Below are 57671 nucleotides of genomic sequence, written 5' to 3' on the forward strand. Positions count from 1 at the left end.
TGGACCTTCCCCGACGGCAAGGTTCTCATCCTGCTGTCGGAGGGACGTCTCCTCAACCTCGGCAACGCCACCGGACACCCGTCCTTCGTGATGTCGAACAGCTTCGCCGACCAGACCCTGGCCCAGATCGAGCTGTTCACGAAGCCGCAGGAGTACCCGACCGACGTCTATGTGCTCCCCAAGCACCTCGATGAGAAGGTTGCCCGGCTCCACCTGGACGCCCTCGGGGTGAAGCTGACCACGCTCCGTCCCGAGCAGGCGTCCTACATCGGCGTCCAGGTCGAAGGCCCCTACAAGCCGGACCACTACCGCTACTGAGGCTGAAGCACCTGTTTCTGAGCCATGTATCAGTGGGTCACGAGTGGTCGGCCTGAAGTGGAAGCGTTGCGTGGGCGTTCGGGGAACGGTCACTGTGACCGTTCCCCGAACGGAAGTCTCTGCGGCTGGCGCGAGGGTAGGAAGTGATGTCGGTCCGTAGCACTGGGGCCTGGAGCCCTTGGAGGCAGGCTGGCAGCTCAGTCGTCAACCGACATGGGTGCCGAACAAGTCGCGGCAGACAGTGCCGCTATTTCCACGCGGGAGACGAGGCAATGCCGATAGAACCTCAGGGACGCCCCAATCCGACTCTCCGGAAGCAGGGATCGTTGCCTGATCCACACCCCGCCTCATCCAACAGTTCGGCCGCCGCGACGCCGCCCTGGCAATCCAGAGTCATGGATCCTCCGCCATAGCGCACCGACGTCACGCGTCCCGCGCGGGACGGCATATAGGGCTGCGCTCATGTCGACCAACGACTCAGAACCCTCTGCAGACTTCTCAACCAACAGGCTTTACATCTCAGAGTTCGGAAACAGCCACTGAGAGGTCGTTTTTGCCTGATTGGTTGCGGTATCACCATTTTTTCTACTGTCCGGTGCTGGTGAGGCGATCGGGTTGGTGGTGGATGTTGTGGCGAGTGGTGTGGCACCTGGGGTAGAGAGCGGCTTGCGCCTGTCTCATTCCAGGACGCCCGGGTCTGTTCCGTGCTTCCACGCGGGCGAACGCACGCCTGGGCGCACGCCCCAGACTGGCGGTATGCCCAGTTCATGGCTGACCGTCGTGCGTATCCGAGTGATCTGTCCGATGCCCGCTGGGAGTTGATCGAGCCGGTGCTGTCCGCGTGGCGCTACGAGCGCCACGGCCGAGCGGGGCTTCGGCCGTCCCGCCGAGCTCGACCTGCGCGAGATCATGAATGCGATCTTGTACGTGGACGGCACCGGGGTGCAGTGGCGTTACCTGCCGCACGATTTCCCGCACTGGAACTCCGTCTACGGCTACTTTGCTAAGTGGCAGAAGGACGGCATCCTCGCCCAGTTCAAGGCCTGTTGAGGGAATTGGTCCGCGAGCAGGGAGGGCCGCAACGCCGAGCCCTCGGCCTGTGTGATCGACGCACAGAGCGTGAAAGCTCCACCAGCGTGCCCGCGACGAGCCAGGGCACGGACAACGCTAAGAAGATCGTGGGCAGGAAGCGCAGCATCGTGACTGACACGCTCGGCCTCCTGCTCGCGGTCCTGGTCACCGCGGCCAGCACCGACCTCGCACACGCTGGCCTCCCCATCGCTCCTCACCGCCTGCCGCGCACAGGCCACTGGCCTCAACCAGTACCCCAGCACCCGCCCGCGCCCTGAGGTACGGAGAGGTACACGGGCAGGACGCTCTCCCGCACAACTCGACCACCCCACTCTGCGCCCCGGCGACCACTCCCGCCTCCAGCACATCCACCAAGCATCCAACCCTCCTGGGGCACACCCCGCACCCCCAAGAGCACGAACAGCCCCAACCAGGCAGTGAACCCCTCCACCTGACACCTACTCACCCAGTTCACAGAGGTGCTCAACACGGGACCGGCAGATTCGCAGTGACTGGCCATCTTCGTTCGTTCCTCTCGAAAATCCGAGAAGGCTCCAGGACGATCGGGGGTATCCTCTGTTTTCGCCAAACCTACGTGGTGCATCATGGTGATGCACCGCCACACTAAAACCCGGAACGAACCATCCCGACCCCCTCGTAGCCAGCCAGGCCCGCGCTAGCGGGCCTTCAACGGTCCTGGAGGCGCAGCCGGAAGGACTATTGGGAAGGGGGAGCGTAGCGGACCCGCCCCAACCGGGCCGAAGCGAAGCGAAGGCCCTAAAGAGTGGGCGCAGCCCACACCCCGGTCCGGGAGCGCAGCGAACGGACCGTCACCCCCCAAGCAAAGCTTGGGGGGTGTGTGACCCGCGCAGCGGGTCACCAGCGCTCCCGCGGAGCGGGTACCACATCGCTGCGCGATGTGCAAGCGAACCCCCGCGCTGCGCGCGGGGGTTGCGCTCCCGCTCCGCGGGAGCGCTGGCGGGACGCCGCGCGTCCCGCTCACTAAGCCCGCTGCGCGGGCTTAGTGACGCTCCGTCCGCTGCGCTTCCGGAGCTGCGCGGTTTCGCCGCGCCGGCCCTGGGCTCCGCTTCGCTCCGCCCTGGGCCGGCGGGTCCTCTGCGCTCCCCCGCCTCAAGGGCCCGCTGGCGCGGGCCTGGCTGGCTATGAGGAGCGGGGAGCGTTCGTTGTGGCGGGTTCTAGTGTGTTGCTGCCTCAGGGAGATGCAGCATGTATTGTTGGCAGAAATATGGGACACCCGCCAGTCACTCGGGAACCTCCCAAGTTTCCGAGAGGATGGCCAGATGGCCGGTCACCGCGAATCTACCGGACCAGATCCCGTGCTGGGCAGCGATTCTGTGCGTCGGGTGACGCAGTACCAGACGTCGGGTGTGAAAGCCCGGTTGAGGCTGTTCGCGCTCCTGGAGGCGCAGGGCGTACCCGCGAGCGAGCGGACGACCTGGAGGCCAGGGCGGTCGCCGGGGCGCAGTGCGAGGTGGTGGAGCTGGACGGCATGGTGGCGGCTTCTTGGGGTGCGCTGTGTTCGCGGACGGCTGGGACGAAGGCGTGATGGCGGTGAGCGAGGCCCGGGGGCATGGCGGGCCGGGATGGCTACGGCGCGGCGGTCGGTCGGATTCGTCCGGGAGTCCGTGCTGCTGCGCGCCTATCCGCGCACCATGGCGCGGCGCCGGGTGCTGGGCGAGGCCGGCGGTCTGTGTGCGGCGCGGAGGGTGAACAGCGACGAGGACTGCATCCTCTGCGCGCTCGGTGTCGGGCACTACGACCTGGACGACCAGGCGCCCTTCAGGGACGGAAAGCCCGGCTGGCACAGGGCGGGTGCGTCGATCTGGAACGGCTCGGGTGCGGTCTGTATTCCGCACGCGGCCATCTGAAGGACCACAGGAATAGGAATCGGGGAGGGCTTGGAAATGCTTTTGGTTCCGCTCAAGGAACACCAGGTCGACCAGAAATTGCGCTTTCGTAGCTGGGTCGGATTTCCTGCAAGATCCTTTGTGCCCCCGGAGGGGGCGCGCGCTATGGGGGTGTCCGCGACCGGGTCCGGTAAGACGATCACCACCGCTGCGTGCGCTCTGGAGTACTTCCCGGGCGGGCGGATTCTGGTGATGGTGCCCACGCTTGACCTGATCGTGCAGAGTGCCCAGTCCTGGCGGCGGGTCGGGCACCGGGCGCCGATGGTCGCCGTCTGCTCGGTGGACAAGGACGAGGTCCTGGAGCAGCTCGGAGTGCGCACCACCACCAACCCGATCCAGCTCGCCCTGTGGGCCGGGTCGGGGCCGGTGGTCGTGTTCGCCACGTACGCCTCCCTCGTGGACCGCGAGGACCCCGCCGACGTCACTGGTCGCCGGACTGTCCCTGGGCCGTTGGAATCGGCTCTGGCGGGCGGGGAGCGGCTGTACGGGCAGCGGATGGCCCCGTTCGACCTGGCCATCTTGGATGAGGGGCACATGACGGCCGGAGATATGGGTCGGCCGTGGGCGGCAATCCACGACAACAGCCGGATCCCTGTCGACTTCCGGCTCTACCTGACCGCCACCCCGCGCATCCTCGCAGCGCCCCGGCCGCAGCGCGGGCGAGACGGCCGGGAGGTGGTGATCGCGTCGATGGAGGACGACTCCCGCACCTACGGCACCCGGATTTTCGATCTAGGGCTGGCGGAGGCGGTAGAGCGGTCGATCCTCGCCGGTTTCGAGATCGACGTGCTCGAGATCCGCGACCCCGACCCGATCCTCGGCCTGTCCGAGGACGCGCTGCGCGGCCGGCGCATGGCCCTGCTCCAGGCCGCCCTGCTGGAGCACACGGCGCAGCGGAATCTGCACACCACCATGGTGTTCCACCAGCGGGTCGAGGAAGCGGCCGCGTTCGCCGAGCAGATGCCGGCGACGGCCGCCGAGCTGTACGCCGCTGAGGCCTCCGCGGCGGCGCTGGCCGAGGCGGAGGAACTGCCCGCGTCGTCGATCGACGCAGAGCTGTACGAGCTGGAAGAGGGCCGGCACGTGCCCCCGGACCGGGTATGGGCGGACTGGCTGTGCGGGGGCCACCCCATCGCCCACCGGCGGGAGGTCATCCACCGGTTCGCCAACGGCATCAACGCCCAGAACCGACGCGTACACCGGGCGTTCCTCTCCTCAGTGCGCGCCCTCGGAGTCGGGGTCGACATCACCGGCCTGCGCGGGGTCGAGGCCGTGTGCATCGTCGGCTCGCGCAGCTCCCAGGTCGACATCGTCCAGAACATCGGACGTGCCCTGCGCCCCAACCCGGACGGCACGACCAAGACGGCGCGGATCATCATCCCCGTCTTCCTCCAGCCCGGGGAGGACCCGAAGGACATGGTCACCTCGGCCAGCTACCAGCCCCTGGTCGACATCCTCCAGGCCCTGCGCTCGCACTCGGAACGCATGGTCGACCAGCTCGCCTCCCGCGCCCTGACCCGCGGTACCGAACGCCGGCGCATCCACGTCCGGTCTGACCGCGGCGCAGCAGGAGCAGACCGTGGTGAGGACGGCGAGGAGGTCAGCGAGGCGCAGCAGGACGTCGACCGGGTCACCTCGGTCGTGGTCAACTTCGCCTCTCCCCGCGACGCCGCCGACATCGCCGCCCTCACCCGCTGCCGCGTCATCCGCCCCCAGTCCCTCGTCTGGCTCGAGGGCTACCAAGCCCTCCTGCGGTGGCGTGCCGAGAACGGCATCACCGGCCTGCACGCCATTCCCTACGACACCGAGACCGTAGTCGGGACGACGAAGGCGTTCCCGCTGGGGCGATGGGTCCATCAACAGCGAAAAACGCTGCGGGCCGGAGAACTCGACCCCCACCGCAAAGACCTCCTCGACATGCCAGAGGCCGGCATGGTGTGGGAACCCGGCGACGAAGTATGGGAAACCAAACTCGCCGCACTCCGCTCCTACCGACGCGCGCACGGGCACCTCGCACCCCGACAAGACGCCGTCTGGGGCGAAGGCGAGGGAGAGGGCCTGGTGCCGGTCGGGCAGCACATGGCCAACCTCCGCCGCAAGGGCGGCCTCGGCAAGGAGCCGGAACGAGCCGCAGCACGCGCGGCGCAGCTGGCGGCGATCGACCCGGACTGGAACTGCCCCTGGCCCCTCGACTGGCAACGCCATCACCGCGTTCTGGCGGACCTGGTCGACGCCGACGGCAGCCTGCCCGACATCGCACCCGGCGTGACCTTCGAGGGCGACGACATCGGACGATGGCTCCAGCGGCAAACACAGCCGGGCACCTGGAAACAGCTCTCCGAGGAGCAGCAGCAGCGGCTGTCCGGGTTGGGCGTGGAACCTGCCCAGGCGCCGCCTCCGGCCCCTGCGTCCAGCCGTACGACGAAGGGGACGGGCAAGGCCCAGGCAGCGTTCCAGCGCGGACTGACCGCCCTCGCGCAGTGGGTAGAGAGGGAAGGCCCGGACCGGCCCGTGCCGCGCGGCGCGGTCGTGGAGATCGACGTCGACGGCGAGACGGAGCCGGTGATCGTGAAGCTGGGCGTATGGGTATCGAACACCAAATCGAGGCGGGGCAAACTCACCCAGGAGCAGATGAATGCGCTGCGGGAACTGGGGCTGGACTGGGCCTGACTCGGTCTGGCGCTGAGCCGCAGTGCGCGATAGCCCGGGCCGCGATGACCTGGGCTGTCGAGCTTGTACCCGCTCCGACTTTGGAGGTGACGGCAGCTTGTATGGCTTCCTCGTGGGGGGAGGAGCTTATGGAGCCAGCAACTGGTCGAAGAACCCGCTCAGCATGAGCTTGGCAGCCTGCCGATCCACGAACTCGGCTCCGCCAAACCGGTACACCTCGTACCCCTGAAGACGAATCCGCCGATCTTCTCGGACCATGTCGGCGTATAGGTCGGGTGCGGCCTTCCCATCACGCGAGTAGTGCTCCTTCCCGTCCAGCTCGAGAACGTATCGGCGACCGCCGGGAGCGAGCATCAGGAAGTCCATCCGCTGCCGCGTCAGCACCCTGCCTTCCGCTCGTTGGTTCCGCTGATGTTGCGCCAAGGGGTCGTAATGGAGATAGACCTGTGGCAACAGAGCAGGACAGTCGCCGAAGCCTCGCTGCATCGCGTGATCCCAGTAGGTGTCGAACAACAGCTGCTCCGGGACGTTGAGTGCCCCCCTCAGCCGCTTCAGAAGCGCCTGCAGCCTGAGGTGCTCAGACATCCCGTACATGCCGTCCTGGAGGTGCCACCACTTGCTGAGTTCGCTCCAGGTGAGGCCCGAGGCTCCCACTGGACGGTCATACAGCAGGCAGTGGTCCTTGTTCTTCGTGATCTCGATGACACCACCTGCGACGTCCCTCCAGACGATCTCTGGCTTCAGCTCGGCGGCGAAGATGAGGTTGCGCAGCTCGCCGCGCAGCCCCCGCAAGCCTCCGGTGAAGGTGGTCTGCTCGCGTCGTTCCAGCGCTGCGCGTGCTGGGGCAAAGACCCTAGTCAGGTCAGTAATGAGGTCATTCTTGTGTTCCATCCGGAACGAGTAGTAGCCCTGCTTGTCGTGAAAGGGGACCTCGAACTCGATACCGAGGCGGCGCAGAACGGCCTTGAGACACCGTATGACCGCTCCCGTCTCCGAGTTGTCCATCAGTCCGTCGTGCTCAGGGTCCTGGGGCAAGTCGTCGATCAGCAGGTCGATGAGAGCGTGCGCAGCCTCTTCGTCACCGCCGGCAGCCGGGGCGGTGCGAAGCTCGTTGATGGCCGCGCGGTTCAACCTCGTGTATGAGTAGTTGTCACGCTGGACAGTTTCAAAGAAGAGTTCCTGCGGCACCCTGTCCCCCTCAGCCTTCGTCCGGCAGAGCCCGAACGCCGGAATGATGATCTCGCAGGCCACTGACATCGAGCAGGAACTTTCGAAGGCTTTGCGTTGCGGTGGCAGGCACAGATCGACGGCACCTGTGGCAGGTCCGGCTCTCTGCGTGTGTCAGCCGAGGCAGACCCTGGCTTCGGTACTAGCACGCCTGTCAGGGCCGGTGATCCTGCTCAAAGATCGGACCGTTCGCCTGGGCGCTGCGCCTGGTCGCCACGCCTGACCTTGATCACCAGGTACGTGAGGCCGGTACCGTGCGCAGGGTCGCCAGATCGATCTGGTGCTGGTGGTGAAGTCGGCATCCACGCCGCCCCCCGTCCCAACCTCTCTCCCTCCGATAGCCACCCTGCGGTCGTCAGCGGCGTCGTGACCAGAACCGTGAGACCCATATCAGCCTCGGGCTGACAGCGGCACTCGAGATGGACCGGCGGGTGGGCGGTCAATGAGTTTGGTGAAGAAGCCGGCCAGCAGCGGCTGGGCGCGGTCCCGGTCGCGGAGTTCGTCGTGGCCGAAGCGGAACACCTCGTAGCCGAGGAACTTCAGGTCGCGGTCCCCGGCCATGGTCGCAGCGTATTTCGCGCTGTCGGGTTCGGTCCCTTCGTTGCGGGTGTAGTGCTGCATGCCGTCGACTTCCAGCACCACTCGCCGGTTTCCCGGGAGCAGCATGAGGAAGTCCATCCGCAGGTTCTGCATAGCGTGCGCGCCGCGTTGGCGAAGGTTCTTGGGGTCCCAGTGCAGCCAGATCGCCGGCAGGAGGGCGGGCACGTCGTTCAAGCGGTCCCGGTTGGCGTGGTGATAGTGCCAGAACAGATTCTTCTGTCCTGGGGATTTTGGTGGCAGAGAAGCCTCCATGCGGCTGTAGAGGGTCCGCGCCGCCTGCTCCTGATCAGTGATATCCCGGGTTTCCTGCCACCAGTCCAGAAGGTCTCGCCAGAGCAGTCCCTCCTTGCCGACGGGGCGGTCGTAGACCAGCACCTCGTCGGCGCGCTCAGCTACCTCGATGTCGTTGTCGAGGGCGCTGGTGAAGCGGATGTCGGGCTTGCCCAGGGTGGCGAAGATGAGGTTGCGCGGTCGGCGTGCGGTACCGCGGCCATGCTGGACAAGCTGGAAGTGGGGGTAGCCGTCTACTTCTCCGTGCTGGCTCAGTTGGGCGCCGGCGAGGTTCAGGTGCCGGTTAGCCATCTCGACGAAGCGGCGCTGCGCCGGCTCTTCGGGTAGAACGGCGGGGGATGCCAGGTCCTCGAGGAAGTGTCCGAAGCGAGGGTGCGGTGCTTCGAAGGCACCAAGCTGCTCGAAGAACTGCTCGGTCGTCCAGTCGTCCGGGAACCGAATCACGTGGCGCTCGATCTGACTGCGCAGGCTGTTTGTCGGGGTGGTCCACCCGCCGAGTGGATCGTTGTCCAGGTGCCACAGTCGGCCCAGCAGGCTCATGAAGCGGTCCGGGTAGCCGAGGTGGTCGGACAGGTCGAAGTCTCTGGCCAGCTCGCGCCTGGTCCGGCCCGGGATGTGCACGTGGTGGCGGCCGAGCCATAGAACATCCTGCAGCGCCATCCGCTCGGCCTGGTCGAGCTCCTCCTGCTCAAGAACCGCTGCGGCGACATCCGGCAGGCGGTCGTCGGGGCAGGCTTTCAGGCCGGCTACCAGGCGCTCGTGCTTGGTACTGCCCTCGCTGGGCTCGGGAAGGCCGAGGCGCTCGCACAGCGCCGGCAGTTCCTTCTCGGTGTAGCGCCTGTACAGCGTGAGGAGCACGCCGTCGATCAGCCTCCGCAACAGCGCGATGTCTATCTGGTCCCCCATCCCATGATGATGAGCGGCACCCGGGCACGATTCCACCTGTCCGCTCACCTTGCCAAGTAGCCAAACTCGCGGTGCACTCCGTCACCGTCCCTCTACCTTGATGGGCATGTCGCACGAATCGATTCATGAGCACCTGCTGATATCGGCCCGGAAGTGGGCGCGTACGGCTGTCGACGCGTACCTGGAGGAGCCCATCGACCAGGACTTCGCCGTGCACCACATGGCGGTCGCGGTGGAGCACGCGTCCAAGGCGTACCTGGCGTCTATCGCTCCTGTGCTCCTCGCGTCGGAGAAGCAGCCGAGCGTGGACGACCTCCTGGTCCTGAGCGGCAACGAAGACAAGACGAAGAAGGGCCGTGCCGGCCTCAAGACCATCGGCGGTGAAGGGGCCATCCTCAGGGCAGCGCAACTCCTCGGTCCCGAGCACAAGACGCCTGCCAAGCTCAAGGAACTGCGGGAGTCCCGCAACGGCATCACCCACATGGGGTGGGGCCAGCCCGTCACCGAGTGCCGCGCACTCCTGGCCGCGGGCATCGAGCACATCAACGCGCTCCTGAAGGCCCTGTCGGCAGGACCCGACGGCTTCTGGGGCGCGCACCTCGAAGCCTGCACCGCACTGGTGGCCCAGGCCATCAGCGAGATGGAGATCCGGTACCACGCGAAACTCCGCCAAGCCCGCGAGCGCTTCGCCCAGACCACCCGGAGCCTGTCGGAGGCTGAGGTCACCGAACTCGTCAGCAGCCTTTCTGCACTGCCGACAGCCGCTCCGGGGCTGCTGTCCGTACCCGCAGAATGCCCCGCATGCGGCCACACCGGTTTCGCAAGCGGCCGGGACAAGCTGGGCGACTACCTGGAGATCTGGTTCCTCCCCCGGCGCTTCGGGTGCCGCCTGTGCGGTCTCACACTCACGAGGTGGGAACTGGACCTCGCTGGAATCAAGGCCCAGACACTCAGCGACGACGAAGAGCCCGACCCCGCCTGGGAACCCGACTTCGAGACGTACTGAGGGAGCAGGCTGAGGCTCCTCCGTTGCCCGTGGTGCCCCATCCACCGAGGAATTCGGACAATGCACGGGGCGACGGCGGCGAAGACCAAGCGCCGGAGCTCGGCCGACTCCAACGCCTCCACCTCACACTGCACCGGGTGCTCGATGTCGAAACCGTAACGGCGGGCGAAGGCCGGCCAACTCGGGTCGCGGCGCTTTCCCTCGGTTGCCGGGTCCCATACGCGCGCATCTGCTCGTAGGTGAGCAGCGCCCGGGTCACCGAGCTCCAGCAGCCCGTGCGCTCCACCCAGTCCCGCTCGATGTTCTCACCCGAGCAGTCGAAGTCGCCGACCACTGCAATGTGGGCTTCGCGGTGCTCGTGGGTGACAAGGGCGCGGACGACGTCGGCGTAGGACTGGGAGCCGAAACCCACAACACACCAGGCCAACCAGCACCCCACGCACCAGCAAGCCGCCTCCGAGCATCAGCATTTGACCGTCCCTGCGGTGGGTCCTCAGGGGCAACGGTGGCCCGGGGCAGGGTGGGCCATCCAAACCGCGACATCGGCGACCCGTAGCGCGCTGACCGTCTCGGGCAGGCCCGCGCTCTGCCGCAGGCCAAGGAGCCGGTGGTGCAAGGCCGCATCGTCCCCGCGCAGGGCGGTGCGCAGATCGGTCCAGAACGACGGCGGGTGGCCGAGCGCACAGCGCACGACCCGGTCGTAGACCGGCAGCAGCCGCGGCCGCTTACGGGCTAAGAGCTTCCCGGCGATCACCCACCCAATCTTGTACTGGTCCTCCAACAAGCACCAGGCCCGGTACGCTGGCGAGCCGTCCACGACGATCGAGACATCAGCGTCGGACAGATCTGTGTCGGAAGGGATACTTCGCAGCAGTTCGGACAGTTGGGTGCCCAGCGGGCCTTCCAGCAGGTCAAGAGCGACGGGCGCGGGGACGGTCACCGACAGGGTCTGCACAGCTACCAGGTCCTCTGCGGTGAACCGGTCCGCGACCTGCAGACGGTCACCCCCGCCCGCCAGGTGCTCGAACCGGCCCCCCGTGAACGCTCCGGCGCCCGGGGGCAGGCCGATCCCGAAGTAGCGGCGCAGGTCGTCCACCACCTGCTCCGCATTCAGAACGGCGTGCAGGCGCTGCCCCACCACGGACGGCGCCCCGCCAGAGGAACCAGGCCCCATGACGAGCTCGTTCACCTCAGATACCTGTGCCCTCTTTTGTGGCCAGTGGCGTCGGCTGGGCCGCCCATACCTCGCTGATCAGGGTGAAGGATGTAGTAAGCATTCCGGCCCCCCAGTGTGGGGGCATGACGGAATGAGTTCTCTGGCCGTGGGCAATGCGGTTGCGGAGCTTGCGCCCATCGTGGAGGAACTCCGTCTGCCGCTCGGTCAGGAGGCCACTCTTTTTGCCCTGCTTGATGAGGGCGTGGAGCGGCTTCGTGCCGGAGTCGGGGATCTTGGCCCGGAGGACGATCTCCATCGCGATCAGGGCATGCAGGAGGGCCACAGTGGAGAACTCGTAGCAGAAGTAGGAGTGGCGCAGGAGCTCGCGGGCGGTGTGCAGCACCGTTACTGCGGACTGCGGGATACCGGAGGGCACCGTCAAGCCGGCGACGATGTCGTGCATGTCGGCGTACTGGTTGACGAAGTGATGGGCCCGGGGGTCGGGCACGGGGAATGGCAGGTGCTGATCGGCTGCGGCGTTCCACGGCATCGGCATCCGTGTGCCGCTGTCGGCAGGCCCCGTCCGGGCAGGTGGCTCCTCCCCGAGGAAGATCACAGCCAGGGCGAGCTGGAGCACGAGCGCTGCCCGGTGCCGGGAAGGCGTGTCGATTAGGTCGTGCAGGACGTTGTTGCGGAGGTTCATCTGACCCTCAGCGTTGCCCAGCACTGTGCGGAGGACGAGGGGCCACGGCTCGGGGAAGCCGAGTTCATCCAGCTTGTCGAGGAGGGAGCCAAGCTGCTGGACCTGTCCGATGGTCTCCCATTTTGCGTGCGTGATCACCGCGATGTCGGCTGCCTGGAGTCGGCGGCGCAGTGTGCCTTCGAGGCGCGGCAGGGCCAGGGCCAGGGCCGTGTCGACATCGCCCTCCCAGAACGCCTCGAAGGCGCGGGCGAGACCACGTATCCGAGTCTCTGGAGCATGCTCTGGGCTGGCGAGGAACGGCACGAGGTCCTCCGCTGTCGGGCGGAACCGGTCGCGGACTCGGTCCAGCTGGGCTTCGACGACCAGGCCGTGCACGTCGAGGGCGAAGACGTGCTGCTGAAAGAAGAAGCCCTCGCCTCCGGTGCTGTCGCTCCCGACGGTGCGCGTCACGACGGGGCCGTTGGGGTTGATGTACACCGTCGGCAGGGACAGCAGCCGGGACTGCAGGGCCGCGGAGCCACTCATCGTGGGAGCAGTGGTGGCGATGAAGTGAAGTGCGTGCTCACTGCTGTCGGCGGCGTCGATGGCCGCGCTCGCTGCCTCCAGGTAGCCCGCCGGCAGGGGGACCGAGGTGCGGATGGCATCCATAGAAAGTTCGTCCCGACCGATCTTCTGCTGCGTTCGGCGCACCTCGTCAAGGGCGTCGGTCAGCCCGCTGTCGCGGGCATGTCGAGCAGCGTCTTCCAGGGCGAGGAGTTTCCGCAACCCGGTGCTGCTTTCGGCCAGTTCCATACGGGTGCGGTGGATCTGTTCGTCCACGTCGCGGTGCTCGTGGGCGCTCACCACGCAGCGGAGCTCTTCAAGGAACTCCACCCGGTAGTGGAACTGGCCCTCTCCCCGGTACTCGTCGACGGCACGTTCGAGCAGGGGGCGCACGGCGGACCTGTCGTGCGTGCTGACCACGAGTGGGGCGGTCATGAGGCCGAGCACGCCCGGCGACGGGGGCTTCCAAGCGAGCGCGGCCTGGCCGAGGGCGATCATCTCGCCGACGATGTCGGTACGCTCCGGCTGCCGCGTAGCGGCCACCAGGCCGTAGGCGAGCACCAGGGCATCCGCTGCAGCAAGTCGGGCCACCTCGGCTTCGAAGGGTGCCGCCCCTCCCGGCTCCGGAGGGTGGACGAGCGCCTCTAGGTGTTCCTCGGCCTTCGTCAGCAGCGTGCAGGCACCAGCCCGGTAGCTGCGCACCGCAGAGCGGAGGTGCTCGATGGGCCGTGTCCCGTGCCGGGCCACCCAGAGCAGGTGGTAAAGCCGGGCCCGGACCAGGGGATGGGTCGTCTCGGGGGCGTAGGCCGCCCAGGCCTCAAGGACCGCGGGCGCCATGTCTTTCACGGCCCTCGGAACCAGGTCACCGTTGTCGTCGGTGCTGCGGAACGGTCCGAGGACAACGTCCCAGGTGCCGTCCTGCACCCGGAACTCCATGGCCGCCCACAGGGCCGCGAAGTGCTCGTGCTCCTCCTCGCCCGGGTCCGTGTGCGACCAGCCAGCGCGCAGTTCCCGCCCAACCTTGTGCAGTGGTTCGCAGGAGTCGACTCCGCTGTTCACCGCGCGAAGAACTGTTGGCTGAGCATCCATCTCGACTCCTGACTCCAGGTGTAGCGGTCGAACTCCGTACGGATTGGGGCCGCCGACGGTCGCCAAGCCGGATGCCCTCCAGAGCGCCGGCGTTCATCCGAGACCCTGGGCCCAGAGGACCGGGCACTTTGGCAATGCGGGAAGCCGTCAGTCTGGTCGTCACGAGCCGCGCGGTCGGGGTGCCGTGTCCGGGAGCGGCGTGCGGCTGCCCGTGAGCAGCGCCTTGAGGTAGGCGGTGTGCGCGGTGAGCAGGGCGATGGCGCGGTCGGTTCCGCCCGGCAAGAACGGCAGCACGATCAGCGCCGGGACCGCGGCGGCCAGGGCCAGCAGGACAGCCGGGGTGAGGAGGGCGACCAGCAGGACGCGCTGGATCGCGCCGAGCGTGGAGGGCGGGGGCAGGAACGGGAACGTCATGGCCCCCATCAAAAACGGTGCTCTCTCGCTTTTTGTAATGGTCGGTGTCACACGTCAGTCCAGAAGCTCGGCGGGTGGTGGTCGAAGGCCGCGTTCCATGCCTCGCCCATCGAGTGCTGGAGCAGCGTGGCCGTCGTCCGGTGGGCGTGGGTCGCCAGCCACTGCACGATCTCCGACCGGGTGCTGGCGACGACTTCGTCGGCGACCGGGCCGCCCGGCCACGGCCATGTCGCGGGACTGGGGCTGAAGTGCACGCGGGCCCAGCGGGCGAGCCGGCGGAAGTCCGTGACGCTTCCGCTGTCCCTGGCCGCCTCGAGGCGGCCACGGTAGAAGTCGTCATGCAGGCGGTTCAGGACGTCGTCCATGACTTTCAGGGTCGCCGCGCGGGCCTCTGCCATGAGGCGGCGGCGCTGTGCGGCGTCGATGTAGCCGAATTCGTAGGCCTGCGAGGCGGGCAGCCGCAGGACGGCTGGGACCGGCATGAGATCGGATTCACCGTCGTCGCTCCAGTCGAGGAGCATCGCCTCGATGAAGGTGCCGGTCTGGTCCGGGGCGAGTCCTGCGGCGGCCGCGACAATCGGCTCGATGCCCTCCACCGGCCGCATCCGCCCGTCGTTTCCACGAGTCAATGGCCACACCGCCGGGGCCCCGCCGGAGGTGAAGACGAGCAGCCGGCCCGCCGCCACCCACCTGGCGTACGGCTCCCGCAGTGCGGCACCGTGCCCGCCGGCCGCGCGGGCACGCCAGTTCGGCGGGGTGCGCACCAGCCACCCTGGCGGGAGGTTCGTGCGCGCGGCCGCACGGCCGCGGGCGACCAGCCAGACCTCGAAGTCCTCGACCTCGACCGTGCGGTCGGCACGCCACACCGCGCCGCCGCCGCGGCCGGAGTCGTCCCAGTCTCCGATCCCCCGGCGCAGTTCCTCGCGGGTGGCGGCGTCGGCATACCGGTAGTCCAGGCGCAGTTCCCGCCACGGTTCCCCCTGCTCGAAGAGCATACGCTCCGAGGCGTCCGTTCCGGGGCCGGTCAGCAGCAGGCGTGCGATGTTGGCCGCCACCCAAAAGCGGACCGCGGAATGCCAGCCCGTCTCCCCCTCCAGTGCCGCGGCCACCCGCAGCAGACGGGAACTGGCTCCCGGCCCACCGGCAGATGCGCCGGTTGCGCTTGCGTCCTCGTCGGGGAACTCCGCCCGGGACACCGCCTCGTGGACCGCAAGTTCCGGTGCAGTGCTCGTCGCCGCCACCGCCAGACTCCACAGGCCCCGGGCCGACCGGTGTCGCAGGACAGGCCGCAGACCGTCGAGGTATGTGTCAGTGAACGGCTCCTGGACGGCGATGGCAGTCATCACCGCGTCGGTCAGCTGACGGCTCTGGTAGTCGCGGTGCGCCCGCTGGAACTGGCCGGGAAGCCGCAACGACACCGCCCGTGCCCGGTCGGCCACCCCCGGACGCAGACGCAACCGCAACGGCCCCCCGAAATCCGGGACCCACCGGTGCTTCCGCCTGCCAAGCGCCGGCGGGTAGCGCAGCACCGTGGAGATGTGCGTGAGGCGCAGGTCCGGTCCGCGGTGCTCCTGCACCTCCAAGTGTTCGTCGAGCAGTTGACGAACCGTCTCATCCCTGGACAGGTCCCGGCGGGCGGCAATGGCCTTCACTGCGGCAAGCGCACAGGCCGGAAGCCAGACATTCGTCTCCACATGAGTCGGCATGCAGCAAGTATCCCGACGCCCATCGCCCCATGCCCACCCCCTTCGCTCGGCGGCCGGGGAATGCCATTCGGACCCCGGCCCGCACCGTGGCTGAGTACGTTGGTCCAAAGGTCTGCCATGCCCGATAAGCGGTGGATACGATCTAGTCGGGCATCGGAGATCATTGGCGGTCGTGTATGCCTTGGGGGGTGGTGACGATCGTTCAGGTGGGGCCAACCAGAGAGCAGACGGCGGTGCGGCTTCTGCTCATCCTTGACAGGCTGGGGGAGCCGTGTGACGCCGCGGATGCGCCGCCGACGGCGGTCCGGGTGATCCGAGCGCAGCGCAAGCTGGCCAAGCTCGACTTCCTGGTGCGCAATCCGGACTACCTGGCCGACCACATCATCACGGCCTGTGTCGAGGGTCGGCTGCCGAAGGAGCGCCTGCTGGAGGCGCGGGCGGTGCTGGAGGAGCGGGAGCCGGATCTGCACACGTACCGGATGCTGCGGAACAGGCATGGGGCGTACGAGCCCATGAACAATGCGCTGTCGGTGCTGCGGCATCCGGGGCTGATCCGGGTGCTGCGGGCGGGCAAGTCGTCTGACACCCACGTCCGGCGCCGGGACTACTACTTGCTGGCTTCCGGGGAGGAGTTCGCGCAGAGGCTCCGGGCTGAGGTACCGATGCTGGCTTGGTACGACCAGCAGGTTCTGTATGTGCGGATGGTGACCGAGGGGATGTCGGCCGAGCAGCTCAAGGCGTTGCAGTACGAGCATGCCGAGTACGCGGGTACGCCGGTGGGCCAGATGATCGCGGGTATTTCCGAACGGGTGCGGGCGCGGCTTTCGGCCGAGCTGAAGCGGGAGGGGCTGGCATGAGCGAGGAGCAGCCGGAGACCGGGCCGGTGGAGGCGTGGCTGGCCGACGTCGCGGCGAAGTCGAAGCAGCCCCTGTCTGTTGTGACGAGGGTTCTTGATCAGCACCGGGTGCGGCCGGCGATGGCTGCGCCGCGCCCGCACCGGCTGCTGGTGACGTCAGTCGCGTTCGAGGGTGTGCGGCCGGCTGCGGACTCCCCGGCCGGAACCGAGGCCGGTGAGCCGTTCGCGTTCTCCTGGAATCCGGGCCCGGGGCTGTGGTGCCTGGCGTCGTCGGGCAAGAACGAGGCGGGCAAGTCCAGCGTCTTGGAGATCATCTTGTGGTGCCTGCGGGGCCGCAGCAATCTGCAGCGCGACGTGCGCCACTGGCTGCGCGACGTGCGGGTCGGTTTCGAGCTGGACGGCGAACCGCTGTGGGTGGAGATGGTGGTGCGGGCCGGCTCGCCGCACGGCCATGTGGTGTCCGCCCGGTCCGGCACGGTGCTGGTCGCATTCGAGGGACTGGGTGACTTTGAGGAAGGCATGGACGCCTTCATGATGGAGCGTCTGAGTCTGGAACCACTGCGCACCGCGCAGGCCTCCCCGGGCGGGCCGGACGAGCCTCCCATCACCGGCGAGCTGTCGTGGCCGTCGTATGCAAGTGCCCTGCACATCAGCCGTTCCGGTCTGGGGGCGCTGCTCGGCAGCGACACCAGGCACGGGCTCCCGACCCGACTGCTCGAGCTGTTTCTCGGTGCCCCGTGGGCGTCGACGAAGGTGGAAGCCGCCGTCGCGTCGAAGATCGTCCGGGCGCAGCTTTCCTCAGCCCGCAGCCGCGCAGCCGGCGATGCTGAGGCGCGCAAGGCCCAGCTCAAGGAGCTGTCGCAGCGGCTGGACAGGGCCCGTGGCCAGCTGGCGGCCCTCCCCGGGGCAGGTAGCGCGGCGGCGGACGTCCAGCAGCTGTACGCGGAACTGTCTGTGTCCACCCAAGCGGCTGCCGCGGCCCAGGACGGGGTTGTGGCCGCCCGGTCGGCGCACAACACTGTGGAGGCCCAGCGCGTGGACCTGGCGGCCGCCGTCCACGCCGCGGAGGAGGCTGCGCTGGCCCGGGCGTTCTTCCACACGCTGATGCCCACCGTCTGCCCTCGGTGCGACACGGCCGTCGACAGATCCCGGTGGGAGAGGGAGAAGGAGGGGCACTGCTCGCTGTGCGCCTCGGACTTGCACGAGGCACCGATCGGCGACAGCGGGGAAGAGGAGCCGGAGACGCGCGCAGAGGACCTGAGCCGGACCCTCGCCGAGGTCCAGCAGTCCGTGGACGCTGCGGCGGCTGAGCTGGCCCGGGCGCAGCAAAGCGCTGCGGACACCGAGGCGGGCCGGGCAGCGGCAGCCGAGCGCCTGCAGACCGCGTTGCACTCCCCCGGCCTGCGTGAGCGGCATGAGATGGAACTCGTGGTCGCCCGCCTGGAGGGGGCAGTGGCAGAGCGCCGGGGCCGTTTCGCCCACCTGGACGCCGCTGTCGATCTCGAGCCCCTGGAGCAGGCCGGGGCGGTGCTGGCCGCCGCGGAGAAACTCGCGATGGGCCGGCGCACCCAGGTCCTGCAGAAGGTTCTCCAGGATGTGGAGAAGGACATCGTCGCCATGGGCCGGGCTCTCGGCCTGGAGATGCTCAAAGAGGTGAAGCTCGGCGGGAACGCCTCCTTGACCGTGTGGAAGGGCGGGCAGAAGCACAGCTACGGCTCGTTGACCGAAGGGGAGCAACTGCGGCTGAAGATCGTGACCACCATCGCCCTGCTCCGGCACGGACACCGCAGCGGGGTCGGCCGGCATCCGGGGCTGCTGTTCATCGACTCCCCCGGAGCCGAGGAGGTCGACGCCGGCGACCTGCAGCACATGCTGCGCGATCTGGTGACCCTGACCGAGATGGTGCCAGAGCTCCAGGTCGTCGTCGCCACCGCCCGGGGCACCGAGGTCAAGGAGATCGTGCCTGCTGACAACATGCGCCTTGCGGCCGAGGGCCAGCGCCTCTGGTAGTCCAAGCAGCACAACGAGGGAGGTTGGTATGAGCGGCGAGCAGGACCCCCTGGGCCCCCTCGTGGCGGCCCTGGATGCCCAGTTGCCTCCTCCGTCCCTGTCCGATCTGGGAGGGGCCGCCCTGCTCCTGGATCACACCGGTGCGCTGCTGGCACGGGACGAACTGCCCGAGCTGATCACCCTCGTCGCCGAGGACACCGACGTCCTGCACAGCGAAACCGGCCGGGATTTCCTGCTGGCGGCGGCAGCCGCACCCAGCACGCCGCTGATGCTGGAAGCAGTCGTCGAGGCATTCCTCGGCCACCCTGCCGCAGTCGCCGAACTCGCCGACGACCTGGTGGACGTCTGGCTCGACACCAGCCGGCAACATCCCGACCTGATCGGCGGCATCGCCCTGGAGGGCAGTGCCCGCCTCGTCCTGGCCGACGCCAGCACCCCCTACGCGCTGCTGGACCGGCTCAAGAGAATGCGCCGGGAAGTCTCCCGGCTCAACGACGACTTCGCCGGACGCGCCGTGACCGTCGCCGGGGCGGTGGCCGAGCACCTGCCCGCACCGGACGTACCGGCGCTGCTCGAGACGCTGCTGAGCCTCGACGACGTCGCCGAGGACGCCTCTTTCGAACTGGGCATGCTGGCACTGCGCCGCGCCCTGGAGACCGCCGACGCCGAGCAGGCCCGCTCCCTGCTGGTCACCGCACGCGCCCGTCTCACCGACGCTTACGCCGACGATGCACGCCCGGACGCCGAAGCGTTCGGCGTAGCCATCGACGCCGTCCTGGCCTACAGTGCGGGCGCGCCCTTCCCTGACACCGCCCGCCAGCGCCTCGAAGAGGCGATCCTCGAGATCCGGCTGAACCTGCTGGGCTTGCCCAGCACCTGGCGCACCCCCCGGTTCGACACCCTTGCCGCCTGGCACCAGCTCGCCACAACCCTCGAACAGGCGCAGGCCGCAGACCGACCCGGCTCGTGGCTACACGCCGGAGCGCTCATCAACCACCTCGTCTCGGTCTACTCGGCCCACCGCGCCCTGACCCTGCTCAGCCCCGCCGGCGGCGATCCGTCCGACGCCGATGACGCCTGCGCACCGGCGCAGGTCCTGCCGGGCCTGCAGGCCCTTCTGGCGCCCCGCGTCGAACGTGCTTTTCTCGTGCACGAAGGCGGACGGGCGATCCTCGACCAGTGGCTGGACGAACTGCAGACCGTGCCCGGCAACGACGACCCGGCCACCGTGCGGATCAGCCGGCAAGCCCAGGCGCTGCGTGAAGCACTCGCAGCCGAAGGGCCAGGGAGCCTCCCAAAATCTGACAGCCCGGCGCCGGCAGCGCTTGTCGGGCTTGTCGGGGAGGAAACCGCCCAACGCATCACGGCCCACCTGGCAGCCGAGCCCGGCCTCAGCCAGCGCATGAGCGCGATGCTCGAAGCACGCACCGCACGTGAAGCGGTCGACGAAGTGCCCGTCATCGCCGGCACCTACCGCTGGGCACAGCAACAGCTCACCCAGCAGTGCCCCGACGGATACCAGGGGCAGTTCGCCGCCGACATCGACACCCTTTTGCTCTACCTGCTGCGCTTCACGGACCTGCGCCTGTCCGAGACGCAGAAGTACGGCGGCGACGCCCGCGCCTACCTACGCAAACTCTCGCCCGGCGCCGACAAGCCCTTGGAGAAGGAGCTCGGCAAAGACCTGCGTGATTTCCTGCGCGGGCAGGGTCTGAGAGTCGAGCTGGAAGTGAGCAACGTCGGCGCCGGACGGGTCGACGTCGCCTGGCGGCCCCACGACGAACTGATCACCATCGAGCTGAAGCGGGACTGGAAGGACGTCACGTGGGACGGCCTTGCCGCCAACTACGCCGCTCAGGCCGTCTCGTACCAGGTCAGCGGGCGGCCCATCAACTTCTTCATCGTCCTGGATCTCACCGACAAACCCGACGGCCTCGCCGCTCTGCCCGCCTGCATCCACATCCGCACCCTGCCCGGCCCCGCCGGCGACCCCCGCCCCCGCACCCTGGTCATGCTCCGCGTCCAGGGCAACAAACGCGACCCCAGCTCCCTGTAAGCCCACGATCGCACGCGTTCAAAGCACCGAGCAGCGGCCCGACTCTGCCACACCGCGCCCGCCCACCACCCACGATGTGCGCGCGGCGCGCTGAGCAGGCGCACGAGCCCAGGCGACGGTCGGCCGCTTCCCCCCTCAGCGCCGCTTGGTGGCTCAGTGTCAGTGGCCCATGGCAGGGTGTCGTTCCCCCCGATTCTGCGACGACGAGGAGGCGGCCGTGCCGGCCGTAGCGGACGATGTGGCATCAGCCGACATGAGGCGATTGGGCCATGCCGAACCCCTGGAGCCGTACCCCGGTGGCGCACGCAAACCGTGGAAGTGCCGGTGCCTCAACCCCGGATGCGGGAAGGTCATCTACCCCAACCGGAACAACGTGATGAACGGCCAGGGCGCCTGCAAGTACTGCGCGCCCAACGCACCGATCGATCCCGTGGCGGCCGCGGCCGCGATGCTCGCCCACGGCTTCACGGCCCTGGTTCCCTACCCCGGCACCGGCAGGCCGTGGCTGTCGCAGTGCACAGCCGCAGGACACCTGGTCGCCCCTCGGTACGACAACACAACCGGCCGCGGCGGAGCTTGCGGGCTGTGCACCCGGCACGGCCCTGGCGACCCCAAGCAGGCCGTGGCCGACATGAAGACGGTCGGCTTCACGCCGCTGGAGCCGTTCCGGAACGTCGCCTCGCCCTGGATGTCGCTGTGCGAGGGCTGCGGCAACGTCGTCTCCCCCACCCTGAACAACGTCCGCACGCGCGGGGCATGCTGTGCGCACTGCGCCAAGTATGGCCTGGACCCTGCCGCACCGGCATGGCTGTACGTCATGGCACACGTGATCCTCGACGCGGTGAAAATCGGCATCACCGGACAGCACACCCGCGAAGACCGCATCGCCCGGCTCACCGCATCAGGCTGGACCGTGGTCCGTAAATGGCCCTTCGAAGCCGGAACCGCCGCCCGGCTCATCGAACAAACCGTCCTGAAACGCCTGCGCGCTCAAGGCCACACCCCGTTCCTGAATCCCGCGCAGATGCCCGCCGGCGGCTGGACCGAGACCTTCAACGCCACCCTCGTCAGCGCGCAGCAGATGTCCGCCGAGGTCGCCTGCGCCCTGACCCTGCCGCCGGTTTAGCCAGTGGCGATCACGGACGCACGGGCACCTGTACCGACGGCGTTCCGCGTCCCGCCGGTGGCCGCGGAGACGACGTGGTCGTACATGTCACGGCTCGCCAGGCACTACGGCATGAACCCCGCCGCGCCCCTGCCCTGGGGGACCTGGGCCGGCTCCCGGCCACGGGACGAATCCGGCCCGCGCGACGACGCCGAAGTGCTGCTAAGCCCGGCGGGCCGACAGTTACTCGCCCAGCTGGGCGGAGTCAGCGAGCACGATCTGGCTCGGGCACTGCCCGCGCTCAACGACGAGCCGCAATCAGGCACGCCGGACCGGACCGGCGAGACCGCCGAATCCGGCAGACCAGCAGGCCGGTGGAAGGTCGCCTCGGCCGGGCCGCACGGGCCGGTGGCGTACGGGTGCGCACTGTGCACCGCGGCCCGCACCGGGCGGGACGCCGTGGTGGTGCGGTACGTCGCGCCGTGGCACCAGGTCTGTGCCCGCCACCAGCGGTGGATGCTCACCGCCGGGGACGGCCACCGCAACCGCAACCTCGACCTGCTCGCGGCCCCAGAGGTCGCCGCGGCGCAGCGGGCCTGGCCGAAGGTCGCCCGGGCCGCGGCTGCGGCCGGGACCGATCCGGGGCGGGTGTTCGCCCTCTCTCACGCAGCGGTGTGTGCGTGGTGGGAGCAGGCCCTGCAGTGGCAGCGGGAGCGGATCTGGCCGGCCCGCCTGCATGCGGTTGCCGGTGGGGATGCCGGGCCGCGGTTTTGGTGGTGGCGGATCATCGCCCGCGACGCGGTTGTCTTCCCCGAGACGGTGGCGCTCGCGCGCGTGCTGCTCGACTCCGGCATGCAGGAGCGGATCTGGGAGGACCACGGGGCGGGCGGACTGGTACGCCCGTTCCGGCCGGACGGGGCGTTCTTCCGCGAATTGGCGGTACGGCTGGGGCGGCCCTGGCTGGCCGACGTTGGCCGGGCCCCGCAGCGAGGACTGGTGCTGGGCGGGCCGCTGCACGCCGGGCCGCTGTTGGACTGCATGGGCGCATTCACCCGCGTCCGCCGTGGGAAGCAGGATCCCCGTGGGTTCGGGCTGGACCCGTGGTGGCTGCGCGCCGACCACCGCCCCGCCTCGGCCCGGGTCCAACTGCGCGCCCTGGCCGAACAGGTCGCGGCCGCGCGCCGCGCCGTTGCGGACGGCACTTCCCGGCCGGACGTCGGCGGTTTGCCGACAGTCGGGCGGCTGTTCCGCGACCGGTACGGGCGCGCCGGCCGGCGTACTACCGGCCCGGTGACGGGTTCGATCCGGGGGCTGGCCCGGCGGGGCGGGGCGGGGCGATGGGCGGGGCAGGGGTCTGCACTGACACCGGCAGCCGGTCGGCGTCATTATCGGTAGTCTGGGCGAACCGGTCGGTGTCCGGCGAAAGTTGGCCGAATTCGGCGGTTCGCGCACACGGGCACGCTTGACTGGAGCACATGATCGACACGCACCACCCGCCGGCATCCGGCGGCCCCGGCTTACCCCCGCCGCCACGGCAGATCGCGGGAGCGCACAGCGGTGCGGAGGCCAAAGCGAAGGGCGGTCCTCGAACGTCCGGTCCGGCAGTCGGAGGATGCGACCAGCCGCCACCGGCAGCAGTCCGCGAGCCGGTTCGCGCATCCGGTCACCCCGCCGGGCTGTCTGGCGCGATGCCTGAAGATGCCGAGGCACCCTGGGTGTTAGCGGCCGGGATCAGCGAAGTGGAGGCTCGGTTCGTCGACCCCGCCGGAAACGAGCAGCGGATGACGTGGGCGGACGCCGCGCGTGGTGTCTGCTTGGAGGAGAGCGGCCCGGTGCGGCGGTTCCCGGTGCGCCACGGCAAACGGATGGCGCCGGGGTGGTGGTGGTCGGCGACCGACGGGCGGCTGGTGCACTACGCGTCCGGGGTGATGCGGACCCAGGTGATGCGGCTGGACCATGATCCTCACGTGGTGGCGATCGCGTGCCGCCCGGTGGAACTCACCTGGTATTCGCGGGACGGGGGCCGGGTGCGGCACGCGCCGCATCTGATGGCCCGGCTCGCGGATGGCAGGGGTCTACTGGCGGACTGCGCCGGGCACGGGGAGATCTCACCGCGCCTGGCCGCTCGGGCTGCGGTGATGGAGGCCGCGGCCGCGGCGGTGGGGTGGCAGTACCGGGTCCTGCGGCCCCCGGATCCGGTGCTGGCGGCCAATCTGCGCTGGCTGGCCGGGTACCGGCACCCCCGCTACAGGGGCGGCGAACTGGCCGGGCGCGCGGCTGCGGCATTCCGGCGCCCGCAGCCGCTGATCGAGGGGGTGCGTGAACTCGGCGATCCGGTTCAGGTCTTCCCAGTGGTCTTCCACGCGCTGTGGCATGGCGACTTGTCGGCTCCGCTCGACGCGCCCCTGCACGAGCGGGTGAACGTGACGGCGGTCCCCCAGGCGCGGGGGCAGAGGTGAACGACACGGTACTGGAGCCCGGAACGCAACTCCGCTTCGCAAAGCGGACCTGGACGGTCGTCATGCTGGAAGGCTCGTCCGTAAAGCTGATCGACGCGGACAACTCCGTGGCCACGGTCTTGGCGAACTTCCTCTTCGCCGACCCCGACTTCGAAGTGGTGGGCGCCCCGCAGCGCGGCGTGCCGCCATTCGGGCTCCTGGAGGAACTGCCGGAGCAGGTGCGCGAGCGTGCGTATGCCTGGGAGCGGCACGTGCGTGAGGTGGAGACCGGGTGCCCCGTTCCGGGTCAGGCCCAGGTGCCGCGTGCCGAGTTCGATCCGGCCCGGCGCACCATGGCGGAGCGGGAGGAGGCCAAGGCCGCCGAGCTGACGGCGGCCGGGCAGCCGGCCAGTGCGGTGACGGTGCGGCGGATGCGGGCCCGCTATCGGGAGTAGGGCCTGTGGGGGCTGGTGGACGGCCGGGCCGCCCGGCGGCGCTCGCCGGTGGGGCGCGCGGACGAGCGGGTGGTCGCCGCGATCGAGCAGGCACTCCAGGCGCAGCGGGAGCGGTCGACCGGGACGCTGAGCCGGCTGCGGCGAACCGTCGGCTGGATTCTGGAGGACGCCCACGGTGTGGGGACGGTAAAGGTGCCGCCGGCCTCGACGTTCAACCGGCTGGTGCACGCCCTTGCGGACCGTCATGGGCTGCTGGGGACAGCGGCGCAGCGGCGCCGTCATTCCTCACGGCCGGCTCCGCCGTTCACCCCGACGGTGGCGCTGCGGCCCGGTGAGCTGGTGATGCTGGACAGCACCCCTTTGGACGTGATGGTGGTCCTGGCCGACGGGGTGGTGGGTAAGGCCGAGCTGACGATCGCCCTGGATGTGGCGACGCGCAGTATCTGTGCGACCGTGCTGCGGCCGATGGGCACCAGGTCGGTGGATGCGGCGGTTCTGCTGGCGCAGATGGTGACGCCTATGCGGATGCGCCGAGGGTGGGAAGAGGCGCTGGCGATGTCGCGGTCGGTCATCCCCTACGAGCGGCTGGTGTCGTTGGACGCGCGGCTGGAGGGTGCGGCAGCCCGTCCGGTGATCACGCCGGAGAGGGTCGTCGTCGACCAGGGCCGGGTGTTCATCTCCGCCTCGTTCACCGCGGCGTGCGACAGCTTGGGGGTGTCGGTGCAGCCGGCGCCTCCGGCCAACGGCCCGGCCAAGGGAAATGTCGAGCGGATGTTCCGCACCATCGGCGACCGGTTCTCCCAGTACGTGGCCGGTTACACCGGATCCGACGTCACTCAGCGCGGCTCTCACGTCGAGGACGAGGCGTGCTGGACGCTGCCGCAGGTGCAGGATCTGCTGGAGGAGTGGCTGGTCGCAGACTGGCAGCACCGTCGGCACGCATCCCTGCGTCATCCGCTGGCCCCGAAGCTCGCGGTGTCGCCGAACGAGATGTGGGCCGCGCTGGTCGGCGTGACCGGCTATGTGCCGGTGCTGCTCAGCGAAGACGACTATGTCGAGCTCATGCCGGTCAAGCGGGTGGGCATCAACGATTACGGCATCCGCTTCGACTATCGCACCTACGACCATGAGGTCCTCAACCCGCACCGCGGGTTCCAGTCGACGGCCCCGGACGGGATGTGGGAGGTGCACCACAACCCTTATGACCCCCAGCAGATCTGGGTGCGGCTGCCTGGCGGCTGGGAGGAGGTGCCCTGGATCCACAAGGAGCGGGTAAGCCTGCCCTTCACCGACTTCACCTGGCGCCACATCCGCGCGACTGTCGAGCGCCGCGGCGACCGCGATGAGCACGAGCAACAGCTCGCCCAGGCCCTGAACCGTCTCCTGCGGCGGGCCGGTAACGGGGAAGGTACCCGCCGCGAGCGGACCGTCGCGGCACGCGCCAGCGCCGCAGCCTCTCTCGCCGGGCCCGTCCCAAACCAGCAGGAGCCGCCCGACCCTCTCACCGCCCCGACCCTCTCCTACGGCCTGGTCGGCGCCTTCACCCCAGCAAGCCTGGATGAGCCCGACGACGAAGAGTTCGAGGACGGCTGGGACGAGGACGAAGACCCGCTCGGCACATCAGACGATGTCGGCGGCGGCCCCGCCGGAGACGAGCAGCCATCCGGGCGGGCCGCAGTCCCCCGCCCGTCGCGGATCTACGATGCCCGCCAGGAGGCAACCCAGTGGTAGCAGTCCCCGAAGCCGGTCCCGTCCCGTACGAGGAGCAGCAGATGGCGGCCTATGCACCACCGACCACGCGGGAGGGCTGGCAGCAGTTCGTCGGCACTCCCCCACTGCAGCCCCCGCCAGACGCCGGCGAGGACTGGTCGCTTGAGGAACGCCTGGACTACCACTCCCGGTTTGTCGTCCTGACCACACCGGCCATGGAGCGCATCTCGCTGTCGGTGCGGCGGCTTATGCTCCTCAACCGCCGCCAGCAGGGCACCGCGCGCCGCGGACTGATCGTGTCCGGGCCGCCCACCACCGGCAAGACCACCACCCTGCTGGAGATAGGCCGCACCTTCGAGCTCGCCGAGCAGCGCCGCCACCCCGGCCGCGCCGACCGGCTGCCCGTGGTGTTCTTGGCGGTGCCGCCCGCCTCCACTCCCAAGATGCTGGTATCGGAGTTCGCCCGGTTCCTCGGTATCCCCATCGCGGTCCGGATGAACCAGGCGCAGATCACCGACGCCGTCTGCCACCTTTTGTGCCAGCTGGGCACCGCGCTGGTCCTCGTCGACGACGTCCACCTGCTCGACACCCGCACCCGGGCCGGCGCGGAGACCTCCGACCAGATGAAGCACCTCGGCGAGAGGATTCCGGCTACCTTCGTTTACGCAGGCGTCGACGTCGAGGCATCCCCCCTGCTCAACGGGCCGCGCGGCGCACAGTTGGCAGGCCGCTTCACCCTGATCCGCAACACCGCACTGTCCTGCGGCACCGCCGAACAGCGCGCCGTCTGGCTGGACCTGGTCACCGACATGGAGAACGCCCTGCACCTGCGCCGCCACACTGGGGGCACTCTGGCCCGGCACGCCGACTACCTCCACCAGCGCACCGGCGGAGTCATGGGAAGCCTCTCCCACCTCATCCGTGAAGCCGCCCTCACCGCCCTTCTCGACGGCAGCGAGAAGATCACCAAACGGCTCCTGGCCGGCATCCAGCTCGACATCCGCGCGGAGCAACAAGCCCGGCCGCCCCGAAAACGCCTCCCGCGCCCCCGCAACAACGGCACTGGATCCTGACGAGGCGGACCAGCGGTGAAGAAGACCACCAGTCCTCTAATGGAACCTGCCGTCAGGGATTATTCACAGCCATCACAGCGCGAGCAGAACGAACTACCCCTGCACAGAACGCCTTTGGGAGCGGTGCGTGTCGCTCCGCTGAACGGCGAGACGACGCTGTCGTTCATGAGCAGAGTCGCCTCCCGGTACAGGCTCACGGCCAAAGAACTCATCGGCGCGCTCGTGGACGTGGGGCGGCGGCCCAATCTGTTCACGGTGCGGCCCGACGGCGAAGTGGTCTTCAACGCCGAGGCCCGGGCGGTGGTCGCCGCTTTCTGCCGCATGCCCGAAGAACACCTGCACCGTGCCCTGCCGGCCTGGGGCAGGGACGTCCCTTCGAGCAGGCTCGGCAGCGGGCCGGCCGCCTGGGTCCGCACCGCAGCCACGATCCCGCCGACCGGCCCCGGATGCCGGGCCTGCACCGCGACCGCCACACGAGGCCGGGAAGAAGCACGCCGCTACCTGCTGCCGCACGGCCGGGTATGCGTCAAGCACCAGTGCTGGATGCTGGAAGCACCCGTCGTCGATGGGGCAGCGGCCGTCCTCGGGCAGTTGGACCTGCGGTATGTGCCGCAGATCGGGGCGGCCCAGCGCCGTCATGTACGGCTGCTGCGGCGCTCTGCGCATGCCGGCGAAGCGTTCACCGTGGCGCAGGCAATCATGGCTTCGTGGTGGGACGAGCCCTGGCCGGAAGAGATCCTCTGGCCTGATCGGCTGCGGCTGATGACCCCCGGCAACGACCTCGCTTGGCGTGCAGCGGCGCGGGATGCGGTGACCTATCCCGAGGCCGTCACGCTGGCCGCGGCTCTCGCCGACCCGAGCCTGCAGCAGCGGCTACTCGATGACGCGGGGCGGCATCAGCCGCACGCGCTCGCCGATGTCCCCGGCCTCGTGGACGAACTGGCTCGGCGCCTTGAGCGGCCATGGCTCGCCGGTCGCCTCAGCGCCATCACGACAGGCCCACTGAACGCCTGGGTACGCGCCTGCGTACGCACGCAGGCCGGGCACAAGCCGAAGACACGCAGCATGTGGCACGTCTCCCCGCCCCACCGGCCCGCACCGATCACCCGGCTCCTCGCCGAAACCCGGCCCGTAGACGAAGCGCCCGGAGAAACGGAGTCGGCGGGGTCGTCGGCCCCAGACGTGGCTGAGACCGCCACGGGGTTCGCGCGCGGTCTGCGCCACGCCCGTGCCTACGCCACCGAACACGGCCACCTCTGCATTCCTTACCGGCACGAAGAGGACGGGTTCCAACTCGGCCTGTGGCTGTCCAACCAGCGCGCCGCAGGCCCCCAGCTTTCCCCCGAGCGCGGCCAGGCCCTGGCCGCTCTTGACCCGTGGTGGAATCCTGCGTGGAGCACGCTGTGGCAGCGCATCTATCTGCGCGCACGACGGCTGCTGGACTCAGGCACCGACATCAGACCCGAGCAGGGCTTCCCGGGCACCAGCGAGAATCTCGGCACCTGGCTGTACCGGCAGTGCCAGGTCTACAGCAGCCTCCACCCCCAGCAGCGCAGACTACTGGCACAGATCGGCATCAGTGCCGAAGCCGCCCGCCACGCACTGCCGCGGCGTCGCAACCTCGCCGAGGCCCGTGACCAGGGCCTGACCAACGCACGCGCCTACTGGAAGGAGCACGGTCACCTTTGTGCGAGCTCTGCTGATACGTACGCCGGCTTCCCCATCGGCCAATGGCTGACCAACCACCGCGTACGCGCCCGACGCGGCATTCTCGATCCCGCTCTCACACAGCAGCTGGACGCAATGGATCCGTGGTGGGCACCGCCCTGGCCCTCCGACTGGCAGCGAGCCTGCTACACGGTGACCGAACTCGTCCGCTCCGGCCACCCCCTCGACCCCGGAAGCGCCTTTGCAGCCTTCGACGACGGGCTCGGTCAATGGCTATACACCCAATGTGTGTCCTACCCCGGCTTGGCAGTGGAACAGCGCCGACAGCTCGCTGCCGTCGGACTGACTGAGCAGACTGCCGCAACCGCCCGCCCCAACCCCGCCACCCACAGGCCGTCCCTGGAGACCGGTCTCCACTACGCCCGCTCCTACGCGGCACTGCACGGCGACCTCAACGCATCACCCTCCGACCGGCACGAGGGCTTCCCCGTCGGAGGCTGGCTGGCCCGCCAGCGGCGCCAGGCCGGCCTTCATACCGCCAAGTTCGCCGCGCCCTACCCGGCCGGCCCACTGCTGGCCGCCGTCGACCCATGGTGGAACCCACCGTGGAACGGGGACTGGCAGATCAACCACCGCGCCGCCCGCAAACTCGTCGAGAACGGGATCAGGCTCCTCCCCGACCAAGGCTTCCCCGGCACCCCCGACTGGACTGGGCAGTGGCTCTACACCCAGTGCGTCGCCTACCAGAACCTCCACCCGGGGCAGCAACACAGGCTCACTCAACTCGGCATCACCGCCACCAATGCCCCCACCGCACGGCCCCGTCGCGTCACCCAGCAATCCTCATTCGACATCGGCCTGGGCCACGCCCGCTCCTACGCCGCCCAACACGGACACCTCGCCGTGCCCAGAAGCGCGAACCACCACGGCTACCGGCTGGGGACATGGCTCGCCCACCAACGCAAGCGGGCTGCCAACGGCCGACTACCCCACCACCGCGCCGAGGCCCTCGACGTCCTTGACTCATGGTGGAACCCATCCTGGGGCCTACCATGGCAAATCGCCTACCATGCCGTCAGGAACGAGATCTACGGCCACGCTCTGAACGCGGCCGCAGGCTTCCCCGGACTCCCTCCAGCCGCCACCAGATGGCTGCTCACCCAGTGCACCAACTATGACGACCTCCACCCGGGCCAGCAGGAACTCCTGACCGGACTCGGCATAACACCCCAGGCCGCACAAGCCGCCCGCCCCCAGCAGGAAACACGCACGCGCCGCCGAACCGGCGCCAGCCGGTCGCGCCCCACAACCGTCTCCTCGTCCATCGATGGCGGCCTGCCCTACGTCCGCTCCTACGCACACACTCACGGCGGACTCGGCACCGCCCACTACACCACCGAACACGACGGATTTCCCCTGGGCTGGTGGCTGTACGAGCAGCGCAAACGCGCCGTCGCCCACCTACGCCGCACCGGCCGGCCCTGGCCCCACGACACACAGCTCACCGCACTCGACCCGTGGTGGAACCCACCCTGGCGGGCCTCCTGGAACCACAGCTACCACCAAGCCCACACCCACCACGCCGCCGGCCGCCCATTCCCTGGCACCACGACCAAGTGGATCCGCACCCAGCAACGCACCTGGAACCAACTCCACCCCCACCAACAACACCTCCTGACCACCCTCGGCATCCACGGACCCACACCCCTGATCAGCTACAACAGCCGCCCAACGAAACTGACCGGCCAACCAATAGAACTGACCAACGGACCTACGGCCACCCCGAAGCAGGAAACCCACAGCTCACAGACCCCGCCCAGCCCCAGCCCGCAAGCAACGTCAAGCCCCTCGCCACCACAGACCACACCGCCAGCCCCAACCAGCCAACTGATCAGACCAGCTCAACACCCCGAACACTGATCAGATCGAACGAGCCGCGACACACGCTCGTCTTCCACCACATGGTGAAGGAGGCCGAAGCGTTCGCGGCCGGCCTTCCCAGCGTCGCCGCACAGCTGCACGCCGCCGACCCGGAGCCGTACCCGCGCACGATTTGGGCGGACTGGCTGTGCGGTGACCACAAGCCTCTCCACCGGCGGCGTCTCCTGGGTGAGTTCGCGGCTGGGGTCGCCGCGGACGGCACCGTGGTGGAGAAGTGCTTCCTGTGCTCGGTGAAGGTGTTGGGCGAGGGCGTCGATACCAAAAACTGCGACTCCGTGTACTGGGCGGACGTGCACGGTTCGATGCCGGACCTGGTCCAGGCGGTGGGCCGGGCGCTGCGGATGCAGCCGGGCGAGGGCAAGGTGGCAAGCCTGGTGGTGCCGGTGCTCCTCGGGCCCGGGGAGACGGCGGACAACATGCTCACCTCCCGGGCGTTCGGCGGGCTGGCCAAGCTGCTGGAGGCGCTGCGGGCCCACGACGCGCGGATCGTGGAGAGCCTCGCGGAACAGCAGGTCCCGAGCCGCTACAAGCCCGTAGCGAAGGACGAGAGCGGGAAGAGCACGGGTGGGAGGGGTGGGGGCTCCGGGGGCGTCAGCGCCCCCGCCAGGGCCCTGCTGAAGTTCTCCACGCCCCGCGACCCGGCCGCCCTCGCCGCGTTCATCAACCTGCGGGTCCTCAACCCGGAGCACGAGCACTGGCGGCGCGGCATCGAGGCCGCCGTCATCTACAGCCGGCTGCACAGTGATCTGAAGGTTCCGTTCACCTACCGGGTTCCGGCCGGGGACGACCAGGCGGTGGAGGCCGAGGGGTGGCCGGCCTCGCTCGCCCGGTTCCCCCTCGGGCAGTGGATCGCCGACAACCGGCGCTTCTACACCCGCGGGGACATGGACACCAGCCGCGCCGCCCAGCTGGAGAAGCTCGGCATGATCTGGTCGCACTTCGACGTCGCGTGGGAGGAAGGACTCGCAGCGGCGCGCGGGTGGGCCGAGGTGAACGGGCACCTCCTCGCGCCACTCGATGCCGTCCACCAGGGGTACCGGGTGGGGATCTGGCTGAAGAACGCGCGGGCCGCCGCCCGGAAGGCGGCCGAGATTGAGCAGCGGCGTGCCGAGGGCCTGCCCGTCCAGTCGTCGGCCGGGGCACTGTCGGACACGCGGCGCGAGCAGCTGGAGGAGATTGACCCATCGTGGTGCCCGGCCTGGCCGGTGGAGTGGCAGCGGGCCTTTCATCTCGTCCGGCTCCACCTGGACGCCGGCGGCGAGCTGCCCACCGCGGCGGGCAGACGCCGGCGGCGAGCTGCCCACCGCGGCGGGCGTCGTCCTGCACCAGGGCGAGGACCTCGGCCGGTGGGTGACGTCGGTTCGGCACGGGTGGGACAAGCTGACAACCGTCCAGCAGTGGATGTGCGAACACGTCCTCGGCATCACACCCGCCACCGAGGACGAGAAGCCGAAGCGCCGCACGCAGGCGGACAAGTGGGGCATGAACTATGAGGCCGCCCGCCAGTTCTTCGAGCGCGAGGGACACCTGCGGGTGCCGAGGAAGCACGTAGAGCGAATCGTCGGCGAGGACAAGGAAGATCGGGAGCTCCGGCTCGGGGCGTGGATCGGGAACCAGCGCAGCCGCGCCGCGACACTCACCCCCGAACGGGTTGAGCAGCTGTCCGCGATCGGCATGCGGTGGTCTTAGCAAGCTCACGATGGTCGTTTGTGGAGCTCGTGCCAATTGGTTCGAGCTCCGAAGCTTTTTGACGGCGAAAAAAATAGTCGGCCAGGTGTGACGTTCTTAAGTCCGCCCTGCATAAGAGCGACTGAGCGCGTACAACCAGACTGGTGTCTCCGCGCGCGCGACAAGTCTGAAATATGGGCCAGTCGAGGGGACATCACAAACCGGGGTGGGTTCTAATGTCTGACACAGATGTGATTGCGGAGGCCGTGGACAGCCTCCTTACTGACCCTCGCACGCTGCGTATCCAGCACGATGCCGCGCTCGTCGCGGATCTTGCTCTGGGCGGCTTCAAGGGCATTGAGTACCAGGTGTTCGAGGATCGTCTCCTCCGGGACAGCATGCCGATCCTGCGTGGCATGCTCCGCTCGGGCACGTTCATCACGCTCTCCGTGCAGAGGTACGAGAAGCTGAGCATCCCCTTCTTCGTGAGCAGCGAGAACCGGCAGCTCCTGCACAGCAGCGACGCTGAGCGGGACGACATCATCGTTGACGTCCTGATGCACGCACGGAAGACGTTCCGGACGAGGGCGCTCCTCGAAGGCGGCTGGAATCCTAACTTCAAAGGCCCTGAGGGAGCCTGCTGCCTGATGACCTACTTCATCGGCAGGTGCATGTGGGACTTCCGCCGTGTCTACCTTCGCTGGGTCAAGGAGCGGGAGCGCATCGCGCAGGTGGAAGCCGCCCTGCTTGAACCGGAGGCGTTCTTCCGTCTGCTGACGGCTCTGCCTCACCACGGTGAGCCCGAGGCCATCCTGTTTTCGGGGGCCTTCGCGGAACTGCTGGAAGCCCAGCCGGCCGAGACCCGGGCCGTGGTGCGTCTGACGTGCAAGGGGTACGCGGACGGGGAGATCGCCGACCGGCTCAAGTCGACGCCTGGCGCCGTCCGCACCCGCCGGTACCGCTTCAAGAAGGTTCTCTATCAGGCCGCCAGCGAGCGGAAGATTTGGATCCCTGCGCAGTTGCACGTCAACGGCGCCCGCGAGCAGCAGCGGAGCGTCGTATGAGCATGAATGGCCTCCTGTTCCTGTTCCTCACTCTGGCCGTGCTCGGTATGGCGGCCATCCTGGCGGGAGTGATCGGCTTCGGAGTCGCCCGGTGGGCCGGCTCCCCTATCCCCGACGCTGTGGTCCGCGGCGCTATCGTCTGCGCCGGGACCTTGACCATCGGCATCGCGGTGCTCGCGGTGCTCGTCACCGCCATGCGATAGCCGTCTACGTCGCACGTCACACACGCGCTCCTGCGCCCCATTACCCATGTACGCCGTGGAGGCCCCGACCACTAGGTCGGGGCCTCCACGCCGTCTCCGGATAGAACAGCCGCCGCCACGGGCACTCGACTCATCCCACATCGGTCAGAAATCAGCAGCTCTCTAGTCGCTCCATGACAGCAGAATCAGGCGGCAACCGCCTCATGACCAGGTGCGCAGAACCCACTGAGCCCACACGATGCCCACCATCAGACCCACTCACAGCAGGCGCGCTGAGGGGAGGATGCGGACTCGTAGCAAGCCGTCGTCTCCTCCGGTCGCGTAGAGGCGGTTGTCCGGAGAGAATGCGGCCGCATCGACAACTCCTGTGTGTCCGCCGAGTGGTGCTTCGATCTCGCGCCAGGTGGCGGTGTCCCAGAGGCGGACGACGTGATCGCCTACTTCTTCTTCTCTATCGATGTGGCCACTGACAACTGCGAGGAAACGTCCGTCGGGTGAGAAGGACATTGTGCTCACTCGATCTTTTTTGCAGCTCAGGGGCTCGTGGATCATCTCGCGGCTGTGGACGCTCCATAGCTGGACGTCATGGCTGGCCGTCGCCAGGAGCTGTCCATCGGGTGAGAAAGCGACTGCGGACACTTCTTCTGCGTGGCCTCGAAGCGGCTCGCCCAGCTTCTTCTGCTTGATGGGGTCCCACAGGTGGGTAACGCCGTTCGGATGGCCCGTGGCAAGTAGTCCCGTGGCAGAGATCGCGGGCTGCGCGGTCAGACTGCTGGCCCAGGGCTTCCCAACTTTGCGGGGCTGAGTCACTTCTGCGAGGTCCCACAGCCGTATGGTCCGACCGACGGTTATGAGGTGGCGGCCATCGGGTGAGAAGAGCACTGTCGTGACAATGTCGCCGTGGCCCTTCAGAGGGTCGGCAACCAAGGTGCGGCTGGCTACGTCCCATAGGCGTACGGTCTCATCCTGGCTGCCGGTTGCAAGAAGGCGACCATCCGGCGAGAACGCCACTGTACGAACAACGTCGGTATGTCCCAGAAGCGGGGCCGCAGCCTTCTGCTGAGTGACCGTGTCCCATAGCTGAGCCGTTTTCGCCCCGTGCCCTGTGGCCATCAGAGACCCGTCCGGGGAGAAAGCCACAGCCCACACTCCCCCAGTGTCAGAGGCGGTGGGGCGCAGTTCCAGGTATTCGCCGCGACGCATAGCAGCCAGCACGACTTGTTCCGCCAAGCCGCCAGACGATGCCATTGGATGCAAGTCGGGGCCACAAGGGTCGGGGGTCTTCCTGTCGATCTTCGCTTGCTCCTTCAGAGCCTGGAGTTGTAGCCAGCGATCGCGCCAGGCGGATAGATCCTTGTGCTGGCGTGTGGCGATCTGTCCGGTCTCGTACGTGAGCAGCACTCTGACGATGGTCATGTAGTAGTCGAGCCCGGGCAGGTCCTTTCCTTTCAGGGTCCCGCTGATTCCGGACTCGGATAGACGTCGGCCGCCGTGGGAAGCCCGAGCGGCGATCTCTTTCCCCGTCGGGGAGCCGTGCTCGGCCTTCAATCTGCGCAGTTCTGCAGCGGCGGCCCGCCGCTCTACCTCAAAGACCCCACGTTCTGCTGGTGAGGTACTCGTCGTTGGTTGCACCATCAGCCTCCCCCAGTGGCAAAAGTTCAGGTTAGAGCGATGCCGCTGGAGCATGTCGGAGAACTCCGGATTTGGCTGCAGAACAGTGAAGACTGCTGTCACAGAGGTCTCCCTGCAGCCGTTTGCGCGCTTTCCCACGCAGTACTGGATCCGGGGCCAGGCTGCGGTGAACTGATCTCGCGGGCAGACGAACAGAGCAGGGGGAACAAACCCCAGATCTAGTCCTACCGTGTTGTACAGCTGAACTCGTCTCCACCCGGAGCAAGTTCGACACGGCGTTGGTCGTTGCCCAAAAGGGCGACGGCCCCCTGCGCGAACAGGGAGCCGTCTACAGAAGACCGAACATCCCCGACGAAGGAGAAGCTCATGTCCAAGGGCGAGCGTACGGGCAACACCCAAGCCCCGGGACCCCCCACCCCGTCCTCAGGAAGCCGGTGGGCCGCACGCGCACGGCGAGTACGGAACGAGGCCGGGCTCTACCTGATCCGCGGCGCAGCAACCGCCGTCGGCGGCGCCATCGTGGCGTACGGCACCGTCTGGCTCCACGCCCGCGGCTGACGACTTGGGTGGGCCGGGGGGAGACCCGGCCCATCCGCTCAGGGCGTCGGCAGCCGAGCTAGGTGTTCTTGACCACGCATTCGGCGATCCGCTGTGTCACAAGGGACTGGACCTTGTCCTCGGCCATCCAGTAGAGATCGGACTCGGGGTCGTCGCAATGCGGAGAGCTCGGTGGTGTTCAGTCGTACCGAGTTGCGTCCGTCGTCCCGGGGACCGGGGATGCTGAAGGTATGGCTGATCGCCTTGGGCAGGATCCACACGGGGTGGGAAAGGTGCCCCCGGACTCCCTCGACTTCGGCGATCTCACCGCTTGCCTCCAAGGTGCGCAGTGCGGTCAGGACCGAGTTGCGTGACGCGTTCGCCTGCTCCATCAACCAGGTGCTGCCCGCACACACGACCAGGTGAGGCCCTGTGGCCTCGCGTGCGAGGGCAAGCAATACCACCCGGGCGGTGCCTTTTGAAGCCGACCGGGTCCAGACCCAGTCCATAGCCTTCTTACTCAAGGTAGTCGCCTCTCCGACAGTTCGGGCCTGGTATCTCGGGCAGAACGCATCTTGCCAGCCAAAGGGCTACCTCTCCGAGGCGATCACCGGTGAGGGCGGAGAGCGGGACGCAGCTCTCTGTCGCCGCGCTCCACGAGATCGGCCACACCATCGACAAGAAGCGCACCCGGCAGGTCCTGCACAACCTCGCTGGGGACGGCATCCCACGGCGGCTGGACACCGATCGAGCTGTCTACCGCCCTGCTGACGACGCGGAACAGTCGGTCACCGGCAGGCCGAACCCGCCCGGCGCCAGCCACCTCTCGTTGTTCTACAGCCTGGGCATGGCCAGGGTGGTGACAAGCTGGCCGGCCTCAAGGCGGTGGGTGAGGTCGAGACCGCTGTCGATCAGGGTGAGGACGGAGTGATGCCGTGCGGCGGGGATGGCGGCGATCTGGTTTCCGTCGCGGTTGACCCTGATGGTCGCCGGCTTCTTGCCGGGGTGAGTCAGGGTGACTGGCCCGTTTCCGGTGCCCGGGTCTACCTGTGCAAGAGGGATGGTCACGGGACGACCGCGCAGCAGTTCGTTGAGTGGGTTGGACGGCTTGCTCACGTAGTCGAGGAGGTCCTCGACTTCGTACGTGTTGGCCTTGTACGCGGTGGTCCAGCCGTCGATCTGCTGATCGGCGACCCAGGTGCGGAGCTGACCGGAGCCGATGCCAGCTTCCGCTGCGGCGCGGCCGATCTGGTGGGCCAGGCGGCGGGAGGTGATGCCGGAAGTCAGTAGCGTGATGGCCTGCTCGGTGTCGACGCCGTGCCGGATGTGCCAGGCCGTTTGTGCGAACAGGCGGGGCGTGGTGGGTGTCAGAAGGGGGTGGGTGTTGACGAGGTTGACCAGGGCGCCGGCTGTCCAGCTGATCGCGTGTTCGAATGCCTGCTTGATGCTCTGGACGGTCAGCTCCAGCATCTGGGGATGGGGCGCGATGCTGTCGGGCATCCAGATGCGGGCCAGTTCCGGGATCGAGGTGCCGGAGATCCAGTCCCGGACCGCGTCGCCGATCGGCACGTCGACGTGGAAGCTTGGGGTCTGCTGGGTGGTGAGCTTCCAGCTCCCGATAGTCTCGGGCGTCAGTAGAAGGTCTGTGAAGGTGCCCTGTTCGGCAAGGAAGTCCAAGGTCTGCTCCAGCGGCCACTCGGGCGGCCCGAAGAAGACGCTGATCTCGTCCGGAGCGCCCTCGGGAACCGCGGAGGCGACGAGTTGCTCCGCAAGGCGTCTGGCCACCTGGTCGAGGAAGCGGGCGGATCCAATGCTGGTTCCGGTGCTGGCCCAGCGACGCGCGGAGCCGGGGTCGGTGGTGTCGTAGACCGTGGTGACCTTCTCTGCGAGCGCCATCCAGCGGGCGGGAACCGAAGGATCGTCGGCCTGCTCCATCGCAAGCAGTGATCGCACCGGGTCCAGCCGGTCGCCGGGCGTGTGGAGGGTCTCGGCGTGGGTTTGCAGGACGAGCCACACGAACGTGGCGAAGTCGGCCGCGACGGTTCCCACCAGGCCGAACAGGCCGTCGAGGGAGTTCTGCATCTGCCATTCGGCATGGGCCAGTGACTTCAGGGCGTCTTCGCTGAGGAGTTCGGAGGTGACGGTGAGCCGCTCGGTGTCGGGGGTGAGAGTCTCGAACTCTGCGGCCTGGGGCGGGTAGGGGCGGGTGAGGATGACCCATCCCTCGCTTTCGCGCCCGGCCCGGCCTGCCCGGCCGATGGCGTTGAGCAGTTTCGCGGGACTGAGGCCGTGCTGGTTCCCGTGTGTGGGGTCACCATCGACCGCGTGATTGATGATGACGGTGCGCACCGGGAGGTTGACGCCGTCGGTGAGGGTGGTGGTGCTGGTGATGGCCAGCAGGTCTCCGTCACGAAGTCCTTGTTCAACGGCGTTGAGGACGTCGTCGGGAAGGTCGGCGTGGTGGAAGGCGACGCCGTGGCGGGCGCAGCCGACCAGGGGGTGCTGGTCGCCGAGGGTCTCGGCCAGGAACTCGGTGAGCGCCGCCGCCTCGGAGCGGACGTCCAAGTGTTCGGCCATAGCTTGCGCGGCGTTCCTGGCGATGTCCTTTTTGGAGACGACCATCAGGACGCTGCCAGCACGGGTCAGTGCGGCGGCGCCCGCAGCGAACACCTTGTAGTCGGGGATGCCGTCGAGCTTGGTGGCCGCCTTCCACTGCGAGGAGTGGGGGGAGGCGTACGCCCTGGTGCCAACGCCGGGGGTGGTCAGGCCGAAGGTGCCGCTGGCGGTGGTCGGCCGGACGTCGAGCCGGGAGGCCACCGGCACAGTGGCCCGGGTGGTGGAGGGCTGCTTTTTGCTCGGCCTGCGCGGGGTGCGCTCGGCCCGATCCTTGAGCAGCTGCGGGTACATGAGTCCGTGCAGGCGCCTCGGGCCGCGCCAGTCATCGGTGAAATACACCTCCTCCGCCGGCCGCGTCGGGTCCAGCCACGACGCCAGGGCGCCCCGGTTGCCGACAGCGGCGGACAGCAGGACCAGCCGGATGTCGGGGCGGGTCCGCAGGAGGGCGAGCAGGCTCTCCAGCACGAAGCCGCGCCGGCCCTGCGCGAGGTGGTGGGCCTCGTCGACGACGATGAGACTGACCTCGTCCAGCGCTGCGCCCGGGTTGTTGCGGATCGTGTGCATGAGCCGCTCCGGGGTCACGATGTCCACGTCCCCGACGAGGGAGCCGCCGCCGTCGGCGAGCGGGAAGTCGGGCTGCTCGGCGACGAGCTTGCGTTCCAGCAGCCGCAGCCGACCGCGCAGCGCGGCCCGCATCTCCCGACCGAGGCTGCGCATCGGCGACACGTAGACCACGCGGCCGGGCTTCTGTGCCAGGTGGGAACAGATCACCAGCTGGGCCATCAGCGTCTTGCCCGCGCTGGTGGGCACGCTGATCAGGCTCCGGCCGGTGGCGGGGTCGACCGGGTTGCCCCGCTCCAGGTTCAGCAACTGGCGCTGCGGGCGCCACAGGGTCATCACCGGCGGATCGGACATCGCGAAGGTCCGGGCGACCGCGTCCGGAGTCCCCTCCGGAAGGAGCGTGTAGAGGCTGCTGGCGGCCATCTCGCCACTCAGACCGAGGAGGTGGGCCGCGACCCACCGAGCGGTCGGGTCACCGCGGCCCGCGCGCCCGTCCAGCACGCTGCCCAGCAGGTCCTGTGCCTCGTGCAGGTGGTCCGGATCACCGAACGAGAGGAACCGGCGGAGAAAGTGAACCGCTTCGACAACGGCCTCGGCGGGTCCGTACATCGTGCCCGCCAGCGGATCGCCGTCCATCAGCGTGCGGAGCTCCGCGAACTGGCGGCGCCAGGCGGACAGGACCCGGTTCAGGTCGGGCCGGTCGAACGCCAGGAACACGACACCGGCCTCCAGGGCCAGGGTGTCCAGGTGCGCCGGGAGCGGGGAGATGAAGTCCACCAGGTTCCTAACCTGACGGTAGACGGCGGTGGCGTTGGGCTCCTGCTCGCACCTGCGATACCCGGCCTGGGCGGCGAAGGCGATCCTCAGCCGCTCGGTCGGGGAATGCCGCTCGTCGGCCAGGGCCAGGTCCATCACGTGCGCGCTGACCGCGAGGGCCCGCCGGGTCCGCACCGGGTCGAACCCGGATGTACCGGGCTCGACCGCGGCCAGTCCGTGCAGGAGCCACGCCGTCGCCAGCACGTCGTCCGGGATCCCCTGGTCCCCGCCGAAGGCGGCGATCTCCAGTTGGGTGATGGCCGCCAGCAGTTCCTGCGCCGACGGTAGGACCCCGCCGGGGCGGTGTTCTCCGAGGGCAGTCGCGAGTACAGCCGGGTCTAGAGTGCGGTCCACACGTACTCCCTCACCTCATGGGCAAAGTCCTCAAGATCGTCGATCGCCACCACCAGGCCCTGCAGCGCGCCGGGGTGGTTGTGGGTGGTGAAGTGCTCGTGCGCGAGGTGGAAGGCCTTCGTCGGGATTGCTGTGGTGTTGAGCGCGACGCTGACGCCGCCGCCGGCCGACTCCTCCTCATCGACCCACTGTTCGGCCAGACTGCCCACGAACTCACGGGTGTCGTCAGCGAGCTGTTTGTCGCCCCAGGAGAGCATTCCCAGGTAGGTCGCGCCCTTGGTGCTGAGCTGCGTCCAGCCCTTGTAGATCGCTCCACTCGGATCGTCCGCCTCTCCGGTGTACTTCTTCATCTCCCACAGACGGAAGGAGAAGCCCCGGGCGGTTCCGTCTTCCTGGTGGACGATGAGTCCGTCGCCGCCTCCGTCGTTGACGGCTGCCTTCGGTGGTCCGAGGATCTCCACGGGGCGCGCTGGATCCTTGGGTAGGTCGCGGGTCAGGAGACACCAGAGCCACTCGCCCACGTGCCCGGCCAGCCCGTGGTTGCCCTTCTTCTTCGCGGCTGCCGCTTCGAAGACGGGCTCCGCGAAGGCCTTCACCAGGACGTGGTCCTTCCCGGTGAGCTTCGTCTCGTTCAAGGTGGCCTCGCGCCACGTTCCGTAGGTCCGTTGGCGCCCGCCTGTGCGTTCCCGCATGATCTCGTCAGCGATGATCCACGCGGCGGCGGCCCGGTCCTCGGGGCTGCTGCTGAGGGTTACGACGAGCTCCCAGGTGCACGTCTGGTCGTCTCCTCGGGGCTCCCGCCGTACCAGGTCGGATATCTGTCCACCGACGGCCGCCGCTCGGGCCAGCGCCTCCGCAGGCGAAACATCCACCAACCCGAACCCCCCGGCTCGTCCCACACCACCCGCGCCCTACCGGGGCCGAGGCAGCCCTCGGCAAGGTTCACCCTATCGAGCGGCCCGCACCGGCGGTCCTGATCCGTGTACTCCAGCAGCCAGTGCAGCCTCGTCGTTGCTCGATGTCGACCCCTGCGGCGTCGAAAAGGCCCTCGGCGAACTGCAGGATCGACACCAGGGCGAGAACTGCCGGAGACAATGCCGGCCGACCCCGCTGGGGGAACAGGTCGGCGAAGTCCTCGTGCCAGAACAGCTCGCCCAGCGCATCCCGGACTCTGATCGCCAGGCTGCCCTGAGGTAAGGCGGCTTCGGCGATCCTCCGCGTCGTCTCCGGAACCCGGCCCGATCCGCTCGTACGCAGCGACACTGACGCCTCCCCGACGCTGTCCGTCCCCCGGCAATGACGCCGGACGCTCGGATCAACGACGCCGGACCGCGTACGACGACAGTGAGAGTGGCCAACAGGGTCACAGCCTGCTGCCAAGGCGAAACGCGGGTGGCGCACCTGGTCAAGGGGTCGGTCGACAGTGCGGGACACCGGGGCGCGCACGAGAGTGTCGGCCATCGCCGGGTGGTGCGCACCGGTGCGGCCGGCCACGCGGGAGTGGTGCGCATCGAGTGGGCGGGTTCAGAGGCGGCACACCTGCTCAATTGAGGGCACCGTAGTCTGAGATGGCTGTGGGAATCACGCTCTCCGGCCCCCGGGACTCGCTCCGCCGACGATTGTCTTCCTTCTTTCTCCTAGGGTGCTCATCGGACGCCGAAGCCGCCGGGCCCGGCCGCCTAAGGGGGGCGCATGAGCACACCCGAGTACGAGTTTTGGAATGACCTTGCTGTCCGCCGTCCGGACGACGTCCGGATGATCTCTGGCAGACGGGTTCCGTTTTCCTGGCAGATGGAGAAGCGCGTTGCGCATGTCGACCGGCTGATGAACAGGACTCTGCCTGCGGATTTCCCGGACCCGGTCGAGCGTGGAGGCACCGACGACGTGTTGGCCGTGCTCGCGTTGTCGGAGTCGATCCGGCGCGATCTCATTGCCCGCCGCGCGGGCGACATCCGTGAGGCTATCCTGCTCGGCGCCACCTGGTCCGAGGTCGCGGCCGCGATCGACACCACACCGGACGAGGCCCGCGCCATCCTGCGTGACTGGACGGAGCGTCAGCACGACCTCTATCAGATCGCTGCCGGGCAAGAAGACACCCAGCGACTGGGCATCGAGGAGAACCGCCACGCCGCAGTGCTCGCCCTGATCCAGCTGGCAGACGACCAGCGGACGGAGACCGGCACGCATGACTGACCGCCTGTACCTGCGCCGCTCCGCGGACAAGTAGACCGACGCCCGCCAGCCGCCCGCCTTGTCCAAAGCGGAATTGGCCAACAGGGTCCCGGGCCCGTGTCAAGGACAAACGCGAGACGGCACCGGCACGGATGCACGGCATCGTCCGGCGACGCGAGCACCCCCAGGACGATGCCGTGCATCGTGAGCGACGGGTGTACGGCACCCGGTCCGCACCGGATGCACGGGAGCCGGAGTGTCCAGCATCGCCGGACGATGCCGGACACTCCCCGCCGGTGGAGAGCACTCCGCCCACGGGCCCAGTCGGTGGGCTCCACGCGCCGGATCCGCTCAGCGGCCGGTCCCTGGGCCGCGGTGGGGTCCGGGCTGCTGCGGGTGGTGCGCCTGCTGCTCGTCCGCGCGCACCGGCCGCGACGGCTCGTCGGCGTCGCCCGGTTCGGCGAACTGGGCCGCTCTCTCGCGGGCCTGCTCGCCCACCCGCCTGGACGCCTTCTGGATGTGGCGCAGCTGCTCGGCGGTGAGGTCGAGGGATTCGACGTCGGTGCGGGACTTCTTCAGGGCCCGCACAGCGGTCAGGTCGACCGCTTCTCGGGGTTCGGTCTCCGGCTCTTGGTCGTCATCGTCGCGGTCGGGCTCGGCGGCCGGGGGCGGGAGGAGCTGTTCTCGCATGGCGGCCTGCTGATGCGCGATCACGTCATACCCCTGCCCGGGCGCGGTGAGGGTGGTGCGGAGCTTTTCTCGGAGTACTCCGGCGGCGATGACGGCCCGGTCGTAGCGGAGCGGGACGCGGGGGATCTCCCACTCCCCCAGCGTTTGGTCCGGGAGTTGGGGCGTGGCCGGGGCGCCCGTGTCGGGTGGGAGCTGGTGGTCCTCGGCCGGGATGGCCAGCCGTCGGCGGGCGGGTCGGAGGTCGGCGTCGGTCCAGAGGGTGGTGTAGAGGCGGTGGGCCGATGTACGGGCGCGCAGCGTTCCCGAGTTGGTGATGTCGGCGCAGTGCGTGGCGATGGCCGCGTCCACGACCTGGTCGTCGAGGCCGGGTTCGCGGAGGCGGCCTCGCAGGACGAGGGCGAGGTGGCGGCGGGCTTCGGCGAGGAGGTGATGGCGTTGGAAGGTGCCGTCCTTGTTCATCACGAACACGACCGCGGCGACTTCGACGGCCGCCAGGGCGAGGTCGACCACGGCCGGGATACGGGCCCGGATCGCCGCCGCAGCAGTGCGCGCGAGGTCGAGGAGGGAGTCGATGAGCGCGTGGCCGAACCTGCGGACCGCGCTCTCCCGCCAACGGGCGCGCAGTTCGGCGAGGGATCGGGCCACCGTGCGTTTCCGGGGGCGGGTCTGGCGGGCGGCCATCTTGTTGAGCTTGGCGCGGGCCCGCTCGGACACCTGGGGCGCGAACTTCGGGTTGCCGTCGTCGTCGATGGCGGTGACGTACTCGCGCTCCAGGTCGGCCAGGCAGGCGGCGATCTGGTCGCTGCGCCGGGCCGTCCAGGCGATGAGTTCGTGCGGCACCCCGGAAATCTCCATCACAGGGCGGCGCCCGGGGGTGACGGTTCGCGGCTCGGACGCCACCCCCAACGCCACCGCTTCCGCCGAGCCGTCACCACCTTCGTCCACGACCTCCGCACCGGCCGCAGCTTCATGGCGACGTGTAACCCAACCATGATCCACCAAGCAAGATCACTTTGACGACAGACCCTAGGCGCCGCGGCGACGGGTTGGCGGGACCGGCGCAGGGTGCGGACCGTACGCCCACCGGCGGGCACAGAGTCCAGTACGGTAACTGTCGGCCGAGGGGCCGGAGAGGCGGTGTTCCATGGGCGCGGAACGCGACCCGGTACGGCCCGGGGCACAGGGGTCCATCAACCCCCTGTCCGGCACCGTCCACGGCCCGTCGGTGCAGGCGGGTGCCGTGCACGGCGGCATCACCTTCAACTACCAGCTCGCGCACCCCGGGCCCCTCGCCGGGGACCGGCCGGCTGCCGCCTCGGCTCCGCTCAGCACGGCGTCGGCAGTACCGCGAGCAGGGTCAGGACGGTCAGCAGCGGGCCCGCCGCGGTGAGCCCGGTGGCCGTGCCGTGCCGGGCGGACTCCCAGTCGTTGCCGCCGGCACGGCGGCTCAGCCAGCCCACCAGCAGACCGATGAGCACGCCGATCACGACGATCAGCCACAGGTAGGGAAACAGTGCGAGGAGCCGCTCGGCGGGGGAGAGCGGAGCACAGGCCGCAGCGGACCCGCCCCCGGCGGCGGCAGCGGACACCGGGTCGTGGAGCACTAGGACGGGTACGTGGACCGTCCAGTAAGCGATGCGTCGAAGCAGCGAATTGGACATGGGAACCCTCTCGGGGAGTCGGTGGCGGGGCGATGGCCGCGCCCGGACCCCCATACGCTCATCTCCGGCCGTATCCGGCGCCGTTCGCCCGAGACGTCCGCTCAACTACGCAGATCAGACGCCACGAAGAGGTTTTCCGGCCGTATCCGGTGGCTCCGGCGACTCCAGGGGCCAGACCGCCGGGAAGGTCCCGGAGCGGCACGACGAAGTGGAGGACGGGATGTCCGACGAGTTCGCCTCGGCGCTGGCCCGGCTGTGGGAGCTGGCGGGCAGCCCGACCTTGGAAACGATCAAGGGCGTCAGCAGCAGCTCCTTCAGCGACTGGCGGAAGGGCAAGGTCGTCCCCGACAAGCCCGCCAGGCTCGCAGCCGTCGTGGTGTACCTGCGGGTTGCGGCCGTGGGCCAGGAGAAGGCGGGCAAGCTCACCGCGCGGGAAGCGTCCATGCTCGCGGCCCTGGGCGTCGATCGCATGGAGGCGCTGCGGATACGGGCCCGGGAAAAGCCCGCGGCCACGCCGGGAAGCGCGGAGCTGGACAAGCTCCGCGCGCTGAGCGCGCAGGCGGTCGAGGACGCCGCCCTCCTGATGCGGCCCAACCCGCTCTTCCCGCAGGGGATCTCACTCGACGACCTGCATGTCTCCCGTGAACTGGAAGACACCGTCCTCACCCATGTGCCCGAGAGGTGCGCCCAACTCGTGGTTGGGGAACCCGGCTACGGCAAGACCACCGTACTGTGGAGTCTGCACCGCCGACTCATGGAGCTGCCCGGCAGGGAGCCCTTCTTCGTGAAGGCCTCGTTCCTCCTCGACGCGCTGCATCCCGACCCGGAGCCGCTGCCCACCGCGCTGACCGTCGCGGAGATCACCGAGGCGCTCACCCGCTGCCGCGCGGCGGTCGAGCCGGTGCTGCTGGTCGACACGCTGGACCTGCTCATGCACAGCCCCGAAGGTGCCGCGCTGGTCGCCCGGCTCATCGACGCCGCCCGCCAGCACGGGGTGTCGGTGGTGATGTCCTGCCGTCCGGGAGAAGCCAAACTGCTGCCGTTCGAGAGCCGCGACGAGGCCGACGCGGAGGCCCGCGACGCCTTCCTGCGACCTCCCCGGCGCCTGGGCGCCTATAGCTCCGGGGAACGAGCCAGGGCGGTGACCAGGCACAGCCGGATCTACTGCCCGCGGGCGGTGCACGGGCCGCTGGCGGCGGAGCAGTTGGAGCGGCGCATCATGGGCGCGGTCTATCAGGACCTCCCGCTGCGCGAGGTGTGCGACAACCCGCTGACCCTGCGCATGCTGTTCGACGTCTACGCGCCGGACCCGCCGGTCCAGGAGATCGACGTCGCCTCGCTCTACGACCAGGTGCGCCGGCAGCGCGTCGAGCAGGACAGCAGAGCCGGGTACGGTGACTCCTCCCGACCGGAACGCGCCACCCGAGACCTGCGGGACACGGCCCAGGCGCTGGCCCGCTACATGCTCGCCGCCAACGAGTTGGAGGTCGACCTGCCCGTCGCGGGGCACCATCTGGAGGAACTGCTCCCCGGCAAGCCGTGGCACACCATCGCGGAGGAACTCGCCGAACTGGAACGCCGGGGAGTCGTCTCGACCATCTCAGGCACCACCCGCGTCCGGTTCTTCCACCAGACCTTCTTCGAGTACATGGCCGCCGACTGGCTGCGCACGGCGGGGCGGGCGCCAGAACTCGTCGAACGCCTGCTGGCCAACCCCACGGACCTGGTGCTGGCCGCCGTCGCCGGCCAGCTGGTCCCCCGGGAGGCCCCGGGCGAGGCGGACCGGTTGCTGCTGCCGCTGCTGAACGACGACCGGACCGCCCCGCTGGGGCTGGAGTTGTACGCCCGGCTGCGCACCCCCGGAGCGGAGTCCCCCACCGCGCGCGAACGGCTGCGCGGCATGCCCGCCGAACCGGTGAAGAGATTCCTCACCGTCCTCCCCGGTATCCGCCACCCGCACGCCGACCGCTGGGTCGCCGACCTCACCGCCGTGTGGGAGCGGGGCGAGCAGTTGGATGCCGACGGCCGGGCCGTCCGCATCCAACTGCTGGAGTCGCTGTGCCGCCTGCTGCGCCAGCATCCCGTCGCCGCGCTGGAGCTGCTGGACGAACAGGGCTGTGTGACCTGGCTGCTGACCTGGAGCTCACCCACGCTGCGCTCCCACGACCACCTGTATCTGAAGCTGCTCCGCGCGGCCTTCCCATACGACCTCGACTGGACTCTCGACCAGATGACCGCCTTCTGGCGGCGCTTCAGCGAGGACCGGACCACCGCGGGCCTCGCCGACCTCATGCGGGCGGCGGCGCTGGAAGGGTCGCTCATCGAGGACCCCGACTCGGCGGCGCGGGCCCTACGCCGGTCGGCGGACCGCTTCGAGATCCTCCTCGACGAGACGGCTCCGGCTCTGGGAGACAAGGCGCTGGACGGTGTGGTGTCGGCGCTGGGCGTGCTCTGGGCCGCGTCGAAGTCGGCCACCCGGGCACCGGAGCGGCTGACGATGGCGCTCGACGCCGTCGCCGGCCGTCTCGACGACCCGGTACCCCTCGCGAAACTGTTCGGGGCGGGTCTGCTGGCCACGCGCCTAGACCTGCGGGACGCCGCGAAGGTCGTACGGAAGCTGCTCGCCCTGGACGAGCCCGGCGCGCAGACGGCGGTCCTTGACATGGTGGTGGTCCCCACGCTGGCCGACGGCGACCCCGGCGCGTCCGATGACCGTCCCCGGGACTCCGCGTTCGTGCGGCTGATCGAGAACAGGTGCCGGGTGGCCCTGCGCGCCCTGCCGGCGCCGCCCTTCCAGAACCGTCGGCGGACCCTCCCCGGGCTGTTCCTGGAAGCGGTACTGCGCGCCAGCCCGACCCCCGCGACCCTGCTGCGGCTGCTGCCTGACGCGCCCCGAGACACCTGGCTGAGCGCCGAGGGGCTCGCGAAACTCGCGGTCCCCGCTGCCGCCGCCGGGCACCCGCGGGCTGACGGCGCGCTGCACGAGTGGGCCACCGATCCCGAGGTCAACGCCGCCTTCGCCAGCAACCGACAGGCGCCGGCGACCTTCGCCACGAGCTTCGCCGAATACGTCGACGCCCATCCCTGGCTCCTGGCCCATCCCGTCGAAGAAGCACTCCTCACCTCCAACACCGTCCTACTCGTCACCGTGCTGGACACGATCCGCACCCGGCAGGTCACCGATGCGCTGTCGCACCATGAGGAGCGGCTGCGCGCGCTGGCCGGCACGTTGACCACGAGCCACGCCAACCACCGCCGACAGGGTTACCGGCTGGTGAGGGTCCTGCTGGAGAAGGCCGACTGGAGACCGCCGAGCGGTGCCGACCTAGCCGAGGAACTGCGCACCGGAGCAGCCCCCTTGCGGATCGCAGTCCTTGAACTGGTCGCCGCTGCCGTGCGTTCGGGCAGGTGGGACGCCCCGGATCTGGAGCCGCTGCTGCCCGTGCTGTACGAGTTGTCGGCTCCGCCCGCCGAGGGCCGCGACTTCTCCAGCGCCGCGGAAGGGAACGTCGCGGCCTTGGCGCGCCATGTCCTGACCAGCGCGGTGTGCCGCCTCACCCCGGTCGAGGACAGCGGGGCGGCCGTGGCGGCGTACACCGCGCTGCTGCCGTCGATCCTGCCGACGGCTCCGGCTGACGGACCGCTGGTGACGGGAGACATCCGCGAGCTGGGCCGGCTGATCGAGCGCATGGCCCACCACGACCCCGCCGCCGCGGCCCGGCTGCTCCTGGCCGTCTCCGAAGCCCTGCACTCCTATGACCCCCGCGTCCTCAAACCCAAGCGGGAGATCGCCAATCGCTGGCAGGCACCGCTCCGTGTCCTGCTGGGGCGGTTGGGTGGGATGGGCCGCAAGAACCTTGTCCTGGCCCTGGTCGTCCAGGACGTGGCCCTTGCCCGGTGCGCGGTGGAGGTGTTCGCCCAGCTGCACGAGTCCTCCGTGGCGGACCCGCCCACCTGGTTCCGTGAGCTGGCCCATCGACCGGACCTCTCCTCGACCCTGCGGCAGTCGGTGGCGAACCGGCTGCGCATCCACGCGCGCACCCGCTGCGGCGGTCGCTGGCCCGAACTGCTGAAACCGCGGTCGGCCGTCTCCTAAGTCGGTGCGCCGACCCGCTCGGTCCGCGCCAAAGGGGGCACGTCACTCCTCCTCGTCCCGGGTCAGCAACCAGGCGCCGCCCGGCCCCACGTAGAACGGGTACCGCGTGCAGACCAGCAGGACCAGGCGACGGGCACGCTCGCCGTCGCCACCGCCCACCAGCCGCCGAGGGTGCCGGTGGGGCAGAGCGCCGTCAGCAGGACCGCGGGCGCGAGGGCGAGCAGCGTCCGGGGGGCAAAGGGGTCGTAGCGGGCGCGGCGGGGTGACGGTGCGGCCCGGGTCGGTCTACCGCAGGAGGGCGCGGCGGTGCTGGAGGTGGGGTATCCACTCCTGCTCGCCGGTGCACCCCCAGACGATGTGGCCGCTGTCGGTCACCAGGACCGTCGGCATGATCCGACTCCGCTGGCAGAGTTCCTCCAGGGCGATCTTGTCGCGGTAGTGGTAAGCAGGCGATGGAGGCGCACTCGCCCACCGCGTAGCCGCACCTCGCGGGACAGCGGCGGTGCGGTCCGGCCGCGCATCGCAGACCGCCCCGCCGCGGCTTCAACGCACCGCGCGCACCGGGTGCGCACCGGGTGCGGTGACCGTATCGGTGGGCACCAGCGCACCGCACCATCCATCGCGGTGCGCGCCACCGGCCCCACCACGCCGCACCAGGCGCGCGGTGCGCGCGCCACGAGCGCGCGCGGGGCCCTCTATCACCCACCCCCTAGACCGCGACCTGATCGCCAGCCCGAATTCACGTTGACCAGGGAAAACGTTCGGGTAGCGAACGTGGTCTAGGAAGGACGCGCGCCCATCGAACCCTGGTAGAGGGGTTGGTCGGCGGTGCACGCACCGGTGCGGTGCGGCGCAGCCGAAGGTGCGCACCGGTCGTGCGCGTGAGTGCCGGGCATCGTCTGATGGCGCGCGCCGGATGCGATGCGCGACTCGCGGTGCGCACCAGAGTGGCGTCCATCGTCATCCGGTGCGCACCACGGCGGAGTCCACCCGATGGGCTCCACTCGGTGGGTGATGCCCGGCGTCGTCACCACAACCAGGCGTTGGAATGCCGCACCCGGGACAGAGCGCGGGCATCGCGGCGCGCGGCCGCGTTACCGATCCGGCTCTGCCGGGACCGGGGTCGGCGCGACTCCCTGGCTGCGAGGCGTCGCTTGACAGCGTCCTGGAGCCGCCGCCGTTGCTTGCGCAGCTCCCGCTTCTTGTCCGCCTTCGACTTCGGCTTCCGGGGCCGCTTCCAGACCGGCTCCCACCCCACAGGCTCATCGGGCCCGGGCTCATCGAGCTCGGGCTCCTGGTCCTCGTCGAACTCGGAGGCCGTCCCCTCGTGGGCCGCGCGGGCTCGGGCGAGGGCGTCCTTCAATCCTGGGATCTCGGGGTTTTCGGGTGTGGTCATGCAAGTCCTCCCGTGGGGGTCCGGCCAGGCGTCTGCTGCGCGCCGGGCGGCGGGGTGTGTGACGGCGCGGGCGGGGCGGGATGCGGCCGGGGGCCGCGGGCGACGGCGCGCTCCCGGACGCCGTCCTGGAGCTTGGCGGCCACCTTGGCGACGGCCTCGATCGTGGCGCGGGTCTGCTCCAGCGCGGCAACGTCGGTCCCCTGCTCCTGCGCACGGCCGGACTTCCGGTCCGGGCGCGATGGCCGCGGGCCAGACCTCGACACATCGGGCACGGCGACATGGCGCGTACGGGTGCGGAAACCGAGGCGCTCCGAACGCCGGGCCGCATGAACCCGGGCACTCAGCGCGCCAGCGGCGAGCCGGGCCCGCTCGTACGGGGCCGCGGACCGCTTGCGGGTCAACAGACGCACCACGGCCTGGTCGTCGGTGTCGTGCGGGTACAGGGCGCGCAGGTCGGCGGTCATCGCCAGGCCCCGGCCGACGGGGCGGGTGTAGTCGTCGATCACGGTCTGCACGATCTGTTCGTCCAGGCCGGGTTGGTGGGGTCGGCCGCGCAGGACGTAGGAGAGGTGGCGGCGTGCTTCGGCGAGCAGGTGGTGGCGCTTGAACGCCCCGCGCATCACGTACACCACGGCCACGGTGTCGACCGCCGCCAGCACGATGTCGACCACCGGCCGCACCCGCGCCCACACCGCCGCAGCCGCCGCCCGCGCCCGCTCCGCGAGGCGATCCACGACGTCGGCGCCGAACGTGGCGATGGCCGACTCCCGCCACCGCTCGCGCAGCTGGGACAGCGACCGCAGCTCGGTGCGCTTCGGCGGGCGCGTCCGGTCGGCGGCCCGACAGGCCAGCCCGTAGGCGGCCCGCTCCCCCGGCTCGTGCCCGTGCTCCTCCACATACTCGGCGGTGAGGACGGACAGGGCATCTTCGATCTGCTGACGGCGGGTCGACTGCCAGCCGATGAGCCGCTGATCGATCCCGGCTATCTCCATGACGGGCCGGCGCCCCGGGCTCACCTCGCGGGGCTCCCACGCCCAGCCGAGCCGAGCCGACACCTCCTCCATGAAGTAAAGGAGGTAGAGGCAGTCGGCCGCGACGATATGGGTCATCAACGAGTCCGCCGACACGTTGCCCCACTTCCCGTCGTGCGGCCGCCGGGCGCGGATCGACACGACCGCGTGAGCGTGGAGAAGCGGCCTCGATTCCGTGGCTCTGGACTCGTAGTGCCTAAAGACCGCGACGATCAGCCCGTCCTTGACCCGGGCCCGCTGCTTGCCGCCGGCTTTCGAACGGATCTCCGCGACCGACTCCTCCAACCACGCCAGGGACTTGTCGCGGGCGATGTCATCGCACTCCTCCAACACCTGACGGTGCTCGTCGTCCATCAGGGCCCACGCCAGGTGCGCCGTCGGCGGGGGCCGGAACGTCAAGTCGAAAGCCAACCAGGGCGTGCGCTCCTTGGCCTTCTCCGTCTTCGATGACCGGTTGTGCTCGACGGGCCTGCCCAACACCGTCGCCCGACGGGCCTTCGCCGGACTCTCCCCCGCCGCCAACAGCCGGCGCTCGATCCGGTCCGCGTCCGGGTGCCGCCCCTCCCCCAGCAGCAGCTCGGCCTGCCGCTCCGTCACCACATCCCCAGACCTCAGGCCGACCGCCGTAAGGCCCTGTCCTCTCCAGATCCCGGGCGGGACACCCGCCTCGTCCTGAGCAGCACGCAGCGCTGTACCCGCGGGCCGGTGGCCGTCACCGACCATCACGCCGCGGAACAGGTAGCGCCACCCGTCACCGGGACGAACCTCCGCCATGCTGATCACCCAGCCAGGAAACACCGCCCATGACCAGCGGAAAAGCACGATCCCGCGTGCTTCCCGCCGGGCGGGAAGCCATCACCAAGTCTTTACCGCAGCTCCCGTCAGGCGGGCCACCAGGCCAGCACGCGACAGTAAGCCACGCAGGTGTGCACAGTCCGCCCCATGGACAGACCTCTGCCCTCTGTGCCACCGCCCCCTCACCCAGCGGACCACCAACACGGTCAAGTCAGCCCAGTCGCTCTACCCGACTCGTATAGACACGGCCCCTCACTGCGACCCCTGCGAGGCCCTCCGGCCCCAGGAGTTCTACGACGCGATGCGCGCCCTCTACGGGCCCTGACCGAGCCGTGCGAATACTGCGCCCGACCAACACCAACCACTGATCTGGTCCGTCGACGGCTACCCGGTCCCATTCGGCACCTGGGATGCCTGGGACGACCGCATCGACCTCCTCATCCCGTTCGACCGGGAGAAGCAGGACTACACCGACTACAGCACCTCGCGGATGTTCGCAGCGGTCTATCCCGAGGCCGTTACCCTGGCACCCCTGATCGCCTCACCCCACTGGCAGCACAGCTGGCCGACGGCACCAAGGCCGAGCAAGCCCGTTTCTTCACGGAGATCAGCAACCGCGTCACCTACCCCTACAGCCCGCCCGGCCGCAAGGGGGACGCCATCGCGCATTGGTCCCTCGTCGACCCCTGACTGCCTTACAAGCCCGGCCGGATGCACGGCAAGCTCTCCGGCCTCGCAGCCAACCGGCTAACCCGCCACGAAAAGCCGTGATGTGGTTCAGCCGCCCCGCAAGGACCAGGGCCGCACACTCCTCTTCCACAGCCACCTCAAACCGGTCCTTCTGCGTGACCGCGAACACCGATACGAGAAGTGGGAAGGAACCATCTGGCACAGCACACGCACCGACGAACTCATGCGCGACGAGGTCGCGAAGAATCGCCGAACTGCGGCACGGTGAAGCCAGGTTCGGATTTCGTCAAGGAATGCACACCCTGCGGCGCGGCGCCACGGGCTTCCGAGCTGGCTACGGTCAAGCCCCCTGGGCCTCTGAATCAGCCACGATCATTCGGATTGAGGGAACGCCTCCGAGCTCGGATGCCTTCAGGCCTAGCTCGCTTCGAAGGTCTCGCCGCAAGGCGATGAGCAGCTCATCCACTCCGGCGTCTCCCTCGCGAGCCAGCGAGTCTCGCACCGAAGTAGCGAGCTCAATGTGCTCAGACGTCCCCAGCAAGATGACATCATCCATAGCCCGCTCAAAAGCGTGAGCCTGCTCAACGGACAACCGCCGGTGGACACAGTCGGCAAGCGTGCGGTATGCGCTGAGCAGGTAGTCGAGGCGCTGCTGGCCACGCACCTGTGTTCGCGCTTGCGCTCGTGCTGTGAAGAAGGCCAGCACAACACTGACTGACACGGCGGCAATTGGCACGACAATCTTCTCAAGTACGTCCACGCGCAGAGTCTTGCACTACCACCTTCGCCGCCGCAGCCTGCATGAGGTAATGCACCTGATAGGGGACCTCCGGCAAAGAGTGGCAGGTGCCCCACGGCTCTCGCCCCAGGTCACTCGCACAACAGGCACCCCGAACGCGACGTCGCGCTCCAAATCCTCCGCTGAGCCGACACGCTCACCGTCGACTCACCGGCCCCGCCACCGCCCCCGTCCACCGGCCGGGGGGCTTCGTGCTGCCCGGAGGCGAACCCCGTGCCCACGTACGAGACACTCCCCCGCTTCACCGCCGACCTGAACCGCCTCACCCCCGAACAACGCCACCGCTTCCGCTTCCGCCAGACCGTGAACGCCTTCGTCGACGACCTCCGCACCTAAGGCCCGTTCCGGCCGCGGCTTCCGCCCAGGACTACGCGTCAAGCAGGTCAGCGGATTCCCCGGCATCTACGAACTCACCTGGTCCATGGGCAACGGCCCCGCAGGACGCGCCACCTGGACCTACGGCACACCGATAGCCCCCGGGCAGCCCCACATCATCTGGCGGCGCATCGGCGGACACGACATCCTCACCGGCCCCTGAACGGCAAGGACTCGGAAGCCCCCGTCTCTCCAGCCCCTGCCCTCTCGCAGGGCTTGTCCTGTCCCGAATCGAAGTCAGGAAGGCGGTGCATACCCCTGGACTTGCGGAGGAAGCGGGTCAAGACTCGCGGGATGAACGACGAGAACGGAAGCAAGGACTCCGGCGTCGGCCCAGCCGCATTCGTCGGCCTCTACATGCAAACCCTCCGCGCCCGCATGACACCCGCGGAATACAAGACACTCGCCACAGCGGTCAACGAGTTCTGCCGCCTGATCACCAAGGGCGGTACCGGCTCCTTCCAGATCGACGACACCGCATTCACCCCTGGCCTCCACCAAGAACTCATGACCGTCATCACCATGCTCGCCACCGGCCGCACGGACCACCACTACATCGACATGCCCGGCCCGAACGGAACGTTCGGCGGAGCCATGGTCCAAGCCGACATCGCCAACGACCCCGAACAACTCGCCGCCGTCCGAACCAAACTCAACACCTGGTGGGCACAGCGGGAAGCCGAAGACGCGACGCTGGACGGCATCGCCCGCGCCAGCGGCCTGAACACCCAGCGGTGAGCGAACCGGCTCTTCCTCGCTGATGGCCTCGTAGACCATGGCGAGCGGCGCGGTCGCAGTGGGTGGCGGGTCTGGATCGTCGGCGTGGGGCTCGGGTCGTTCCGGCCAGCAGGCGTGCGCGGGTGTGCGCTTCCGGTCCGCTCGTACGGGGGGTTTGCCGACGAGGATCGACACCGGGGCTGGTGATCTTCCTATGGTCTGACGTGTCCCGGCCCGACCAGCCAAGGAGCGACCATGTCCCAGTTCCAGACCGGTGAGATCCCCCACGGGTTCCTCGTCAATGAGTCAGGCGGGCTCATCCACTACAAGTACGGCATTGTCCTGGCTATCCCGCAGCCCAACCAGGGCAACAACACCGTCTGGGGTGACGGTTACCTCAGCTTCGGGTCCGACTGGGCCGACGTACGACTGCGGGTGGCCCTCCACAACGGCACGACCTGGACGGTCGTGAAGAACTGGGACATCAACGCCGCCGCCGGCCGGCTCGCGGAGAAGCTCCCTGCCGGAACGCAGAAGGTCAGCATCGGACGGGCGAAGAAGTCCGCCGCCGACAGCGTCGACGACGCCCCCGTCAGCTGGCTCCTCGAATACCTCTAACCGCCCGAATGGGACTCGGAGCCCCGGCCCACAGGCCGGGGCTCTTCCCCATACCGCTGTTGGAACGAGGGCAGGTCACGGACCGATTGGTATGAGACAGAACGATCGTATGGAGGGATACCGACACTGCCTCAAGGATTTTCGGCACGACGGCTCACATATCCGGTCGGAGATTCCAGTTGCCACCTGGGTCTCAAGAAGTAGCCGGAGCTGCGGACTCCTGAAGAAGGTCAGCCGTTTCGTACAGGGTCCGCACGAGTCAGGCCCGTTTCTGCGCGCAGCGCACGGTGCCCTGGACGCGGGCGGCGGACGCCGTCGACGGGGGCGTGTCAGTCAGTAGGTGACCTGAGCCTTTCTCGACTCGTCTCCGGATCTTCTCTGAGATCGTCCGGTACCTGTCTCCCTGAGTGGTGGCCGGCTGAAGGGAAGGATGGTTGATGGTGGCGAAGCGGAGCTCGATCAGTCCGGTGCGGGCCTCGTCATCGAGCTGGATACAGTTTTCCATTTCGTGCGGTGGATAGATGGCGTCGAGGTGATGGGCTCGGCTCACGGGCAGCCCGAACTCTGGCTCGGTGAGAGCCTCGACGAGCTCCTGCCGACAATGAGGGCTACTGGTACGGAAGTCGAGGTCCAGGCACCAGCGCACCGGGTTGAAGCCTTCGTAGCCGTGGATACCAAGGCCCTTGTAGCCGCTCACGTGGTCGACTGGCACGACTGTATGAAACAGGGGTAGGCGGCGCAGCAGGCCGCTGGTGCACCAGGCTCCTGCGTGGAGGTGGCTTGCCCATGGTTCGGTGTTCCACCGTTGGTCGTATGCCAGTTCTTCTTCCGTCCAGTCGGCGGGTCCTTTCCACAGTGGTCTCCAGGCGATTTGGGCGAGGGTGTCGAGTGCTTCGGTCTCGGCGCGTGTCCAGGCGGATGTGGGTAGTCCGGTTAGCCATGCCGAGGTGGCTCGGCCGGCTTGGTGGATCTCGATGCCGCGTTTCGTGCGCTGCCAGATGCGAAGACCGGGGATGCCGTGTACTTCGCCGTCGGGCTCGTAGGAGGGGAGGATCGTGCGGAGGATCTCGTGTGCGCGTCGTTCGCTTTCCACGTGGAGCTCGATGGTGTCGGTCGCGGGGCGTACGCGGCTGATTCCGAAGGTGTAGGCGGTGAAGTCGCGGTGGGAGTTGAGGATCTGGTGGAAGAGCTCTGCCTCGAAGCCGCGCTGTGTGGGTGGTGGGACGGGAATGGGTGGTTGGCCCGGGCGTAGCTGTGAGCGTGCTTGGTCGTATGTCTCGTTCGTGTAGCGGCAGCGCATTCTTGCGAGACGGGCGATTCGGCCGCGGGTCATCAGGGGGTCCTGTTCTCCGTGCTGTTCGGCCCATCAGCGCGGTGATTGAACCGTTCCTGGGTGTGTGCTTCGGGATTGAACCCGTGACGTGGAACTGCGCTGCCTTCGTTCCCCACGAAAAGGACGTTCAGTAGGCCGAAAACGTCCGGAGGAGCACGGCCCGCCACAGCCGCTGCACATGCAACGTAGAGGATCTGCCCTGCCTGAGTTCTGATTTGCGGTCTGGCGTGTCCGGTCGCGCACGTCGCTGCGGAGATGGGTATATCCCGGCCCACGGACCCAAATGGGTCCGCCGCTGGCGGGCCAAGGGCGACGCCGATCTCGCCGACCGCTCCAGCCCGCCCCGAACGACCCCGCACCGGACGTACTCCGCGCTCGAGACGGGTGCCTGCCAACTGCAGACCGCACGCAAAACTCGGCCGTCATGGGCAGAGTCGACGTGACGCGCCCATGGATGCCCCACAGACCAAGGTCGATCGCGTCCGCCGGTACCTGCACTCAACCGGATGGGCTGCCGCACGACCATCGAGTCGGTGGTACACCACCGTCATAAGCTCGCGCAGGCTCCGAACGCTTCGACGAACGGGGCATCCGCATCGCAGGGTCGTCATGAACCCACATCGCCCCCGAGTACGAACCCCATTCCGCCGGCCCTGCATCAATTGCTGGCACCCGTCGGCACACGGGCCGAGGGCCTCGTGCAACCGCCGCGCTCCCCGTCTGGTCTTCATCGTCATGTCAGTCAATCGGAGAACGCGATCCGTCCCGGATGATCGAGGGTTACGGCTGTGGAACGTCGGATGGGCCCTGGCCGTCACGTTCGTCGCTGCGGTACTGGTCGCGGGCGGTGTCTTCTACGGTCTGGTGGCCCTGCTGGACTTCCAGGGGATCGACAGGAAGGCCAAGC

At 68.9% G+C, this 57671-nt stretch carries 39 protein-coding genes and 4 pseudogenes (1 of these 43 running past the window's edge); 27 read left to right on the forward strand and 16 right to left on the reverse strand.

The features are described from left to right. The 4 genes and pseudogenes from ABZ348_RS31855 to ABZ348_RS31870 all read left to right on the forward strand — a co-directional run. A partial coding sequence (locus tag ABZ348_RS31855) for an adenosylhomocysteinase (protein ID WP_358939004.1) occupies positions 1 to 318 on the forward strand: 318 nt, incomplete at its 5' end. A 767-nt stretch (positions 319 to 1085) separates the two neighbouring features. Next, positions 1086 to 1568 (forward strand): annotated as a pseudogene (locus ABZ348_RS31860) (IS5 family transposase); the annotation flags it as partial. 1425 nt (positions 1569 to 2993) lie between these two features. Next, positions 2994 to 3278, forward strand: coding sequence for a hypothetical protein (locus tag ABZ348_RS31865; RefSeq protein ID WP_358939006.1), 285 nt, complete (start codon positions 2994 to 2996; stop codon positions 3276 to 3278). Between the two features lie 36 nt (positions 3279 to 3314). Beyond that, positions 3315 to 5987: a Helicase associated domain protein gene (locus ABZ348_RS31870; protein WP_358939008.1), complete on the forward strand. Its 2673-nt coding sequence runs from the start codon at positions 3315 to 3317 to the stop codon at positions 5985 to 5987. A gap of 126 nt (positions 5988 to 6113) precedes the next feature. Here the strand turns inward: ABZ348_RS31870 and ABZ348_RS31875 are convergent, their stop codons facing one another. Both ABZ348_RS31875 and ABZ348_RS31880 read right to left on the reverse strand, forming a co-directional pair. Further along, on the reverse strand, positions 6114 to 7244 hold the full coding sequence (locus ABZ348_RS31875) for a hypothetical protein (RefSeq protein ID WP_358939010.1): 1131 nt from the start codon (positions 7242 to 7244) through the stop codon (positions 6114 to 6116). A 360-nt stretch (positions 7245 to 7604) separates the two neighbouring features. Continuing rightward, the gene (locus tag ABZ348_RS31880; protein WP_358939012.1) at positions 7605 to 9011 is read right to left on the reverse strand and encodes a hypothetical protein; all 1407 of its coding nucleotides are present in this window, start codon (positions 9009 to 9011) and stop codon (positions 7605 to 7607) included. A 106-nt stretch (positions 9012 to 9117) separates the two neighbouring features. Here ABZ348_RS31880 and ABZ348_RS31885 point away from each other — a divergent pair, with 106 nt between their 5' ends. Next, on the forward strand, positions 9118 to 10017 hold the full coding sequence (locus ABZ348_RS31885; protein WP_358939013.1) for a hypothetical protein: 900 nt from the start codon (positions 9118 to 9120) through the stop codon (positions 10015 to 10017). Positions 10018 to 10510: 493 nt separating this feature from the next. Here ABZ348_RS31885 and ABZ348_RS31890 read toward each other — a convergent pair whose 3' ends face one another. The 4 genes from ABZ348_RS31890 to ABZ348_RS31905 form a co-directional block, all read right to left on the reverse strand. Beyond that, positions 10511 to 11206 carry a DUF6308 family protein gene (locus ABZ348_RS31890; protein ID WP_358939015.1) on the reverse strand — a complete coding sequence of 232 codons (696 nt, stop codon included), beginning with the start codon at positions 11204 to 11206 and terminating at the stop codon, positions 10511 to 10513. A gap of 1 nt (position 11207) precedes the next feature. After that, entirely contained in the window at positions 11208 to 13508 is a 2301-nt protein-coding gene (locus ABZ348_RS31895) for a hypothetical protein (protein ID WP_358939017.1), read from the reverse strand. A 159-nt stretch (positions 13509 to 13667) separates the two neighbouring features. Further along, positions 13668 to 13922: a dTMP kinase gene (locus ABZ348_RS31900; RefSeq protein WP_358939019.1), complete on the reverse strand. Its 255-nt coding sequence runs from the start codon at positions 13920 to 13922 to the stop codon at positions 13668 to 13670. A gap of 47 nt (positions 13923 to 13969) precedes the next feature. Beyond that, entirely contained in the window at positions 13970 to 15628 is a 1659-nt protein-coding gene (locus ABZ348_RS31905; RefSeq protein ID WP_358939021.1) for a hypothetical protein, read from the reverse strand. Between the two features lie 188 nt (positions 15629 to 15816). Between ABZ348_RS31905 and ABZ348_RS31910 the strand changes: the two genes are divergently transcribed. From ABZ348_RS31910 to ABZ348_RS31970, 13 genes and pseudogenes are all read left to right on the forward strand, one after another. Continuing rightward, positions 15817 to 16485 carry a hypothetical protein gene (locus ABZ348_RS31910; RefSeq protein WP_358939023.1) on the forward strand — a complete coding sequence of 223 codons (669 nt, stop codon included), beginning with the start codon at positions 15817 to 15819 and terminating at the stop codon, positions 16483 to 16485. Positions 16486 to 16511: 26 nt separating this feature from the next. Further along, positions 16512 to 18494, forward strand: a complete 1983-nt coding sequence (locus ABZ348_RS31915; protein WP_358939025.1) for a hypothetical protein — start codon at positions 16512 to 16514, stop codon at positions 18492 to 18494. Between the two features lie 28 nt (positions 18495 to 18522). Beyond that, positions 18523 to 20550 (forward strand): hypothetical protein, encoded by a 2028-nt coding sequence (locus tag ABZ348_RS31920; RefSeq protein WP_358939027.1) that lies wholly within the window; start codon positions 18523 to 18525, stop codon positions 20548 to 20550. A gap of 217 nt (positions 20551 to 20767) precedes the next feature. After that, on the forward strand, positions 20768 to 21676 hold the full coding sequence (locus ABZ348_RS31925) for a hypothetical protein (protein ID WP_358939029.1): 909 nt from the start codon (positions 20768 to 20770) through the stop codon (positions 21674 to 21676). A 3-nt stretch (positions 21677 to 21679) separates the two neighbouring features. Further along, entirely contained in the window at positions 21680 to 23050 is a 1371-nt protein-coding gene (locus ABZ348_RS31930; protein WP_358939031.1) for a TniQ family protein, read from the forward strand. A gap of 293 nt (positions 23051 to 23343) precedes the next feature. Continuing rightward, on the forward strand, positions 23344 to 24114 hold the full coding sequence (locus tag ABZ348_RS31935) for a TnsA-like heteromeric transposase endonuclease subunit (protein WP_358939033.1): 771 nt from the start codon (positions 23344 to 23346) through the stop codon (positions 24112 to 24114). Further along, complete coding sequence (locus ABZ348_RS31940) at positions 24111 to 24548, forward strand: hypothetical protein (RefSeq protein WP_358939034.1); 438 nt, start codon at positions 24111 to 24113, stop codon at positions 24546 to 24548. The genes ABZ348_RS31935 and ABZ348_RS31940 overlap by 4 nt, the downstream gene beginning before the upstream one ends. Positions 24549 to 24617: 69 nt before the next feature. After that, positions 24618 to 26279 carry a transposase gene (locus ABZ348_RS31945; protein ID WP_358939036.1) on the forward strand — a complete coding sequence of 554 codons (1662 nt, stop codon included), beginning with the start codon at positions 24618 to 24620 and terminating at the stop codon, positions 26277 to 26279. A 41-nt stretch (positions 26280 to 26320) separates the two neighbouring features. After that, positions 26321 to 27331 carry a TniB family NTP-binding protein gene (locus ABZ348_RS31950; RefSeq protein WP_358939085.1) on the forward strand — a complete coding sequence of 337 codons (1011 nt, stop codon included), beginning with the start codon at positions 26321 to 26323 and terminating at the stop codon, positions 27329 to 27331. A 165-nt stretch (positions 27332 to 27496) separates the two neighbouring features. Then, the gene (locus ABZ348_RS31955; protein WP_358939038.1) at positions 27497 to 30919 is read left to right on the forward strand and encodes a helicase associated domain-containing protein; all 3423 of its coding nucleotides are present in this window, start codon (positions 27497 to 27499) and stop codon (positions 30917 to 30919) included. A 5-nt stretch (positions 30920 to 30924) separates the two neighbouring features. Beyond that, a pseudogene (locus ABZ348_RS31960) lies at positions 30925 to 32629 on the forward strand (Helicase associated domain protein); the annotation flags it as partial. Between the two features lie 215 nt (positions 32630 to 32844). Continuing rightward, positions 32845 to 33672, forward strand: coding sequence for a hypothetical protein (locus ABZ348_RS31965; RefSeq protein WP_358939040.1), 828 nt, complete (start codon positions 32845 to 32847; stop codon positions 33670 to 33672). Then, on the forward strand, positions 33669 to 33875 hold the full coding sequence (locus ABZ348_RS31970; RefSeq protein ID WP_358939042.1) for a hypothetical protein: 207 nt from the start codon (positions 33669 to 33671) through the stop codon (positions 33873 to 33875). Before ABZ348_RS31965 ends, ABZ348_RS31970 begins: the two co-directional genes overlap by 4 nt. Positions 33876 to 34133: 258 nt before the next feature. Here ABZ348_RS31970 and ABZ348_RS31975 read toward each other — a convergent pair whose 3' ends face one another. Next, positions 34134 to 35609 carry a WD40 repeat domain-containing protein gene (locus ABZ348_RS31975; RefSeq protein WP_358939044.1) on the reverse strand — a complete coding sequence of 492 codons (1476 nt, stop codon included), beginning with the start codon at positions 35607 to 35609 and terminating at the stop codon, positions 34134 to 34136. Between the two features lie 264 nt (positions 35610 to 35873). On the opposite strand from ABZ348_RS31975, the gene ABZ348_RS31980 reads away from it, so the two are divergent. Beyond that, positions 35874 to 36065, forward strand: coding sequence for a hypothetical protein (locus ABZ348_RS31980; protein ID WP_358939046.1), 192 nt, complete (start codon positions 35874 to 35876; stop codon positions 36063 to 36065). Between the two features lie 813 nt (positions 36066 to 36878). Here the strand turns inward: ABZ348_RS31980 and ABZ348_RS31985 are convergent. The 3 genes and pseudogenes from ABZ348_RS31985 to ABZ348_RS31995 form a co-directional block, all read right to left on the reverse strand. Beyond that, positions 36879 to 40391, reverse strand: a complete 3513-nt coding sequence (locus ABZ348_RS31985) for a DEAD/DEAH box helicase (protein WP_358939048.1) — start codon at positions 40389 to 40391, stop codon at positions 36879 to 36881. Further along, on the reverse strand, positions 40376 to 41263 hold the full coding sequence (locus tag ABZ348_RS31990) for a hypothetical protein (RefSeq protein WP_358939049.1): 888 nt from the start codon (positions 41261 to 41263) through the stop codon (positions 40376 to 40378). The genes ABZ348_RS31985 and ABZ348_RS31990 overlap by 16 nt, the downstream gene beginning before the upstream one ends. Before the next feature lie 163 nt (positions 41264 to 41426). Beyond that, positions 41427 to 41654, reverse strand: a pseudogene (locus ABZ348_RS31995) (IS5/IS1182 family transposase); the annotation flags it as partial. A 129-nt stretch (positions 41655 to 41783) separates the two neighbouring features. On the opposite strand from ABZ348_RS31995, the gene ABZ348_RS32000 reads away from it, so the two are divergent. Both ABZ348_RS32000 and ABZ348_RS32005 read left to right on the forward strand, forming a co-directional pair. Beyond that, a complete protein-coding gene (locus ABZ348_RS32000) occupies positions 41784 to 41942 on the forward strand; it encodes a hypothetical protein (RefSeq protein WP_358939051.1) in 159 nt (52 codons plus the stop codon). A 141-nt stretch (positions 41943 to 42083) separates the two neighbouring features. Next, positions 42084 to 42584, forward strand: a complete 501-nt coding sequence (locus ABZ348_RS32005; protein ID WP_358939053.1) for a hypothetical protein — start codon at positions 42084 to 42086, stop codon at positions 42582 to 42584. A gap of 330 nt (positions 42585 to 42914) precedes the next feature. On the opposite strand, the gene ABZ348_RS32010 is transcribed toward ABZ348_RS32005, so the two are convergent. Beyond that, the gene (locus ABZ348_RS32010) at positions 42915 to 44198 is read right to left on the reverse strand and encodes a relaxase domain-containing protein (RefSeq protein WP_358939055.1); all 1284 of its coding nucleotides are present in this window, start codon (positions 44196 to 44198) and stop codon (positions 42915 to 42917) included. 380 nt (positions 44199 to 44578) lie between these two features. Beyond that, positions 44579 to 44914 (reverse strand): hypothetical protein, encoded by a 336-nt coding sequence (locus ABZ348_RS32015; RefSeq protein WP_358939057.1) that lies wholly within the window; start codon positions 44912 to 44914, stop codon positions 44579 to 44581. Positions 44915 to 45134: 220 nt separating this feature from the next. Here ABZ348_RS32015 and ABZ348_RS32020 point away from each other — a divergent pair, with 220 nt between their 5' ends. Further along, positions 45135 to 49010: a hypothetical protein gene (locus tag ABZ348_RS32020; RefSeq protein ID WP_358939059.1), complete on the forward strand. Its 3876-nt coding sequence runs from the start codon at positions 45135 to 45137 to the stop codon at positions 49008 to 49010. A 1027-nt stretch (positions 49011 to 50037) separates the two neighbouring features. Here the strand turns inward: ABZ348_RS32020 and ABZ348_RS32025 are convergent. The 3 genes from ABZ348_RS32025 to ABZ348_RS32035 all read right to left on the reverse strand — a co-directional run bounded on the left by ABZ348_RS32025 (position 50038) and on the right by ABZ348_RS32035 (position 53682). Further along, on the reverse strand, positions 50038 to 50406 hold the full coding sequence (locus tag ABZ348_RS32025; protein ID WP_358939061.1) for a hypothetical protein: 369 nt from the start codon (positions 50404 to 50406) through the stop codon (positions 50038 to 50040). Beyond that, positions 50403 to 52211, reverse strand: coding sequence for a MobF family relaxase (mobF, locus tag ABZ348_RS32030; protein WP_358939062.1), 1809 nt, complete (start codon positions 52209 to 52211; stop codon positions 50403 to 50405). Before mobF ends, ABZ348_RS32025 begins: the two co-directional genes overlap by 4 nt. Positions 52212 to 53262: 1051 nt before the next feature. Continuing rightward, the gene (locus ABZ348_RS32035) at positions 53263 to 53682 is read right to left on the reverse strand and encodes a hypothetical protein (protein ID WP_358939064.1); all 420 of its coding nucleotides are present in this window, start codon (positions 53680 to 53682) and stop codon (positions 53263 to 53265) included. Between the two features lie 252 nt (positions 53683 to 53934). Between ABZ348_RS32035 and ABZ348_RS32040 the strand changes: the two genes are divergently transcribed. The 3 genes from ABZ348_RS32040 (at position 53935) to ABZ348_RS32050 (ending at position 55431) form a co-directional block, all read left to right on the forward strand. Then, entirely contained in the window at positions 53935 to 54057 is a 123-nt protein-coding gene (locus ABZ348_RS32040; protein WP_358939066.1) for a hypothetical protein, read from the forward strand. Positions 54058 to 54390: 333 nt separating this feature from the next. Beyond that, positions 54391 to 54834, forward strand: a complete 444-nt coding sequence (locus ABZ348_RS32045; protein WP_358939068.1) for a hypothetical protein — start codon at positions 54391 to 54393, stop codon at positions 54832 to 54834. A gap of 234 nt (positions 54835 to 55068) precedes the next feature. Then, the gene (locus ABZ348_RS32050) at positions 55069 to 55431 is read left to right on the forward strand and encodes a hypothetical protein (protein WP_358939070.1); all 363 of its coding nucleotides are present in this window, start codon (positions 55069 to 55071) and stop codon (positions 55429 to 55431) included. Positions 55432 to 55690: 259 nt separating this feature from the next. Here the strand turns inward: ABZ348_RS32050 and ABZ348_RS32055 are convergent, their stop codons facing one another. After that, complete coding sequence (locus ABZ348_RS32055) at positions 55691 to 56764, reverse strand: hypothetical protein (protein WP_358939072.1); 1074 nt, start codon at positions 56762 to 56764, stop codon at positions 55691 to 55693. Positions 56765 to 56974: 210 nt separating this feature from the next. Between ABZ348_RS32055 and ABZ348_RS32060 the strand changes: the two are divergent. Beyond that, positions 56975 to 57189: pseudogene (locus ABZ348_RS32060) on the forward strand (leucine zipper domain-containing protein); the annotation flags it as partial. Positions 57190 to 57499: 310 nt separating this feature from the next. After that, positions 57500 to 57671: the start of a pentapeptide repeat-containing protein gene (locus tag ABZ348_RS32065; RefSeq protein WP_358939073.1), read on the forward strand. Its footprint extends 1358 nt past the window's final position; the window shows 172 of its 1530 coding nt (coding positions 1-172); it begins with the start codon at positions 57500 to 57502; the stop codon falls past the right edge of the window.

This window comes from Streptomyces sp. NPDC005963, assembly GCF_040638655.1.
Classification (GTDB): domain Bacteria; phylum Actinomycetota; class Actinomycetes; order Streptomycetales; family Streptomycetaceae; genus Streptomyces.

Coding starts and splice junctions, on each gene's coding strand:
- ABZ348_RS31865 (WP_358939006.1), top strand. CDS start 2,994: ATGGCTACGGCGCGGCGGTCGGTCGGATTCGTCCGGGAGTCCGTGCTG.
- ABZ348_RS31870 (WP_358939008.1), top strand. CDS start 3,315: ATGCTTTTGGTTCCGCTCAAGGAACACCAGGTCGACCAGAAATTGCGC.
- ABZ348_RS31875 (WP_358939010.1), bottom strand. CDS start 7,244: ATGTCAGTGGCCTGCGAGATCATCATTCCGGCGTTCGGGCTCTGCCGG.
- ABZ348_RS31880 (WP_358939012.1), bottom strand. CDS start 9,011: ATGGGGGACCAGATAGACATCGCGCTGTTGCGGAGGCTGATCGACGGC.
- ABZ348_RS31885 (WP_358939013.1), top strand. CDS start 9,118: ATGTCGCACGAATCGATTCATGAGCACCTGCTGATATCGGCCCGGAAG.
- ABZ348_RS31895 (WP_358939017.1), bottom strand. CDS start 13,508: ATGGATGCTCAGCCAACAGTTCTTCGCGCGGTGAACAGCGGAGTCGAC.
- ABZ348_RS31900 (WP_358939019.1), bottom strand. CDS start 13,922: ATGACGTTCCCGTTCCTGCCCCCGCCCTCCACGCTCGGCGCGATCCAG.
- ABZ348_RS31905 (WP_358939021.1), bottom strand. CDS start 15,628: ATGCCGACTCATGTGGAGACGAATGTCTGGCTTCCGGCCTGTGCGCTT.
- ABZ348_RS31920 (WP_358939027.1), top strand. CDS start 18,523: ATGAGCGGCGAGCAGGACCCCCTGGGCCCCCTCGTGGCGGCCCTGGAT.
- ABZ348_RS31935 (WP_358939033.1), top strand. CDS start 23,344: ATGCCTGAAGATGCCGAGGCACCCTGGGTGTTAGCGGCCGGGATCAGC.
- ABZ348_RS31950 (WP_358939085.1), top strand. CDS start 26,321: ATGGCGGCCTATGCACCACCGACCACGCGGGAGGGCTGGCAGCAGTTC.
- ABZ348_RS31955 (WP_358939038.1), top strand. CDS start 27,497: ATGAGCAGAGTCGCCTCCCGGTACAGGCTCACGGCCAAAGAACTCATC.
- ABZ348_RS31965 (WP_358939040.1), top strand. CDS start 32,845: ATGTCTGACACAGATGTGATTGCGGAGGCCGTGGACAGCCTCCTTACT.
- ABZ348_RS31970 (WP_358939042.1), top strand. CDS start 33,669: ATGAGCATGAATGGCCTCCTGTTCCTGTTCCTCACTCTGGCCGTGCTC.
- ABZ348_RS31980 (WP_358939046.1), top strand. CDS start 35,874: ATGTCCAAGGGCGAGCGTACGGGCAACACCCAAGCCCCGGGACCCCCC.
- ABZ348_RS32005 (WP_358939053.1), top strand. CDS start 42,084: ATGAGCACACCCGAGTACGAGTTTTGGAATGACCTTGCTGTCCGCCGT.
- ABZ348_RS32015 (WP_358939057.1), bottom strand. CDS start 44,914: ATGTCCAATTCGCTGCTTCGACGCATCGCTTACTGGACGGTCCACGTA.
- ABZ348_RS32020 (WP_358939059.1), top strand. CDS start 45,135: ATGTCCGACGAGTTCGCCTCGGCGCTGGCCCGGCTGTGGGAGCTGGCG.
- ABZ348_RS32025 (WP_358939061.1), bottom strand. CDS start 50,406: ATGACCACACCCGAAAACCCCGAGATCCCAGGATTGAAGGACGCCCTC.
- mobF (WP_358939062.1), bottom strand. CDS start 52,211: ATGGCGGAGGTTCGTCCCGGTGACGGGTGGCGCTACCTGTTCCGCGGC.
- ABZ348_RS32045 (WP_358939068.1), top strand. CDS start 54,391: ATGAACGACGAGAACGGAAGCAAGGACTCCGGCGTCGGCCCAGCCGCA.
- ABZ348_RS32050 (WP_358939070.1), top strand. CDS start 55,069: ATGTCCCAGTTCCAGACCGGTGAGATCCCCCACGGGTTCCTCGTCAAT.
- ABZ348_RS32055 (WP_358939072.1), bottom strand. CDS start 56,764: ATGACCCGCGGCCGAATCGCCCGTCTCGCAAGAATGCGCTGCCGCTAC.